The following is a 41,234-nucleotide window of genomic DNA, read 5'->3' as shown; positions in this document are numbered from 1 at the left end:
GGGCAAAACGCCCGCGTGCAATGCCCGCAAGGGCCAAAAACCAAAGGATGACGGTCGGCTTCACGACCTGAACACCTCTACATCGCCGACACGTCGCAAATTCAGCTGCTTGTTCAGCGTAGCCTTAAGCGATTTCCCGGCCGTCTGTCGAGCGTGGCCTGGGTCGATGTCGAGGACCCGGACGTTGCGAAGACGATCGAATCGCTGGCACGCGCTGGTGCCAGCGGTATTCGATTGAGACCATCCGCATGTCTTGACGACGGTCGCCTTCCCGAGGCCTGGCGCGGTGTTCAGGCCTCGGGATTGCCAGTGAGCTGCGTGGGATCTGCTGAAACGTTCAACGCGCCGGGCTTCATTGAATTGATCACCAAATTGCCGGATACGACGATTGTCCTCGAGCATCTTGGCGGCACCAGTGCACCGGCTTCAACGGATGAAGCGCTGGCCCTGCGCCGTCAGGTGTTCAAACTCGCGGCGTTTCCCAATGTGATGCTGAAAGTGCCGGGTCTTGGCGAACTATTGCCTCGCGATCCGAAAACATGGCACCTGGGCCGGCCCTTTGGTGATGCTCATCCTACGCTCCTACACGAAGCAGTTGACGCGTTTGGCGCTGATCGTTTGATGTGGGGCTCTGACTTTCCCGTCGTCAGTTCACGCGAGGGATATGGTCTGGCGTTGAAACTCCCGCGTCATGCGCTCGCTGGACTGACGAATCACGATCTCGACGCGATCTTTGGCGGCAACGCACTGCGCGTATTTTCGAAAGCCTGAGATTGAAAAACTAGCAGGAGACAGACATGACGAAGAAGGTGTTGGCCGCGGTTAAAACGGATGTCGAGACTACCGAATTGCGCGAATTCGACTATCCGCAAGTGCGCGCAGAGACCGGCATTTTGCGCATCGAAGCCAGCGGCGTCGGTGGCAGCGATCCCGAGTTGTATCGCAAGGCAGGTCACGTTCCGGTGATCATGGGCCACGAGAACGTCGGCACGATCGAAGAGGTTGGCGAAATCGCCGCTAAACGGTGGGGCGTCAAGCCCGGCGACCGCGTGGCTCTCCACGAATACCTGCCGTGCTGGAATTGCGAGTGGTGTATGAAGGGCGATTTCCGTCTGTGCATGGAAGTCGATTTCTTCAACGTGAAGGATCGCCTGAATACCGACCGATTCGGTATGTCCACCGCCAACAAGCCGCCGCATCTGTGGGGCGGGTACGCGCAGTACATGCATATGCCGCTCAACACGGTGATGCACAAGATTCCCCAGGACCTGCCGGCCACCCACGCGACGCTGGCCGTGCCGTTCGGCAACGGCGTGCAGTGGGCGTGTCTGGACGGTGGCGCAGGCCCCGGCAAGGTCGTGCTCGTCTTCGGTCCCGGCCAGCAGGGTTTGGGCTGCGTGCTGGCGGCAAAGGCCGCGGGCTCGTACACGGTGATTCTCGCGGGTATGACGCGTGACCAGACTCGTCTCGATCTGTCGCTGCGCCTCGGCGCCGACTACGCGATCAATGTCGAAACGCAAGACCTTGAAGCCGAAGTGATGCGTATCACGAAGGGCCGCGGGGTGGACGTCGTTGTCGATACGACGGGCGATCCCAAGGGCGAAATCGTCAAGCAGGCGATCGCGCTGGCAGCGAAGGGCGCTTACCTGAGCCTGAACGGCCTGGAACAACACGTGCCGATCGGCGAGATCAAGAAACGCTATCTGACGGTGCGCGCACCGCGTGGCCGTAGCTATGCGGCCGTCGAACTCGCACTGCGCTATATCGGTTCGGGCCGCTATCCGATCGACGAGGTGTGCTCGCACACGTTCGGACTCGCACAGACACACGAAGCGATCCTGGCGACGGCCGGGCGTGGCGTCGAAGGCGCTATCCACGTCTGTGTTGATCCGTGGAAATAACGCCCTGCCGTTTGTTGATATCGAATTTTACAGAGAAGGTAACGTCATGATCGACAGTCACGCCCACCTGATTTCCACTAACGTGGAGAAGTATCCGCCGTCGCCGTTGAGCGGCACGCTCGAAGCGAACGCATTCGACAACCCGGTGACGGCCGAACGCTTGATCGACCTGCTCGACGCTTATGGTGTCGAGAAGGCGCTCGCGGTCCAGCGGGCCCACCTCTACGGCTTCCACAACGACTATGTGGTGGACTCCGCCGAGCAATATCCCGATCGTCTGCGTTCGCTGTGCATGATCGATGCACTGGCCGACAACGTGGAAGAAACCGTGCGCTACTGGGTCGGCCAACGCGGCTCGGTCGGCATTCGTTTGACGGAGCCGAACAAGGGCGCGGACCAGAGCTGGTTCGCGTCGAAAGAAGCGCTGCGTGCATGGTCGGCCGTGTCGGATCTCGGCGGCTCGGTGCGTCTGCACTTCTATCGCTGGAATCGCGTCGGCGCGCTCGAAGCGCTTCGAGACGTCGTCAAGCAATTCCCGAACACCCCGGTCATTCTCGACCACTTTTCGAACATCGTCGGCGAATCGGGTGCACCGGACTACGGCGTGGACGAAGCGCTGCTCACGTTCGTCGATTCGCCGAACGTCTATCTGCTGTACTCGATGATCAACCTCGGCAAACTGAAGGCACTCGAGCTGCCGGCAGCGCCCGTCGTCGAGCGTGTTGTCCGGTTGTTCGGCGCCGACCGGGTGATGTGGGGTTCGGACATCGCGCAGTCGAAGGGTGAGTACAAGGACATGGTTCAGTTGGCCAAGGACTCGGTGTCGTCGCTCTCTGAAGCGGATCAGCGGAAGGTCCTGCACACGACCGCCGAACGCGTGTACTTCAGCTGATATTCGCCCACCTAAATACGGCGTTCCAATAAGAAATTGCGGGACGCCGCTTCTCGCATTTAAGGGTATCCCCGAGTCTTGTCGAGCGGTGCTACAAGATAAGATAAAGAATACCCAATTGAATACTTTCGGCGGTCGAGCGCGGTGGGTCCGATCCGAGGCAACTTTGGTCGGCTGTACCGCACGGGTCAGGCAATACGCTCGATTTGTCCGTTCTCGATTCTCTCTGAGGAGACATCAAATGAAATTCCTTCGGAATTGTTGGTACATGGTTGGCTGGTCGAGCGAGTTCTCGGCTACCGACATCGTCCCGTTCACCGTGATGGACGAGCCGCTGGCGCTCTATCGCAAGGACGACGGCACCCTCGTCGCTCTGGAAGACCTGTGCCCGCATCGATTGGCGCCGCTCACGGTTGGCCGCAAGGAAGGCGACGAACTGCGCTGCATGTATCACGGCCTCAAGTTCGCTGCCGATGGTCGCTGCACCGAAATCCCGGGCCAGGAGCGCATCTCGTCGAAGGTCTGCGTGCGCAGCTATCCGATCGAAGAAAAGCACGGTGCCGCGTGGGTCTGGATGGGCGACCCGGCAAAGGCCGACGTCGCGCTGATTCCGCCGATCGAAGGTCCGGACAGCGACACGTACGCGATGGTTTGCTCGAAGTTCGTGATGAACGGCAACGCCGAACTCGTGGCCGACAACCTGCTCGATCTGTCGCACGCACCGTTCATTCACGAATCGACGTTCGGTGCGAACAACAAGGTGTCGCTGAAGGTCCAGAAGGACGGCGAGACCAAGCGCGGCACGACGGTTCTCGAACGTGGCGTGGTCGCCGACCGTTGGCACATGGGCCGACCGACGAACCCGTATTTCGATCTGCCTTCCGACGATAACGTGGTCAGCACCTTCCTCGTGCCGGGCGTCTTCATTCTGAAGATCAACTCCTTCGCACCAGGCGTTCAAGATCGATTCGTCGACGGCAAGCCGAACGAGGGACCGATCTTCCGTCGCTGCACGTGCCAGATGATTACGCCGATCAACGATACGCAATCGATGTTCTTCTACAACTTCGGTCCGGATCATGGGCACGCCGATCTGAAGGAACACGCATTCGGAATCGCGGACGCGGCATTCGCCGAAGACAAGGCAATCATCGAAGCGCAGCAGGCAATGATCAAGAAGGTGCCGGGCCGCAAGATGATCATGCTGGCGATGGATCAGCCGGTGCTGCGTTACAACGAGATCTATGACGGCCTTCGCACAAAGGAAGAAGCCGAGCAGGCAGCAGCTCCTGCAGCCTAAGTAGCTCAACCCGCGCCGGCATGTTTAGAGAAACGATGGATAACGAAAAGATGGAAGTGAACTGGACCGAGCCCCGATGGGATGAACAGGCCGATATGGTCGTGGTCGGCTATGGCGGTGCGGGCGCAACGTTCGCGTTCGCTGCCGCCGAACAGGGCGCTGACGTGCTCATCCTCGAAAAGGGTGCGCAGGGGGGCGGCAACTCGGTCTGTGTGGCGGGTGGTCTGATCATGACCTCCGTCGATGAAGAAGAGTCTTTCAAGTATCTGAACTGGTTGTGTGCAGGCCAGACCGAGGAGAGCGTTCTTCGTCATTTCGTTGCAAGTCTCAAAGACATACCCGCGTTCCAGCACAAACTGGAATTGCCGCTCAAAGACAACCCGCAGCCGTTCTCGGCCCCGGGTTTCTTTCCCGAGTTCGCGGGCGCTCCGGGTGCCGAGAGCATCAAGGGCATGAGCGTCGTGGCCGCACCGGGCGGTGCAGGTCTCTATAACGCGATCTCGGCTCAAGCAGAGAAGGCGGGTGCGCGTGTCAAGTACAGCACGCGGGTCACGCGTCTGATTCAGCATCCGGTGACGCGTGCGATTCTCGGTGTCGAAGCCGAGCGCGAAGATGGCACGACGATCACGATTCGCGGTCGCAAGGCGACGGTGCTGGCCAGCGGTGGCTTCGAAGCGAACGAGGCCATGTGCAAGCAGTTCCTCACCGCATGCCCGATCTATTTCCTGGGTAGCCCGAATCTGACCGGCGACGGCATCCGCATGGCGCAGGAAGTCGGTGCCCAGCTGTGGCACATGAACGCCGTGGCAGGCCCGCTCAACATGGGCATCAAGACTAAGGAAGGGTACGTCTACGTCACGTATGACCTCAACAAGGTAGCGGGTTTCGGCTACAAGTCGGGCGCGTTCAAGGACGGCGGCAGTCTGCTGTGGGTGAACCGGCAGGCGAAGCGCTTCCACAACGAAACGATCGACACGTCGGTCGTTCAACACGGCCTGGCGAATCGCGACACGTGGCTGGCAACGACGCCGGGCATTCCGGAATTCACCAACGTGCCGGCATTCCACATCTTCGACGAAAAGGTTCGGGCCGGAGGCGCGGCGATGACCACGCTGAATTCGCGCGTGCCGCCGTGGAGCCAGGACAACCTCAAGGAACTCGAAGAAGGTCTGATCATCAAGGCCGATACGCTCGAAGAACTGGCGTTGAAGTGCCAATGGCCGGAAATCCCCGGCGTGACCAAGGCAGGTCACCTCGATCCCCACGCACTTCGTGAGACGGTCGAGCGCTATAACGAGCAGTGCCGTCTGAATGCGGATCCCGAGTTCGGACGTGAGACGTTCCTGGTGCCGCTCAACGACGAGGGACCCTACTACGCGATCGGACCCATGCTGCCGACCTACCTCAATACCCATGGTGGACCGAAACATGATGCGGGGCAACGTGTTCTCGATCATCAGGACAAGCCGATTCCCGGTCTCTATGCAGTTGGGGAGTGCGGATCTTTCTGGGGTCCGTTTTACAACTCGATGGGCGATATTGCGGAGTTCATCGTATCAGGCATGACAGCGGCGAAGACCGCACTTTCCGATAGCGAGGCTCGGAAGATTCGCTGATTGATTGCACGGAAAACTAAACCAGGAGACAGAGAACAATGAGTGAGACCGCACAGGTGCGAGCGACGTTCGCACCCGCCGAAGCCGCTTCGGATTCGAAAACGTCGAAGGGAGCATGGTGGATGCTCGTCATTTTGACGGCGACCTACGTGATCTCCTTCATCGATCGGGGTGCGATTTCCCTCGTCGTCGGACCGATCAAGGAAGACCTCGGAATTTCCGACCTCGAAGTCAGTTGGCTTCTCGGGCTCTCATTCATGCTGCTGTACAGCGTGCTTGGCATTCCCATGGGTGCGCTGGTCGATAAGTACGAGCGCCGGCGCCTGCTCGGTGGCGCGATCATGGCATGGTCCGCCGTCAAGGTTCTGTGCGGCTTAAGTCAGACATATGTCCAGTTGTTCGCGACGCGCGTGGGTCTCGGTGTTGGCGAGGCCGCGCTGTCGCCTGGCGCCGCGTCGATGATTCGCGATGCGTTTCCGCCGCAACGCCGCAGCCTCGCGTTCGGCATTTACAACATCGGACCGCTTCTCGGCACCGGTCTGGCTCTCGGGCTCGGCGGCTTTCTGCTGAAAGCCGCATCGGCGGGTGCATTTGCGGGCCTGCCGCTGGTTGGCGGCCTCAAACCATGGCATTTCGTGCTGCTGGTGCCCGGACTTATCGGCATTCCGTTCGCCCTGCTTCTGTGGCTCGTACGTGAGCCGGTACGCCGCGACGTCAACGCAGGCAGTGGAGTCACGTATCGTGAAGCGCTTTGTTTCGCGTGGGCCAACAAGGCCGTCTACGTTCAACTCTGGGTTGCAATCTGCTTGTACGGCATTGCGGTTGGTTCGCAAATGGCCTGGCTGCCTGAAATCATCGCGCGCACGCTGAATATCCCGCGTCCGGAGATCGGTAAGGCGTTGGGCGGTGTGGCACTGTTGGCGTCGCCTGCTGGCCTGTTGATCCTGGGTCGTATCGCTGACTGGCTGCGTGAACGCGGCATGATCGACGCACCGGTTCGCGTCGCCGCTGTCACGACGGCTATCGCTGCAATCGTCACCGCATGCTTCCCGCTGATCCACTCGATGAATGTCGGCCTGATTGCCTATTTCGTGCAGACGTTCATGTTCTCGATGTTCGCGGTAGCTGGCGGCGCAACGATGGCCAACTTCACGCCCGGCAACATGATGGGCAAACTGACGGCGGTCTACTACCTGATCACGAACCTGCTCGGTCTAGCACTCGGGCCCACCGTCGTTGCGCTCGTTGCCAAACTGTTCTCGGGTCCGAACGCCCTCGGCGCTTCCTTCGTCATTTGCTATGTGATCTCGGTTGCAGTGGCAGTCATTCTGTTGATCCGTGTCTGTGGTGCGCTGCGCCGTGCGGCGGCGAATAGCTGATATCTGATATCTGATTCAGGAGTGTGCGGTGTGGGCACTCCTCTCTCGAGTTCCTACAGGTTCAATCCAGTGAAAATTACCCGCGTTGAGTGCGTTCCGGTTTCAATGCCGCTTAAGAAGCCACTGAAGCTTCCGAACGTCACGATCACCTGTCTGAATACGCTCGTGGTGCGTATTTACGCCGATAACGGTTTGGTGGGCGTCGCTGAATCTGGCGACACTTCGTCGTGGTATCGCGGCGAAAGCCAGGCCTCGATGACGGCGATGATTTCCGATATTTTCGCTCTGCGAATCCTGCTCGGCGAAGATCCGTGCAATATCGAAAAAATCGTCGGCATGATGGACCAGCTCGCACGCGACAATAATCAGGCGAAAGCGCTCGTCGATTGCGCGTTGCACGACCTGAAGGGGAAGGCACTCGGTCGGCCGGTTTACGATCTTCTGGGTGGCCGCACTCGCGAGTCGGTACCGTTGGGTTGGGTTCTCTCGGCCGGCGATCCGGAAAAAGTGGCGGAGGCAGCGGTCCAGGTTCGGGAGGCAGGTTTCTCGGCCTTCAAACTCAAGGTTGGACGCCATACGTTCGACAACGATGTGGCGACGGCCCGTGAAGTGCGCAAGGCACTCGGCCCGGACGCGATGATCACGCTGGACGCAAATGGGTCGTGGAATTACGAGCAGGCCCTGAAAACGGTGCGTCGTCTGGACGAATACAACCTCGCGTTTATGGAGCAGCCGCTCGCGCATCAGTACCGCGACAGCATGTCCAAACTCCGCGAGCGCGTGAACACACCGATTTACGCGGACGAGGGCGCGCAGGAACTCGGCGACCTGCGCGAAATCGCCGAACGCCGCTCGGCTGACGGCGTGATTCTGAAGATTCAAAAAGTGGGCGGTCTGCTGAAGGCACGACGATTCCTGGCCGCATGCCGGATCTACGACATCCCCGTGTTCTGCTCCACCTTGATTGGCGGCGGTATCGAGTCGGGACCGAGCACGCATTTGATGGTCTCGGATCAGTGGGCGTGCCAGTTCATGAGCGAAAGCATGGGGCCGCTGGCGGTGCATTCGGTATTCAACAGCGACGAGATTCCGGCGGGCGAAGATCTGGCAATCGGCGGTCAGCGGTTTGCTCAGGGTCGCGCATATCCGAGCGAAGGCCCGGGCTTCGGATTCGAGGTCGATGAAAAGCTACTGAACAAAATCATCACGCCGGGCGCAGCCCATCGGGTCGTTCAGGCGTAAACGGGCATTCAGCGGCTGACTCGATTCCGCCGCGTTGCGAAACTAAAGCCAACAACGGAGACATCTGATGCAAGGTATTAATTCGCCGCCGTGGAAGTACGCTGTCCTTTGGCTCAGGATATATTTCGGAGCCGATTTGCTGTGGTCGGGTTTCCGTTATATCTCCACCGGATGGGTTCCATTCATTCCGGGCACCGGAGGTGCATACGTGCAAGCGCTGGATGCGATTCACATGTTCCCGGTCGTCAAGTATATGGAATGCGTGCTCGGTATCCTGATGCTGACCAACCGTTTCGTGCTGCTCGCTGCGATTTTCGAGTTCCCGACTTCGGTTTCGATTTTCTGGATCAATACCTTCATCGTTGCGACTCCGCGTCAATTGTTCTCGGGCCCGAATCAACTGCTGATGAATGGTCTATTGATTTTGGCCTACAGCGGCTACATGGCTTCGGTATTTAAGCCAAAACTCACGCCTCTGGCATTGTGGGAAGGGTTCAAGGTCGATGTCTGGAAAGAGTCTCTCAAGTTCAAAAAAACATCTGAACCGAGCAGTGATATCGTCGGATCGGGAGAACTGCAATGAAGAGCAACCGGAACCTTTATATCGGTCTCGCCCTGTGTCTGGTCATGACGTGCTGGGTCTTCTTCGGATCGACGGGATTGGGTTACACGGAATATCGTCCTCTGCGCGCGCGTGACATGTTTGGTCTGGCAATTCCGTGGATCTGCGTCATTACTGTACTGATTCGCGATCGCCGTAAAGGCATCGTTTAAAACGGCTCTTAGGTGATGGGAAGTTTCCATCACCTTTGAGATATCCTGTCGTATTGCAATTTCCGCGGTACCATATTTCAACGTTGTACTGCAAGAACCTTTACGGAAATACCCTTCCCATGAATAGCGCGAATTCTTCCCCGTGGAAGTATGTAATCACGTGGTTGCGTCTGTATTTCGGCGCCCACCTTTTCTTCTCAGGTATCCGATTCGTGATCGACGGCTATGTGCCAATGATTCCAGGTCTCGCCGGCCAGTATGTGGCGGGAGCCGATGCGATCGGTATGTATCACTGGGTTAAGTACATGGAAGCGGTTTACGGGGCACTGCTGCTGATGAACCGTTTCGTGTTCCTGACACTGATTCTCGAGATGCCGACGACGGTCACGATTTTCTGGCTGAACACGTTTATCTCGGCGACGCCGCGTCAACTGTTCTCGGGTCCGCAAGAACTCCTGATGAACGGCATTCTGCTGCTCGCGTACAGCGGCTACATGGCGGTTTGCTTCCGTCCGACGCTCAACCCGATGTGGCTGTGGGACGGCTGGAAGGGTTTCAGCCTGAAGGGCAAAGGTGGGAGCCTGGTGGGTGTACCCGCCGTCGAACAGCAGCAAAATGTACCCGCCTTCGAACAGCGGAAAAAAGAATTGGCTTAAGGAGCACACGCGATGAAAAAGAATACCTGGATCGCAATCGCCATCTGTATCGCACTGACGCTGGCGGCCGTCGACGGCTCGACGGGTTGGGGCTGGACGGAGTACCGTCCGCTGCGTAATTTCGACTACTTCGGCCTCGGCGTCTCCTGGCTGCTCTTCATCTTCGTGCTCGTGCGCGACAAGGTCAAGGGCGAAGCATAAGGCTTCGGTCACCGCGGTTCTAGATTCAAGGAAGTCCAGGGAGAATTTTCTCTCTGGACTTTTTTTTGTTTATATACGGCTTGGCGTGTCCATCTGAGTTGGGTTCAGCAGGATCGATCTGATGGTGGCGCAGGGCGCGAGTACGCATGACCCAAGTCGCAGGCGGTTCGTCTCTGATCTGTCGAGCAATGAGCTGCGACAGATATCCCAATCTCGCTTGGTTCTCCAGTGCGTTTGAAAGTCCTTAGACAGAGGCACTCCGTCTGTTTGAACGGATGGAGAAGTACCTGCCACTGGCGACAGAAAGATGTCTGCCTGCAGAGGATTAGTAGGCTAAGCTCGAGCGCAGGCTGACGACGGCGCTGGTCCGACGCGACCGAGAACAGATCATGCAGGTGTTGATCGATGAGCGGGATCGTATAAGCGGGACGGTCATCGACGTTTTGGTAAGCGGAGGGCTATGAATAAAAAAAGCCCGCTCGAAGCGGGCTTTTTCACAGGAGTAGGAGGGCTTAGAAGCGCGTTGCCAAACCCAGGCCGATTGCCGTGACATTGGCGTGGTAGCCGGTCGGGGCACCGAGACCACCGGGCGGGTAGATCGTTTGGTGCGCGATCCCGCTGTTCCAGAGCTTCTTGAAGAAGCCGTACAGCATTGTCGCCTTCGAGAGTTGGTACGTGTAACCGACAGCAGCCGATCGAATCGCCCAATTGCCAGTTACCGGACCGTTTGTGCTGGCATAGGTAATGTTCTGGTCGCTCAGTCCGCCGTAAGAAGCGCGAATGGTGCCGAATGGGCCGGTCGGAATCGTGACACCGGCTTGCCAGCCCTTATCGGTCTGGCCCGGATCATTCAGACGCACTTGGTACGTACCGTAGAGCGCGACGAAGTTGAAGTCATATTTCACACCCAAGACGTGTTCGTACGTATTGCGTGCAATGGTCGCTGACGGTTGCAGGCTGTGGCCGAAGCCGTAGCTCGTGAGCAACGGGCCGTTGGCGTAGGTAAGAGTCGCGAGTTGGTAGTGCGTCGCGTTCTGCAGACCTTGATTGTTGCCCCACGAATACGCTGCGGTGCCATTCAGACCCCTCCACGTCGGCGACGAATACTGGATCGTATTGTCCTGGCGAGCCGGATCTTGCAGCATGTTGAAAATCCACGGACGCGGTTCTTCGCCGCCAATCGAGCCGAGCGGCGATGCTGCTGCCAGCAGCATCGGGTCGAAGGTACCGCCCCATTCGTAGCCGGCTGTTTGCAGGCGGCCTGCAATGATCTGGCCGAAGTCGCGGCTGTCGATGCCGACGAAGGCGCGACGGCCGAACAAACGACCACTCTGGCCGGACGTGCCGTTGTTGATGTTGAAGCCGCTTTCGAGCACGGCGATCGCAGACAGACCGCCGCCCAGATCTTCCTTCGCGCGAATGCCCCAACGCGACCCACCGGCCCCGCCGCTGTTCATGCTGACGACGTGTTGGCCTTCAGAGTTTCCGAAGTAGCCGACGAATGCATCGGCAACGCCATACAGCGTCACGCTGGTCTGTGCCTGTGCCATCACAGGCGCGATTGCTGCCGCAACGGCGCAGCTAACGAGCAGTTTACGCAATTCCAGTGTCTCCCACATGTCGATGTTAATTTGTAGAGTGGCCGACGTTGCGCAACGGCAAAGCGATGCACAACGGCACGCATGCAAAATAATATACGATGTTGCATATGGCTGATAGAGAATTTCAAAAATGTTGTGTTCGAGGGTATTCCCTGGATGACAGCTGATGCTCGTTATTTTTACTTCATCGTCATTGCTTGGGATTGCAAAGGAAAAAGCGGTGGTGCAGAGCGATTCTTCAAAAGAAAAGATAAAGCACCATTGGTTGACCGAAATACCTGCTGTCACGCGTGAGCGCCGTGGGCGGAAAACTTGGCATGTCGACGCAAACGCTGCGCAACTGGTTGGTTGCAGGCGACTGAGGCCGGCATGATGAGTGGCCGCGGGCGAAGGTCATTTCGGCGGGGCAGAAGGCGCTCGCAGCCAGAAGCTTCCGGCGGGCATTCTATCGACACTTGCGGCGCGCCTCGATTTCGCGAGCTCCATCGAACGCCTCGTTCCGGCTGCGGCCCTGTCCTCGAAATTCCTCCGCTGACAGGACAGCGCCGAACGATACGCAATTAGTGATCCGTTGGTCCGCCACTTGCCGCACCATATTTCTCGCCCCTGGTTTGTGCACTACGCGAGAAGTGAATATGTTTCGATTTGCCTTTCGTTTGTCAAGACAGCGCTTATACTTATCAGCGATAACCCCGATAAGAAAGGTGTTGCCATGAACCCCCTTCCGCGTGTAGCGCTCGGCGTTCTTGCCGCGGCGTGCTGCTTCGCGTCTGTTGAGGCGCTGGCCCAACCGTACGATTCGACGATGCCGCTCACACGAGCCGCGGTGCGCGCCGACCTGATCGAATGGCGGAAGGCGGGCTACGATCAGTCCGACGACTGGTTCGACTACCCCGATAGCGCGATCCGCGCGGGCGCGATCGTGGCGCAATGGCGTGCGGCGGCCGGCACTCCAGCTGGTCAGATGGCCCAGTAGTAACATAACCGAATCACCCCAATCATCCGGCGTCGGCGCTGCAAGGGCCCATGCCGGTGGGGGATCGTGTTCGCTCGCGGATTGAATCTTCCTGTCCACCCATCCGGGTGAGGACTCAGTCAGTACGGAAGGCGGAGCATGGCAGGCTTCCGCCACCATGCCGCGTCAAGTATCGCGGCGTACAGGTTCGTCGTCTCCGACCGACTCACAGTTGGCGCACTCGTCAGCGCCAAATCCGACCTCGCCGCCCGCCGGCGCCTTCGCTTCCCGTGCATTACGCTCCGCGCGAACGAAACGTCGCATACATCAAATAGCACCTATCCGCCAACAACGGAAATAGGGAAACCCCGACGTTTACACGCGATCTTTCGGCCTATACGAGTCAGTAGGCTAAATTAAATACAAAAACGCAGGTCCTAACCATCTCAAGTCGAAGCGTTTCACTCTTCACAATGCTTTCAAGGAGGCAGGATGTCGAATAACCAGGGGGTTCTCTCCTCGGGGGGTAACGCCACGCGTGTCAACGTGTGGATGGACAGCATGACTGGACGCGTGGTCACGGCAATCGTGGGCTTCCTGTTCATCGCGCAGATCGCTCACGGTCTGCATTCGGATCCGCGTTGGCACTGGCATGCAGGCACCGGCAAACTGCCGCATGACATTGTTCAGGAGTTCATGGACCTGGCTTATACGGAGGGCAAGGGAGCCGAGGCCCACAAGACTTATTTCTCGGAAAAGGCTGTCGATAACGCGCCGAACACGATCGATCATCAGGATGGCGAACCCATTCCCCACGAAGTGAAGAAGATCATCGTCCAGGGCATGGACGTCGCGGTCTATCAGACGATCGGCGCCACCCGTGGCCGACCGGCGCAAGACGTTGTCGATGTCTACGAGATCAGCGGGTCTGGCTGGATCATTCGCCATGACCGCATTACGCAACAGAAGGCTGCGCCGGTGCAGGCTGCGAACTAAAACGGCAAAGGACGAAAGCACACTATGGACAACGATGATCGCAAAACGATGCCGCAACTCATCGGCAAAGTCATCCTGACGTTCTGCCGGCTGTATCTTGGCGGCTGGATGGTCGTCAGCGGTACCAGCTACTGGCGTACGGCTCTCGGCATGTCGCCGATCTTCCCGCAACCGTTCGGCACGCTGCCCGCGTCGAACGAGCTGCTGGTCACGATGGTTCACACGCATTTCTTCCATATCGTGAAGACGTGCGAAATTCTGGGTGGCCTTTCGCTCATTCTCGGTATCTTCGTCCCGGTCGGCCTGCTTATGCTTCTGCCGGTGTCGTTCGTCGTCTGGTACAACGCGATCGTGTTGAACCATCGCTTCGACAAGATGTTCACGCCGTACATGGGCGTTGGGTGCCTGTACATGAACCTGATTCTGATGGTCTGGTACATCAAGTATTACCTGCCGATGATGACGTTCAAAACGACGATCGGCCGCATCAGCGACTGGAAGAAGCTGCCCAAAATTTTCAAGTCGGACGTGGTTGATTTGATCTGATTTCGGATGTGAAATGAGGGATTTGGCTACGTTGCTTCGGTAACGTAGCTTTTTTTGTTTAAGTATTTGGCGATATTTCCTAAATCATGACGAAAAGATTTTCGCGTCTTAAATCGGGTTGGTCATTGAGCCGAGTTTGTGGCGATATTAGCGGTGCGATATTTGGCATGCTGTTGATCGCGCAGCCGTTGATCGCGCATGGGCAGCCTGTTCAAACGCTCACGATCGTAGAGTATCGATCGCATATGTCGCCGGACCAGCCGACAATGCGTGGCATGGCCAGGTTCGCAGATATCGTGAACCGGGAGTCGCACGGTCGTCTGGCCGTGAGCGTGAGCGCGGATACAGTTCCGGGTTCGCCGGGTGAGCAGATCAAGACATTGCAGGCAGGTGGCCCGGGTGCCCCGGATTTGATGCTGCTGGTGACGCCGGCATTGCGTCACCTCGTGCCCGAATTCGAAATCATGGATCTGCCGTTTGTTGTCCGCAGCGAACGTCAGGCGCAGGCGCTGCTCGATGGTCCGTTCGGACAAGCTCTGTTGTCGCGCCTAGAGAGCCACGGCCTCACGGGTCTCGCCTGGTGGGAGAACGGCTTCCGACAGATCACGACGTCGGGCCAGCCGTTCCGGCAGGCGCTCGATCTGGCGAACCGGCCGGTTCGTGTGATCCCGGAACCCGCGTTCGTTGAGACGTTCAAGGTCTTGGGCGCTGACGTCGTGGGACTTCCGTATTCTGAGCTATACGGAGCGTTGAAGAGTGGACGCATCGTTGCAGAGGATAACTTCTATTCGCAAATCCTGGCCGGGCGCCTTTATGATGTTCAATCGGCCGTCTCGATCACGAATCACTCATATAGCGCCATTGCTGTCATTGCCAATTCGGCGGTCTGGCGGAAGTTGACAGTTCAGGATCGACATGTTTTACAACACGCTGCGATAGAAGCAGGGCGCTTTGAGCGCGACCTGATTCGAGAACAGGCGAAAGCCGATCGTGCAGAGCTTGAGCGTCGCGGTATGACGGTCTATACAGTCGCGAGCGATGAAATAGAAAAGCTGGACACCATGACAGACCCCGTCAGACAGCAATTCTTCCGCAACTACGATCCCATAATCGTCGATATGTATCGACGTCAAATAGCGAAACGCTAGACAATCCGGTGCTTGAGAAAAATATAACTATTGGGGATGTGCGAGACTCCGCCCAGGAGTCTCGCTCTGCATCCAGGCGTACGCGACTGATCCCGATGATCGTCGCGGTACCGATGTTTTTGCAGAGTCTCGATACCTCGATATTGGGCACGGCTCTCCAGTCGATTGCCACTTCCCTGAATGTCGAGATACTTCATCTCAACTTCGCCATAACCGCGTACCTGTTGAGCCTCGCACTGTTTCTCCCGGCAAGCGGGTGGCTCACCGATAGATTCGGGACGCGGCGCGTATTCTGTTCGGCAGTCGCGATCTTCTCACTGGCATCCGCGCTATGCGGCGCGGCCACCTCGATCACTGAAATCGTTCTGTTCCGGGTCTTGCAAGGCCTCGGCGGCGCCATGATGGTGCCTGTAGGGCGCCTGATTCTGCTGCGAAGTATTCCGGCAACGCAGCTGGTCGCAGCGATGGTGTGGTTTACAGTACCGGGGGCCATTGGGCGTGTGATCGGGCCACTTCTGGGTGGGCTGATCGTCACGATGGGCTCCTGGCGATGGATCTTTCTGCTCAACATTCCATTCGGTGTGTTGGGCATCCTGCTGTCGTTGAAATTTGTGCCGGATTCGCGCTCGGAAAAGTCTGGGCCGTTCGACATGACGGGATTCATTCTGATGGCGATAGGGCTTTCCGGCATCGTATGTGGTCTGGAAACCGTTGGCCGGAATCTCGTCCCTATGAGCGTAACGATTGGAATCACGGCTATTGGGGTACTGGCAATGATCGTATACGGGCTCTATAGCCGTGGACGTTTCGATGTCATTATCCCTCTCAAGATTTTTGGATATAAAGCGTTTAGCATCACGACGATCGGCGGCATTCCGCTTAGACTCGCGGTCGGCTCGGCTCCAATCTTCGTACCGCTCCTGTTGCAAGTCGGCTTGGGATTGACCCCCATTCAATCTGGCTTGATGAGCGCCTGGCTGTCTGTCGGCGCATTCGGTGTCCGTCCAATCATGGATCGTGCAATAAGGAAGTTCGGATTCAGGCCGATCATGATGTTGGGCGCTGCGATGACGGGCGCGACATTCGCTTGCTATGGATTGTTCAGACCGACGACGTCGGTTGGGCTCATGTGCTTCGTCCTTTTCGTAGCGGGGATCGTTAATTCTCTGGGGATGATAACTATGAATACGGTTGGCTATTCCGGCATCCCTGATACTTTGATGAGTAAGGCCACGGCACTTTCGACAATGATGCAGCAGACCTCGATTAGTTTTGGCGTCGCAGTCTGCGCATCATGCCTGACGATCACCGCACAGGTTCATGGGCACAGCGCGGATCATCTGGTAATCGACGATTTCCCGATGACATTTTTCGTTGTCGGGGCCTTTACCCTGCTGTCGGTCGTGGCATTCGCCGGTCTTCCCAAGGAGGAAGGCCAGGAACTGCGCTAGATTACGATAAACGATATGAGCTATTCCTTTAAGTCACACGCCAATACACATCCGGGCTCGAGCGACTACGGTCGAGACCTGGCGGATCACTTCGGTGCCTTCGATGCGGAATTTTACGACCGGCGCTTGGCCGATCAAGCAACTGAACTGCAGGCGACGCCGCGAGACGAAGCGCACGGAAACTAACGAACGCGTAAGGTTGACGCTCGTGCGTGATCAACACGATTGGACGGTTCGGCAGCGCGAGAGGTACATTCAACGTCGAATAGCGTGGCGTGCAGTTCGAGCCGTCGCCAGTCGCTCTAACGTGACGAAGGCACTGAGTGGAGAATTCCGGTAGCCTCCAGTTGCGACAAGAGATGGATGCGCGACGGAAAAAAAAGCTCGATGCCTTTTCAGAACATCGAGCCCCTGTCGTTACGCATGCAACGAACTGAGTTACTTCCCAGGCTGACTCAGCTTGTCGTGATCAGTGGCGATAACCTTCGCATAGTCGTCGGATGCGAGATAAGCAGCCTGGTGACCGTTGACGTTCAGCGCTTTCTGGACGTTCGGGTCCTGCACTGCGATCTTCACGGCGTCCGCGATCTTATCGCGGACCGGCGCCGGTAGATCCTTCGGTGCCAACACACCTGTATGCGACGCGAAATCGAAGCCTGGGAACATTTCGCCGAGCGCGGGAACATTCTGAATCTCGGGAATACGGCGCGAACCCAAGACCGCGAGCACACGCATCTTGCCTGCCTTGATCTGCGGCACCGCCATTTCGTACGGAATTTCAACCATTTGCACTTTTCCGCTCAAGAGCGCTGAAATCTGGTCAGCGTCGCTCTTGTAGGCGGTATGAATCATTTTGACGCCCGCACGCTTCTGGAACGCCACCATCGCCAGATATTCACGCGACGTGGTGCCTGTCGATCCAAACATGTAGCAGTTCGGATTGTCCTTCAGACGGCTGATCAGATCGGCGTAGTCCTTGATGTCGGTGCCGCTCAAACCGGCGCCGTTGCCCGCGACCAAAACCAGACCCGCGTGACCGGTGACTTGTGCCACCGGAGTCAAATCCTGGCGTGCGGCGTCCACTTGCTCGGTATCGCCGACGAGAAGCGTCAGCCCGTCAGCGGGCGCTGCTTTTGCTGCCGACAAAGCGGCTGCGTCCGCCTGAATTTCGACGACAACCTCGGTGCCCAGCGCCTTGCTCAACGCGGGCGCCAGTGCGCGGGCAACCATGTCTGAATTCTGGTTCGGTCCGGCAGCGATCAGCTTGACCGGCGCCGACTTAGCCGGTGCTTTGGCGACCGAAGCTTTGGCGGGTGACGTCTGTGCCGCGAAGCCACAACTCGACATCGTGATACCGGCGACCGCGGCGAAAGCGAGTGCGGCACCGAAGATCTTTCGATTCGTGTTCAAGTAACGTCTCCTGTGTGTTGGGGTTAGAGATGGGATGGTCGCAATTTTGTATTCAAAAAAGACTACCATTGTACCAGGGCAAACGCGCACGGTTCGGCACGAGTGCGAGCGCAGCGACGGTTAATCGCCACCACGCCGCCCCCGCGGATTCCGTATTGCCCCAACCAATTGCGACGCGACCGGGGGAAGCCCAGGGTTTTTACCGGAGCATGGTTCGTTGACATCGTAGGCTGTCGTAAATACTATTTTGACTGACGATAACGAATTCTAATTGGTGCGCGATTACCTCGGGGTGCGGAGAGAATCCGGTTGGGGCTTGTCACGCATCTCGGATCCAATGGGGTGTTGCTGACGCGCCCTGCGCGAACTTTTGGGCCGCCAAGCAGTTCACGGCAAATGTGCTGCCGGGGGGCAGCGCCCGATCTGGTCAATCGATTCGCCGGCAACAACGCAACACCCTGATCGCCAACGTGACGAGCTCGGCCATTCGTCACGCTGAGACCGGCTCCCCTCTCTATTCGGCCGGTGCCTCCGCACGGCTCGCACCGGTCATGGCTCGCACGATTCATGAGTTGCTTCGGGTGTTCAACGGCGATCCCGACGCCCGCATTGGATGCTGCACAACTTCAGGAGGACAAGCGACCAGCGAAACGATTCACCGCCAGTCAGTTTCAAAGACCACAAATAACAATCAGGAGAATGTATGAATCATCAGGGGGCCGGGAGGAAACACCGATGGACCGCGATACCGTTGGCATGCGCATCGGTTTGCATCAGCATTACGGCCGCGCATGCGCAAAGTAGCGTGATGCTTGGCGGATTCCTTGACGAAGGGGTCGCTACCTATCGTGATTCAGGTGGGTCACGTTTGTTTCAAATGCAGGATTCCGCTATTTTCCCCACCAAGTTCTTCTTCCGCGGGAGCGAGGACATGGGGGGCGGCCTGCGCGCAAACTTCAGCCTCGACTCGATGATCAGCCTGAGCACAGGGGGGCTTGATCCGCAGTCGCGCGGTGCGATGTTCGAGAACTCGTCGTGGGTCGGACTCAGTCAAACGGGGATTGGCAGCTTCCGCCTCGGGCGGCAGAACGACTTCGCCTTCGACTACTACCTGATCGGCGGTATCGATCCCGCAACTGGCATCGCTGGCGGTATGCTGAACTTCCGCACCGGCAGCTTCGGTGCCGATCTGCTCGGCGTTTCGGGTCCGGCCCAGATTGCTGGTGCCGTCCCAGGCGGGCCGTTCGCACCTATCACAAGGAACGGTCAGATTACTGGGTTAGCGGCCATCAACTGGGACCGTGTCGGCGGCAAACGGATGTCGAATGCCGTCAAGGTGGTTTCGGAGGAGTATGCCGGGGTGTCGGTTGGCTTGATGTATAGCTTCGGCGGCACGGCGGGGGACTTCAACAACGGGGCCGGAAAGAGCGCCGCAATCAATTACAGGAATGGGGAAACGCGTGCTGCCGTTGTTTACACCGAGCAGAACTACGCGCCGGTCAACAACGGGCATAGTGGCATCGCCAACCTGCTCGCCGGCGCAAGGACGAAGTACGCCCATTTCACGGTCTCGGGGTTGTACAGCCAGGCGCGCAATACCCATACGGGTGCGAGGATTTACGCGCTTGCGGGTGGCGTCGGGTATGACTTCTCGCCCGCCTGGAACCTCGGCGGCGCCTACACCTACGAAAATGGTAACGAGTTGCTGAAGAACGTGACGATCAACCAGGCCGCATTGCAGTTGACATACACGTTGTCGAGACGCACCTCGCTGTATGCCGCCGGTGTATTTCAACGCACCAATGGCGCATATGCTGCCGAAATTGGGAACATCGTGGCAAACGGCAATATCCAGTCAGTTTTTCAGCTTGGCATGATGCATCGATTCTGATGCTGCATTGAGAACGGCGGCGGTGAAAAGTTTTCGTCATCGCTGCCGTGATGTTGACGGGTATGTAATAGCAAACTCACCCGATCGAGCGCAGAGAGTACCACGAGGTTCTTTTCGTCTACTATGATAGTATGCAATTTAGAATTATCGGAGGGGAGAAAAAACGAAGTCGGCAAGGTTCGCCCCTCCAGTTGAGAGCAAATCAGCGTACCTGACACGTGGTTGCGCGCAGAACCGACTGATCAACCATAGTACGAGGTGGTGTTCTGACGTATAGGCGCAAACTCGGCTTCTGGTTCCGATCACATTTGAAGGAGCGGCAGACATGAAGGGCGAGGACGACCTACCCCTAAGCCAAGCAGTTGAAGCCCGAGCTTTAAATTGGCTAACCCGTATTGTCGAAGTCGACAAGTCGATCTCGGAGTCTGCTGATCGACATCTGAAGTCATCGCTTGGGATTTCATCCGCACAGGCTAAGGTCATTGTATGCCTCGCTGGGCGGAAGTTCATGACGCAGGTTCAACTCGCCCGCAGGCTGAATTACGACATGGGGTCGCTGGCCCGACTCATTCCGCGTCTCATCGACGCTGGAATTGTAATGAGATCCCAGCATCCAGACGACTGCCGCTGCTGGTGCGTTCAGCTTACGGAAAGCGGAGTGGCCATGGCCGCGAAGATCACAGCGTTTCTCGGGGCAACCGACCAGAAATTGATTAGCCTATTAACCGAGGACGAAGCGGATATTTTCATGGTGTTGCTCAAGCGCCTACTCGCTAATTCGGCAACTCATGGGCCAGCCGATGTCGCGGCAGTTGCCTCGACGGTCAACCCGAGGTCCTTCGGCGCCACTGGCGCACCGGCGTGAACGACACCGTTCCCTCCTTTGCAGCGCAACGTGGCCGGCGCGCTATCTAGTTCTGCGCGTTCTTGCCTACGTCCTTATCGACGTCAACGTCTCGCGCGTGCGCTCGATGATCGTCGCTGTCGATGCGGCTATCCGGAGGCCGCACGCATGAGCAGGAAAAAGCCGAGAACAGAGACCATTGTTGGCGCCCCGTGCTGCGTTGATTTCACGTTAGACGTCGATGAATCTCGCGAGCCCGGCACTAACACATCGGACCGGAATTCACAATCATGCTTGCCCCCTATCCATACGCAGGGGATTTATGCCGAAATCAAAGGTTATACAATCAATGTAGGCAAAAAAACATGCTAATGCTCTTCGCAATCTCAAAGTACGCAACCGGCTGTTTGTTAGCTTCGCAATCGTTATCCTGCTGTTATGCAGTGCTGCGGGATTTGCGCTGTTCCAGGCGCATCGGATTGAATCGCATCTTCTGGACATCAAACAGAATTGGATGGAGTCAATCAAAACGATTGCTGATCTTCGTCTGGCCCTCAGTACGGATCGTCGCGCCACGCTCGGTCTGGTCTTGTCTGATTCCAAACAGGCCAAAGATACCAATGCGGCGATCCGGACCCAAGCCTTGGATCAACTGAGAAATGGTGTCAATCACTATGAGAAGAATGCGCTGCCGGGCGAGGATCGTCAGTATTTCGAGAACGATAAGAAAGCAATTGCTGCCTATGCGGTGATCAACAAAGAACTCTACACTCTCGCAATGACTGAGAATCCGGATCTTGCAACCGCGCGAGTGCTCGCCAACACCAAGATCTTTGATGTCTTCAAGTCCACGGAGAACACGCTCAGCGCCCATATGGACTTCATCCAGAGGAATGCGGATGAGGCTGCGGAAAAGGCCATTCATGACTATGACATGGCCCTTATGCTGACCTTCGCAGTGGTCTGTATCGCTATCATTGCGACGGTATATGTCTGCAACACGGTTGCCACGTCAATCGTGTTCCCGTTAAACGACGCCGTAAGAATTGCCGAGGCCGTTGCGTCGGGGGATTTGACGTCGCAAGTCAGGGTGCATTCCGATACTGAACTCGGCCAATTGATGCGTGCACTGCGCAGCATGAATGAGAGTCTCGTGGATATCGTGAAGCAGGTCCGCTCCGGTAGTGAGGCCGTATTGACCGGCGCATCGGAAATCGCGGCAGGTAACGAGAACCTGAGCCAGCGCACCGAGGAACAGGCGGCGTCCCTGGAGCAGACGGTAGCTTCGATCCAGCAGTTGACGGCGACCGTGGAGAACAACGCGGCGAATGCCAGACAGGGCCTCAAACTCGCGCAGACTACCTCTGATCTGGCAAACGGCGGCGGAGAGGTCATGAAAGTGGTCGTGACCACCATGACAGGCATTGCCGACCAATCCAGAAAAGTCGCCGACATCATTGCGACTATCGAGGGTATCGCCTTTCAGACCAATATTCTGGCTCTTAACGCGGCGGTTGAAGCCGCACGTGCTGGCAACGAAGGTCGTGGCTTCGCCGTCGTTGCCCAGGAGGTCCGCACGCTGGCTCAACGCTCGGCAACGGCCGCCAAGGAAATCAAGGAATTGGTCAGCAATTCGGTCACCCGCGTTGACCAGGGATCTCAGCTGGTAAACGATGCCGGGTCCAAAATCAACGAGGTGGTGAATGAGTTCGCCCACGTATCGACTCTGATGGAGGAGATCACCCATGCATCCGATGACGGCCACCGGGGCATCATGGAGATAAACAAGGCGATCGGCGAAATCGACACGGTGACCCAGCACAACGCAGCCTTGGTCGAAGAGGCCGCGGCCGCTGCCCGTGGCGTTCATGCGGAAGCTGAACGCCTGCAGTCACTGGTTACCAACTTCAAGATCGCACGCGCCATTTGATTGACGGTCTTCGGACACCCACGCGGTTGGCTCCTCACAATGCCTTTCACTGAGTGAGTAACGGGCCGATGGCAAAATTTCTAATCCGCGAAAGGATAAAAAAGCGATGAAAATAGCAAATGAATCACCCTGGAAATTTGTCGTCATGTGGATGAGGCTATATTTCGCATTCCACTATCTCTCTTCCGGGCTGAATTTCGTAGTCTTCAGATACATTCCAGATTTCAGCCACGCAGGAAAAGTGGGCGCCTATATAGGCGCTATGGCAGATATCGGCTTCTACCAGATGGTCAAGTACCTGGAAGTTGTGCTTGGGTCCATGCTGCTGCTGAACATCGGGGTGCCGCTCGCATTGGTCGTAATGGCTGGCATCAGCGTCACCATTGTCTTCCTCAATCTTTTCGTTTCGCCGGATCCGCGCGAACTGTTCACCGGCTTCCAGGAGTTGCTGTTGAACGGAGGACTCTTGCTTGCGTACGGAGGGTACTATGCAAACTTCTGTCGCGTCAAAGCAGAGCCTCTTTGGTTTTGGGACGGAATGCGGAAGCGGAGGAATTTCGACACAAGGAGCCAATCGTGAATAAAGATTTTCTGGTGGTTTTTTCGATCATTGCCGTTGTAGTTTTGATAGTAATTTCAACGTCCACCATTTTCTTTGCACGGCACTTGCGCTTGTATGACTATGGGCCCCCTTTGGGGGCGGGGCTAATCACCTTGGCGGCAATGCTTCGAGCCGCTGCGATGAAACGATAGCCGCTGAATGCGCGTTCATTTGAAACGATTTACGTTTCCAAGCGATTCTTCAAGAAAAAATGGCCTCTGTCTGGAGGCCATTTTTTTGTGCTGCTCGGCCGGATCGCGCGAGTTCCATCCGACATGGACGAAGGCGAGCTCGAGCTGCGGCATGAGGCCTTGCGCAAAGAATAAAGACTTTGTAGGCTGGCGCTGATGCCTGTCGGGCATGAGCGGAGCGGGGGCATATGAGTTTCGACGGCCGTGGCATCGAACCGCTAGCAACACGCTCATGACGTTTTCGCCAACCGCGGCTATCGTGCCGCGCACACAACAAAACCGGCGGGGAGACCTTGACGACCGATCAGGCAGCCAACCGCACCGCAACCGCGGCCGCAACAATGCCCGCGGCTTTCGACTACACCCACTTCGACACCTACGCCACGGCGCCGCGCGCGCAATTGCCTATGTGGCGCGAGCGCGTCGGCCATTTTCTGGACGTGCCAATCTCGCGCCGGCAACTGGCCGACGGCTTTCGCGGCAGCATCGACACCTATCGCGCCGGCGGCATGGCCTTCACGGATTGCCGCACCGATCCGGTCGAGCAAACGCGCTCGGTCGCGCGCATTTCGACCGACAACGTGCGCCAGATCGTGTTTCATGTGGCCGTCGAAGGGACCTTCGAGACGACCACCGGCCTGTATCCGAAGCGCGTCGCGCTGCAAACGCGGCCGAGCATCCTCGCGCTCGACATGAATCAGCCGATGCAGATGACGCGGGGGCCGTGCCGCCTGGTCGCGCTGTTCTTGCCGCGCCATCTGATCGATCCGGTGCTGCCGGAAGCGGAGTCGATACATGGCCGCATGATCGAATATCAAACGCCGCTTGCGCGGCTGATTCCCGCGCATCTGGCCGATCTGTGCCGCAGGTTGCCCACGATGGACGCGCCCGCGGCTCAGGAAGCGTTCCATACCTGCGCGCTGTTGATGGCCGCGGCGTTCGGCAAGGAGACGGGCTTGACCGGCGGAGCGCGGGCGGTGGCACGCACCGCGATGTTCGCGGCGGCGCGCCGCTATATCGACGCGAATCTCAGCCATCCTGATCTGACGGTCGACAGCGTGCTGGCCATGTCGCAGCTGTCGCGGCCCACGCTGTATCGATTGTTCGAGCCGGAGGGCGGGCTCCACGCGTATATTCGAAACCGGCGCCTGCGCGAGGCGGCCGACGAACTGCATCGCCACCCGCGCAGGCCGGTGATCGACGTCGCGTACGGCTGGGGCTTCAATAGCGCGTCGGATTTCAATCGCGCATTCAGACGTGCGTACGACATGTCGCCGGGCGATTTTCGCGCGGCCGCATCCGCAATCAATTCAGGGAGATGACAACGTGGTGAAGATCGATCCGGACCGGCTGATGGCCGACCTCAAACGGCTGCGCGGGTTTGGCGCAACCGGCCCAGGCGTGGTCCGGCTCGCGCTGTCGCCGGTCGATCTGGCGGCACGCGAATGGCTGGTCGGCAGGATGACGGAGGCGGGGCTCGACGCGCGCATCGACGGCGTGGGCACCGTGTTCGGACGCTCGCGCAAAAGCGGTCCCGCGCTCGTGATCGGTTCGCACACGGACACGCAGCCGACCGGCGGCTGGCTCGACGGCGCAATGGGCGTCATCTACGGGCTCGAAATCGCCCGTGCGCTCGCGGAGAACGACGCGACGCGGCACCTCGCCGTCGACGTCGCGTCGTGGATCGACGAGGAGGGCACGTTCTCGGGCCTGCTCGGCAGCCGCAGCTTCGTCGGCGAGGCGGTCGACGAATCGATTCGCGGCGCGACGAACCGGCAGGGCGAACGTCTAACCGACGTGCTGGCGGCGGCGGGCCTCGCGGGCCGGCCGCGTGCGCGTTTCGAGGCAGGGCGCCAGGTCGCGTATCTGGAGCCGCATATCGAGCAGGGCGGACGGCTCGAAGCGATCGGCAAATCGATCGGCGTGGTCACGACGATCGTGGGGCTGCGCGAATCGCGGCTGCGCTTTACCGGTCAGCGCAACCATGCGGGCACGACGCCAATGGCGATCCGCCGTGACGCGGGCGCGGCGCTCGTCGCATTCATCGCGCGGATGAACGACGCGTTCGCGCAACTCGCCGACGCGGATACCGTCTGGACCGTGGGCCGCATCGATCTCGATCCGGGCTCGATGAGCGTCGTACCCGGCGCTGCCGACATGTACCTGCAATTCCGCGACGCTAACCCGGCGCGGCTTCAGGCAATGGAACACGCGCTCGCGGAACTGGTGCGCGACTTCAACGCGCACAACGCCGTGAGCGTCGAATCGCAGACGATCGACGAGCCGATCGAGCCCGTCTGCATGGACGCCACGCTCGCGGAGCACATCGCGCGAGCCGCCGAAGCGATCGCGCCGGGGCAGTGGCTGCGCATGCCGAGCGGTGCCGCGCACGACGCGCAGGTGATCGCGCGTTGCATGCCGGCCTGCATGATGTTCGTGCCGAGCATCGGCGGCGTGAGTCACGACTTCATCGAGGACACGGCCGAGGAGCATATCGTGCTCGGCTGCCAGGTCGCCGCGACGGCGGCGGCTTCGATGCTGTTGCAGCTATCGGCGGGGCATTCCTGAGGGCCGCGCTACTTCCACTTGTCGCCTAGCGCGTCGAGGCCGGCTTTCATCAGATCCTCGGGCAGCATCGCGATGCGCAGCTCGCACTCGGCGTCGAGCTTAAGGAACCACGGTTCGGCGAGCGCGGGAATCGCCGATGCATCGGCGACATCGACAACCGCCACCGCGCCGCGTTTGCCCTGCTGCTCCGTGAAGTAGATCGCTTCCGGCTTCATGTCCTCGAGGATCTTTTGCATCAGCTCGCCGATTCGGCCTTCGCGCACGAGTGTGCCGAACGGTTCGTTCGGTATTTGTATGTTGAGAAGCATGCGCATGTCATCCTCCTGTTCGATACCCAACGGGCATCTTAAGGATAGATGTTGCATGCGCGGCCGATGGCGTTGATCGCGGACGAAGCATCGGCGATTACGGCCGAGGGGTGGCGCGTTGTGCTGGGTCTGCGCTGCTTCAGCTGCCGAACAGCGACCCCTGCGTTCCTCGGCTCGGCGGGTGATGCGCCGGTTTCGCGGGTGCATCGTCCTTGACCGGTCGCGCCGCTTTTCCCTCCGGCGCGGGTCGTGGCGCGTCATCGGCCGCTGCCTCGAGCGAGGTCTGCCCCGCCTCCAGCGAAAGCAGCAGCATCTTGTTGGCGAGGCCGCCGGCGAATCCCGTCAGCTCGCCCGACGCGCCAATCACGCGGTGACACGGCGCAACGATCGAAATCGGATTCCGGCCATTTGCCGCGCCCACCGCGCGCACTGCATTGAGCTTGCCGATCTGCTGGGCGATCTCCGAGTAGCTGCGCGTCTGGCCGAACGGGATGGTCAGCAGCGCGCGCCAGACCTGCTTCTGGAACTCGGTGCCCTGAAAATCGAGCGGCAGATCGAAGGCATGGCGCGTACCCGCGAAGTACTCGCGCAGTTGCCGCTCCGTTTCGACGAGCACCGCGAGCTCGTTCGCTTCGCTCATTTCGCCGAGTCGCACGCGGGTCGGCTTGTCGTGTTCCCATAGAATCGCGGCAAGGCATTCGCCTTTCGCCACGAGCTTCAACTGACCGACCGGCGAATCGATCAACTTGTATGCGTACGTCACTTTCTCAGGCTCCTGACAGGATGGAGGCGCAAGGCTCGCGAGACGGACGTGCTTGAACGACCGGACGCGGAAAGCTGTATGAAGGCTGCGCCGATACTCGGGAGTGTCCCGCTGGCGTCGCCTGAACGCCCTCCAGATATTGCTGTCTCATTCGCATTCGACACGGCCGCGACGATCATGAGCATCGCGGCGATCACGTCACTGTACCGCAGAGAACCCCAGATGGCCTTTGACTCAGTAAAATCGACAGCTTCGGTACGACGCGCTGCGCGCGCTACCCGATCTTCTTTCCCACGACTGTGACCACGACTTTAGAACAACTGCGGGCCGGGCAACTGGCGGGTACGCGCGAACTCAAACTCGCGTGCGGTCTCAGCGAATTTCCGCGCGAGATTTTCGATCTTGCCGATACGCTCGAAGTGCTCGACCTGTCGAACAATGCACTGACGACGCTGCCCGACGATCTGCCGCGCCTGCGCAAACTGCGCATCCTGTTCGCGTCCAACAACCCGTTCACCGAGCTGCCAGGTGTGCTCGGCGAATGCGCGCAACTGAGCATGATCGGCTTCAAGTCGAATCACATCCGCGAGGTGCCGGCGAGCGCGCTGCCGCCGCTGTTGCGTTGGCTGATTCTGACCGGTAACGACATCGAAAGCTTGCCCGCGGAACTCGGCCGCTGCACGCAACTGCAAAAGCTGATGCTCGCCGGCAACCGGCTGCGCGCGCTGCCTGAGGAACTGGCCGCATGCACGCGGCTCGAACTGCTGCGGCTCGCCGCGAATCGTTTCGACGCATTGCCGCGCTGGTTGCTGCGTCTGCCGCGGCTTGCGTGGCTCGCGTATGCGGGCAATCCGTTCAACGCGGCGCTCGAACGGGCGGCGTTCATCGACACACCGATCAGCGGCATTCGCTGGGATGCATTGCGGCTCGAACGGCCGTTGGGCGAGGGCGCATCGGGCGTCATCTATCGTGCGGCGCTGCATGCGGACCACGAACCGGCGCCGCGTGCGGTCGCCGTCAAGCTGTTCAAGGGCGCGGTGACGAGCGACGGTTTGCCCGAGTGCGAAATGGCTGCTTGCATTCGCGGCGGCGAACATGCGAACCTGATTCCCGTGCTCAGCAAGGTGATCGGGCATCCGTCGGACACGCATGGCCTCGTGATGGGATTGATCGATCCACGCTTCGCCAATCTGGCCGGTCCGCCGAGCCTCGCGTCGTGCACGCGCGATATCTATCGCGACGACGCGTGCTTCGACCTCGAGACGGTGCTCGGTATCGCGAGCGGCATCGCGAAGGTCGCGAGTCATCTGCATCGGCGTGGCGTAATGCATGGCGATCTGTACGCGCACAATATCCTGCACGGCGGCGCGGGGCGCGCGCTGCTCGGCGATTTCGGCGCGGCGTCGTTTTTCGATGCCGGCGATCGCGAGCTCGCTATCGCGTTGCAGCGGCTCGAAGTGAGGGCGTACGGCTGTCTGCTCGAAGAACTGCTGGAGCGTTGCGACGCGCAAGCGGACATCGCCGGGCAACTGGCCGCGTTGAAGACGCGTTGTCTGAGCGAAGACATCGACAGCCGCCCGCTGTTCGACGAAATCGTCGCCAGCGTCGCGTCGTTCGATCGGCACATCCGCGACCAGTCCATCTGCAACCAGCACCTCCGCGAAGGAGTCAAGCCATGACGCAGAACATGCGCCGCCGCGTGCTGCTCGCGGGCGCGCTGGCCGCAACCGGTCTCACCGGCATCGCGCGATTCGCGAACGATGCCCATGCCCAGGTACCGTCCGGCACGAAGCCGAAGATCGCGCTCGTGCTCAAATCCATGTCGGACCCGTTCACGGTCGCGATGGTCGATGCCGCGCGCAATTACCAGCAGCACTTCTCGTCGCAATTCAGCCTGACGATTCGCGGCACGGCCAAACAGACCGACACCGCCGCGCAGATCCGCATGGTCGACGAGATGATCAGGGCGAAGATGAACGCGATCGTGATCGCGCCGACCGACTCTAAGGCGCTGATCCCGGTGATCGCGCGCGCGATCAAGGCCGGCATCATCACGATCACGATCGACAACCCGCTCGACGACGCAGCGCAAGCGGCCGCCGGCATCTCGGTGCCGTTCGTCGGGCCGAACAATCGCAGCGGCGCGAAGCAGGTCGGCCAGTATCTGGCCACGCGGCTGAAGCCCGGCGATCAGGTCGGCATCATCGAAGGCATTTCGGTGAGCAGCAATGCGCAGCAGCGCACGGCCGGCAGCCGCGACGCGATGGATGCGGCGAAGGTGCAGGTCGTCGCGGTCGAGTCGGGTAACTGGGAGTACGGCAAGGGCCGCGACGTGGCCGCGAAGATGCTGGCCGAGCATCCGCAGCTTCGCGCGCTGTTATGCGGCAACGACAACATGGCGATGGGCGCGGTCGACGCGATTCGCGACGCGGGCCGCGGCGGCGGCGTCTACGTCACCGGCTACGACGCGATCGATGCGATCAAGCCGCTGCTCGCCGACGGCCGCGTGCTCGCGACGATGAACCAGTTCGCCGACCGCCAGACCGTATTCGGCATCGACTTCGCATTAAAGGCGGTGACCGAGCGGCGCAAGCAGCGCGAGCTGTCGAGGGTGATCGAGACGCCGCTGCAACTGGTGACGGCTTCGAAACGTTGAGGCGGGGCGCGCGGTTGCGCCGCCGCCGCGCGTCGAATACGGGTAGCAGGCCACGTGCCCGGTCCGCGCCGCGACTTGATGCGCTTTCGGAATTAGGTGGTGCCGAATTGTCAATAGCTCGGGTTTCTGTGGCGACTTAAGATCGCGCCAACGTGGACCAGTCGCGATGAAGTCCGCAAGCGCCCGGTACGCGAACAAGAACGCAAGAGCGACGCAAAACAAACAACGGAGACACGCACCATGGCTAAGTCCATCCTGAACCGCCTGCTCGGTTTCACCCTCGGCGCCGGCATCGCGTTGACCGCCTTCAGCGCTCATGCGGGCGCCACGCTCGATCGCGTGATGAAGAACGCCACGATGATGGTCGCGACGAGCGGCAAGTGGCCGCCGCAAGCGTTCCTGAACGACAAGCACGAATTCGACGGTTTCGATATCGACGTCGCCAAGGAAATCGCGCGCCGGCTCGGAGTCAAAGTAACATTCGATACGCCGCAGTTCAGCCTGATGACCGGCGGTCACTGGCACGGCCGCTGGGATCTGTCCGTGCTCTCCGTCACGCCGACCAAGCCGCGCGCCGAATTGCTCGACTTCCCCGCGATCTATTACTACAGCCCGTATGTGTTCGTCGTGAACAAGGATTCGAAGGCGAGGACCCGTGCCGATCTGAACGGCAAGGTGATCGGCGTCGAGGCGGGCACCACGTCGGAAGACTACGTGCGCAACCGCCTGAATATCGCCGGCCCGGACGTGCCGCCGTTCCAGTACATGACGCAGCCGCCGAAGGAAATCAAGACCTACGCGGACTCGATGCTGCCTTACGACGATCTGCGCCTCGGCGACGGCAAGCGCGTCGACGCAATCGTGACGCCGGTGCAGACCGCGCTCAACGCTATCAAGAACGGCTATCCGGTGAAGATCATCCCTGGCGACTTTGCGTTCCGTGAGCCGCTCGCGATTGTCGCCGACAAAGGCGACGCCGAGTGGGACAAGAAAGTCGGCGACATCGTCGCGCAAATGAAGCAGGACGGCACGCTGACCAAGCTCAGCATGAAGTGGTTCGGCAACGACTATACGAAGCAATAAGCGCGACTCCGGGACGCGGCGGTCGATGCCGCCGCCGCGCCTGCTGCCGCGCCCGCCGCGCAGCCATCAATCGCCACCAACAACAAAGCGGCACTCCATCACGAGATGGCTTCCTACCTCGATACCTATTACACCCGCACGCTGCGCACAGTCGAGCCGCGCGCGGCGCTGAGCGGTTCGCTGCAAGCCGATGTATGCGTGGTCGGCGCCGGCATGGCCGGCATCACGACCGCGCTCGAATTGCTGCGCCGCGGCCGCTCGGTAATTCTTCTCGAAGCGCAGCGGGTGTCGTGGGGCGCGTCGGGCCGCAATGGCGGCGTGGTGAGTCCCGGCTATTCGACGAGCTTCGGGCGGATCGCGCAACGCGTCGGCGTCGACGACGCGAAGTCGATCTACCGGATGTCGATCGAGGGCGTCGATATCGTCGCCGACAATATCCGCCGACTCGGCATCGACGAAGCGCAGCCCGTGCATGGCGTGCTGCGCGTGTCGCGTCACGAGAACACCGCCGAGATGCAGGCGCAGCAGGCGTGGCTCGCCAACGAGTTTCAGTACGACGTCACGTTCAAGACGCACGACGAGATTCGCGAGTGGCTCGTATCGGACAAGTACCGCCATGCGCTTTATAACGAACGCGGCTTCCATTTTCATCCGTTGAACTATGCGCGAGCGCTGGTCGCGGAAGTCGAGCGGCTGGGCGGCCAGGTGTTCGAAGACTCCGAGGTGTTGTCGCTCGATTGCTCGTCGGCGATCAAGCGGCTGAAGACCGCGCGCGGCACGGTAACGGCGCGCGACGTGGTGTTCACCTGCGGCGGCTATACGGGCAACGTGGTGCCGCAACTCGCGCGCAGCTATCTGCCGATCTCGACCTACATGCTCGTCACCGAGCCGGCGCCGGATCTGATCGCAACCGCCATTCGCACGCGCGCGTCGGTCGGCGACAGCCGCCGCGCGAGCGACTATTACCGCCTCGTCGACGGCGGCGAGCGCATTCTGTGGGGCGGCATGATCACGACGCGCAAGTCCGAGCCGGACCGGCTCGCCGAGCTGTTGCGCCGGCGCATGGTCGATACCTATCCGCAGCTATCCGAGCTGAAGGTCGCGCTCGCGTGGTCCGGACGCATGTCGTATGCAAGGCATCTGATGCCGCTGATCGGCCGGCTGAATACGGGCGTCTGGTACTGCATGGGGTTCGGCGGCCACGGCATGAATACGACGGCGCTCGGCGGCAGGCTGATCGCGCAGGGCATCGCGAACGAAACCGACCGCTATCGTCTGTTCGCGCCGTTCGGTCTCGAATGGAACGGCGGGCCGGCCGGCACGGCGGCCGTTCAATTGACGTACTGGTACTACCAGCTGATGGATTTCATGCGCGAACGCGCGGCCTAAGCGGGCTCGAACACGACGGGCTCGAACACGACCGCCCGTCGTTCGTCGCGCGCTCGGCGGATCTACGGAGGAACACATGTTTGCAGAAGATGCTGACGGCGTCGAGAAACGCAAGCCGGGCACGATTCTCTTCCTGCTCGCGGTGTTGCTGATCGGCGGATACTTCGCGGTGCAGCACGCGCCGGACTGGATGGCCGGCATCGACCACGGCGTGCCCGCGCTCGGCATCGACGCGGCCTTACTGCAGAAGCTGCTGGGCGGCGCGGTCGCGATTGCCGTGCTGGTCGCCAATTGCTATCTGTTGCTGAGGCTTTCGCTGCGCTGGCAGATTACCGTCGTGTGGTGTGAACTCGCGTTGCTGGTCGTGCTGTTCTTCTCGACGTTCAATCTGAGCATAGACTTCATCGAGCGCAAGATCGGCTATCTGGTGCTGCAAGGCGCGACCACCACGCTCTATATCTCGGCGATCTCGATCGCGCTCGCGTTCGTGCTCGCGCTAATTGGCGCACTGGCGAAGCTTTCATCGAACGGGATCGCGATTGGCATCGCGACGTTCTACACGTCGCTGTTTCGTGGCCTGCCGCTGCTGATGCAGATCTTTATTCTGTATCTCGGCCTGCCGCAGCTCGGCTATGTCGTCGATCCGATTCCCGCTGGCGTGGCCGCGTTGTCGTTGTGCTATGGGGCCTATATGACGGAGATCTTTCGCGCCGGCATTCAAAGCATTCCGAAAGGGCAGTGGGATGCGGCACGCGCGCTCGGTCTCAGCCACGGCATGATGATGCGGCTCGTGATTCTGCCGCAGGCGCTGCGCGTGATCATTCCGCCGACCGGCAACCAGTTCATCGCGATGCTGAAGGATAGTTCGCTGGTGTCCGTCGTCGGCGTGTGGGAACTGACCTATGTCGCGACCACCGAGGGGCAGCGCGAATTCCGTCACATGGAGATGCTGATCAGCGCGTCGGTGATCTACTGGCTGCTGTCGATGGTGCTCGAAGTGATCCAGTCGCGGATCGAACGCCGCTTCAGGAGGTCCGCGCGATGACGCCGGTCGCGGCGTTTTTTTCCGTGTCATCATGTCTGGTCTGTTGGAATCCAATCACAACGAACTCCCGGACCTGCCATGTCATTCCATACCTGGTTGCTTTTCGCCGCTGCCTATCTGCTCACCACCATTTCGCCGGGACCGAACGTTCTGCTGGTGATCCGCAACTCGGTTCGCTATGGAAGCCGCGGCGCGGCGGCGAGCGTTGCCGGTAATCTGCTCGCACAAGGAGTCGTCGTCGCGCTGGTCGCGCTCGGTGTCGGCGCGGTATTGACCACGCTGCCGCCGCTCTTCGTCGCGATGAAACTGCTCGGCGCGGGTTATCTGTTGTATCTCGGCATCAGGCAACTGCGCGGCGGCGACAGGCAGGCAACGCAGGCCACGCAGCCCACGGGCGTCGCATCGCCCGCTTATACATTCGAGCGCAGCAAAGTATTCCGCGAAGCCTTGCTCGTGTCGGGCAGCAATCCGAAGACGATGATCTTTCTTTCGGCGTTCATGCCGCAATTCATCGACCACGAGCGCGGCCTGCCGGAGCAGTTCATCCTGATGTATCTGACAATCGCGGTCACGGTCGCGCTCGTGCACACCATTTATTCGCTCGGCGTGCGCGGTATCCATAAGCGCGTTGGGGCCAGCCGTTGGATCGCGGCGATCAAGCGCGGCAGCGGGCTCGTTTTCGTCGCGCTCGGCATCAAGCTATTGACCGCGCAACGCGCGTAGTCCATCACGATGAACTGCAAGAAAATGAGCCGAATGCAAAGCGTCGTCGATGTGAACGTGCTGTTTCTGAATGGGCAGGGCGAGTGCCTTTTCATGCAGCGCGCGAATACCGGTTTCAGGGACGGCCAGTACGCGCTGATTGCCGGCCATCTCGAACCAGGCGAATCGATCGAAGAGTGTGCGATTCGCGAATCGAAAGAAGAAGCGGGCGTGACGATTGCGCCCGGCGATCTCGAATTCAAGCTCGTGATGCGGCGCGACTCGGACACGAACCGCATCAGCTTCTTTTTCGCGTGCCGTTCATGGCAAGGCGAACCGGCGAACATGGAGCCGCACAAGTGCTCGGGCTTCGTGTGGGCGAAGCCGGACCAGCCGCCGGCGCCGATCGTCGACTATGTGGCGGCCGCTCTCGCGCATATCCGCGAGGGGGTAATGCTGGCCGATTTCAAGCCTTGATTGCGCCATTCCGTTTCCGAAGAATAAGCACGAGATCCAGTTTTATTGGCTGAGTTACTGCTTATTTCGTCACTTTTAATGACGATTCCCTCCGCGAATCAAACGCGCAATCTCCCGCTTCAATAGAGCGACGGAACGACCGCTCATTGACGCCGCGCCAATCCCCATTGCGCCGGAATTTGTCGCTTGCGCCAGTTTTGCGTTATCGTGCTGCACCAAAAAAATGGCGGAGCTGGCTAATTGCCGGCTTGGCCGTATCTCAACTCATCCTGAATCGATGAATGGCAATGTTTGATCAGTATCAGGAATCCCCAGCCATCCGGTTGGCAAGGTAAGTAAAGAGGAGATGTATCGTATGTCGTTCAAGCTTCACAAACTGCTGCCGCTCTGCGCAGCAGTCGTCGCATTCGCGGGCATTGCCGGTACGGCAAATGCGGATCAGGTCGTCAAGATCGGTCACGTCGGTCCGTTGACGGGCGGCTCCGCCCACCTCGGCAAAGACAATGAAAACGGCGCGCGCCTCGCGATCGAGGAAATCAACGCGAAGGGCCTGACGATCGACGCTCAGAAGGTCACGCTCGTGCTCGACGCGCAGGACGACGCAGGCGACCCGCGCCAGGCGACCCAGGTCGCGCAGAAACTCGTCGACGACAAGGTCGTCGCGGTGGTCGGCCACCTGAACTCGGGCGCGTCGATTCCGGCATCGAAGATCTATAGCGACGCGGGCATCGTGCAAATTTCGCCGTCGTCGACGAACCCGGCGTACACGCAGCAGGGCTTCAAGACGACCTACCGCGTCGTCGCGACCGACGCTCAGCAAGGTCCGGCACTCGCCGCCTACGCCGCGAAGACCCTGAACGTGAAGACCGTGGCCGTGGTCGACGATTCGACCGCCTATGGCCAGGGCCTCGCGAACGAATTCGAAAAGACCGCGAAGTCGCTCGGCCTGAAGGTCGTCTCGCACGACGCGACCAACGACAAGGCCGTCGACTTCCGCGCGATCCTCACCAAGATCAAGGGCGAGAATCCCGACGCGATCATGTACGGCGGCATGGATGCGACCGGCGGTCCGTTCGCGAAGCAGGCGCGTCAGCTGGGCCTGCGCGCGAAGATGCTGTCGGGCGACGGCGTGTGCACCGAAAGCCTCGCGGACCTCGCCGGTCCGGCGGCCGGCAACGTGGTGTGCTCGCAGGCCGGCATGGCCGTCGAGCGCATGAACGGCGGCGCGCAATTCGCGGCGAAGTACACGAAGCGCTTCGGTCATCCGATCGAATTCGACGCACCGTTCACGTACGACGCGGTGTATATCGTCGTCGACGCAATGAAGCGCGCGAACTCGACCGACCCGGCGAAGGTGCTGGCCAAGGTCTCGGGCACCGACTACAAGGGCGTGACCGGTCAAACGACGTTCGACGCGAAGGGCGACCTTCAGCACGGCGTGATCTCGCTGTACGACTACAAGGACGGCAAGAAGACGCTGCTCGACGTCGTGAAGATGTAAGAGCGCGGACGCATTAAAAGCGTTGAAAGCACGAAGGGCCGATGAAGCATCGCTTCATCGGCCCTTTGCTTTGACTGAAGCCGGGTGGCGCAAATCGGTTACACGACCGTTGCACCGATTAATATGTTTTACGACCTAATTGAGCAGAAAAAATATATTGGACGTCTTACTGGCGTTCTTGCACTATTCGTCTCCAGCGCCGACTCCGCGCTGCGATCCCCACGCCCGCGCGGGCGCTCATCAAAACCGATAACAGCAATACCTGAGGATACAGATGCCCAACTATCGCTCACGCACTTCGACTCATGGCCGCAACATGGCCGGCGCCCGCGCGCTGTGGCGCGCGACCGGCATGAAGGACGACGATTTCGGCAAGCCGATCATCGCGGTCGTGAACTCGTTCACGCAGTTCGTGCCGGGCCACGTGCACCTGCGCGACCTGGGCGCGCTGGTCGCGAAGCAGATCGAAGCGGCCGGCGGCGTGGCGAAGGAATTCAACACGATCGCCGTCGACGACGGTATCGCGATGGGTCACGGCGGCATGCTGTATTCGCTGCCGTCGCGCGAACTGATCGCGGACTCGGTCGAGTACATGGTCAACGCGCACTGCGCGGATGCGATGGTCTGCATTTCGAACTGCGACAAGATCACCCCGGGCATGCTGATGGCCGCGATGCGCCTGAACATTCCGGTCGTGTTCGTGTCGGGCGGCCCGATGGAAGCGGGCAAGGTCAAGTCGCCGACCGACGGCCAGGTGATTGCGAAGATCGACCTGATCGACGCGATGATCAAGGCCGCGGATCCGAAGATCAGCGACGCCGAAGTCGCCGAAGTCGAGCGCAGCGCGTGCCCGACCTGCGGTTCGTGCTCGGGCATGTTCACCGCGAATTCGATGAACTGCCTGACCGAGGCGATCGGCCTCGCGCTGCCGGGCAACGGTACGGTCGTCGCGACGCACGCATGGCGCAAGGGCCTGTTCGAGCAGGCGGGCAGCTTGGTCGTCGATCTGTGCCGCCGCTACTATCAGGAAGAAGATGCCTCGGTCCTGCCGCGCAGCATCGCCACCAAGCAGGCTTTCGAGAACGCGATGACGCTCGACGTCGCGATGGGCGGCTCGACCAACACCGTGCTGCACCTGCTGGCCGCCGCACAGGAAGCGGGCGTCGATTTCACGATGTCGGACATCGATCGCATCTCGCGCAAGGTGCCGTGCCTGTGCAAGGCCGCGCCCATGACCGACAAGTACCACATCGAGGACGTGCATCGCGCGGGCGGCATCATCGGTATTCTCGGCGAGCTCGCGCGCGCGGACCTGCTCGATCTGTCGTGCGGCAATGTGCATAGCGGCACGCTCGGCAACGCGATCGCGAAGTGGGACATCGCCGGCGGCGCGGGCGAGGAAGCGCAGAAGTTCTTCCGCGCGGCGCCCGGCGGCATTCCGACCACCGTCGCGTTCAGCCAGGAAGCGACCTACGCGACGCTCGACACGGACCGCAAGAGCGGCTGCATCCGCAGCAAGGAACACGCGTATTCGAAGGACGGCGGCCTCGCGGTGCTGTACGGCAACCTCGCGGAGAAGGGCTGTATCGTGAAGACCGCGGGTGTCGACGAATCGCAGTGGCTGTTCTCGGGCCGCGCGCGCGTGTTCGAAAGCCAGGACGATGCGGTCGATGCGATTCTCGGCGACAAGGTCGTGCCGGGCGACGTAGTGGTGATTCGCTACGAAGGTCCGAAGGGCGGTCCGGGCATGCAGGAAATGCTGTACCCCACTTCGTATCTGAAGTCGAAGGGTCTCGGCAAGAGCTGTGCGCTGTTTACCGATGGCCGTTTTTCAGGCGGCTCGTCGGGTCTCGTGATCGGCCATGCGTCGCCGGAAGCGGCGGAAGGCGGCACGATCGGTCTGGTCGAAGACGGCGACGTGATCGAGATCGACATTCCGCAGCGCAAGATGCATCTGGCGGTGTCGAATGAAGAGCTCGCACGCCGTCGTGCGGCGATGGAAGCGCGCGGCGCCGATGCATGGCAGCCGGCCAATCGCGAGCGTGTGGTGTCGCAGGCCTTGCAGGCGTATGCGGCGCTCGCGACCTCGGCCGATCGCGGCGCGGTGCGCGATATTTCGCAATTGAAGCGCAAGTAAAGCGCGGATCAGCGCGGCGGCCCGGTTCGCGGTGACGCGGCGGGCCGAACAAAGACCGGTATGCGGGCGACTGCATGCCGGTTTTTTTTGCAGTGGCAGTGCCCCGCGCGGAGCCTTCCTTAAGCCGGAAAACTGGCAACGAGGTCATCGGCAGGCTGCGAAGACCCCGCCACCATCACGCAGTTTCTGCCGTTGGCTTTCGCGGCATAGAGCGCCGTGTCGGCTCTCGCCATTACCGACGCAACGGTATCGCCATCGCCGAATTCGTCGACGCCAGCGCTGAGTGTGCAGGCGGCGTCGCCGGTCGGAGCACGCGCAACAGACGCCGCGACGAGTGCGCGCAACCGGTTCGTGAGACGGGCCGCTTGCTCTTTGCCGGTCAGTGGCATCAGCAGCGCAAACTCTTCACCGCCGATGCGGCCAAGGACGTCGGTTTGCCGTAGTTCGCGCGATATCGTCAACGCAACATGCGCAAGGGCCTGGTCGCCGGCCGCATGCCCGTATCTGTCATTGATGCCTTTGAAGTTATCGATGTCCAGGATCGCGATGGACAGCTTTGATTTCGCCACCTTTGCCAACTCGAACAGCGCCTCCGCGCGCGCGATGAAAGCGCGCCGTCCGAGCGCGCCCGTCAGATCGTCGATGGTGGCGAGGCGTTCCATCCGCTCCGCCAGCCGGTCATGAGCCAGCATCACCATGCCGACCGACAGGCATGGCAAAGTCAGGATGGCCATGCCGAGAAACGCGACGTTTAGCGGCGTTTCCTCCAGAAACACCGATTCATGCGCTAGCCCCGACCCATAGACGACACAGCGTACTGCGTGGACGACCGCCCCCAACACCGCGGCAACAGCCACGAAGTGGTAGCCGTATTTCGGTCTGCCCGCAGGCCGGTACCGCTGCACGACCCAGGCGATCACAAATCGGATGTACGCGAGAAAACCCGAGATCATCGCGCCCCGGGCACTGACATCAGGCCGCACGTAGGTCCAGTAAACGAGTCCCGCCAGGATCGCGCACAGCGCGCCGTACTCCCAGATCACCGATGGCGGCCGATGAAAGAATTGCCGGAAGCCGTGAATCGCGAGGAGCGACGCGGCGAGCAGCAATACGCTCGCGCCCAGTACGACGAGATCCGACCTACGGAACAGGAGGAGCGTGGCCGTGACGGCCAGCAGACCACTCGCCACGCACCAACGACGTATTCCTGGAACCTGAGTGTGAAACAGCGAGCCTAGAACGGCGACGCTCATCAGGCAGGACAGAATCGCAATGCCGATCAGCGCGTTCGGGATGGACATGGCAGCGTAACAATGGGTGTGATCCATGAAGGCGCCTGGCGCAATATGAGGTCGCACCGGTTACATCCGCTGCCTTCGCGCAAAGCGCATATCGTACCGGAAGAATTTTTCGCTTCGGATCGATTTTCAACGATTTTCGCCCGACGTTTTCCTTTCGAAACGCTGTCCACACTTCTCGGACCTCGACGCAACGGGGCGGTCGTCATGCCCGGGCCGGAGTTCGGCCTTATGCGAACTTCGCGTAACGGCCGGCTTGCGTCTATGCTTGACTCACTTGTTCGGCTGTCTACGACGTCGACGAGCTCTTCTGCAGTCTTCAATAATCGCCCGTTCACCAAGGGCAAACCCAACAGGAGAAAACCAGATGTCACGATCCATCACGCGGCGCGCTTTCATGGTGTTCGGTGGTTTGGCCTTAGCGGGTACGCTGACTTTGGCGCAAGCGGCGCCCGTCTCGTTCGAGGTGCCTTTGACGGGCGCTCAACAGGTGCCCCCGGTGCAGACGCCGGGCAGCGGCAACGCCAAGCTCACGTACGACTCCAGCACTCGGGTCGTCACCTGGAACATCACCTTCAGCGGATTGACGAGTCCGACCACGATGGCGCATTTCCACGGACCCGCTCCGGCCGGTAAAAACGCCGGCGTAAAGGTCTGGATCTCGCAGAAAGGCTCCACTGAGGTGACGAGCCCGATGACCGGTCAGGCCACGCTATCTCCGGACGAAGCGAAGATGTTCGAAGCGGGTGAGATGTACATCAACGTCCACACGAAGAACAATCCGAACGGCGAGATTCGTGGCCAGGTGACGCCGCCGAAGGGCGGCTGAAGCAGGCACGGCAACCGCGCCCCGAGTTCGGGTGTGCGGTTTGCTCACAGATAAGCCGCAAGCAGCATCACCACGGAAACGCCGACGCCGAGCGGCAGCAGCGCCAGCAGCGCTGGCGCTTGGCGCGGCGCGTCCACGGACGAGGGCAGCAGTTTGTAGCCGGTCAGCATCGGACGCAGCAGGTTGTGTCCCTTCGCGACTGCGTAGACGGCGATCACGAGAACGTGCAGCGCCATGGCCGCGAGCAGCACGTACCAGAGCAGCCCATGCAGCGCCGAGATTGCGTTGGCGAGCCACGCGGGTACCAGTTCGCTCAACGGGCCTTCGTCGGCGATGTCGTTGTTGACGTAGAGCCCGCTCAGCGTCTCGGTCAGCAGCAAGGCGAGCAGAAATAGAACCATCCAGCCGCCGGCTGCATTGTGGCCGACCTGCACATCCGGTTCGCGATGAAACAGCCGGCGCAAATGACGAAGCGCGGCCGCGGGCGATGCCACGAAACTGCGAAAGCGCGCGGTTTCGCTGCCAAAGCAGCCCCATAGCAGCCGGAAAATCACCAGGGCGAGCAGCGTCTCGCCGACGCGCACGTGCCAGTCGATCCAGTTCAGCTTCAGGGTGATATAAGCCGCAGCGACCAGCGCGACCACCAGCCAGTGAAAGAGTCGCACCGGCGCGTCCCAGACCAGCACCGGGCGGGACACTGGCTGTGTCGGCCGCGTGACGGGTTTGTGTGCATCCATGTGTTGGGCCTACGTGCGCGATCGGCGGTTTGGCGATGTGTGGACTGGCGGTAGCGGGCGATTAAGCATACCTCTCACTGATGCCTGACGTACTGCGCCGAATGCGCTCGAACTGAACTTCGATAAACTGCACTAGCGGCGTAATAGCATTTCGGGCTTCTGCGCCTTGGCGAAAATCGCCCAGGCGCTGGGCGTCAGGGTGCTTGCCGAAGCGCA

At 60.0% G+C, this 41,234-nt stretch carries 40 protein-coding genes and 2 pseudogenes (1 of these 42 cut by a window edge); 36 read left to right on the top strand and 6 right to left on the bottom strand.

Annotation, left to right across the window (positions count from 1 at the left end):
- Positions 1–81: 81 nt before the first annotated feature.
- From ACLFKU_RS23795 to ACLFKU_RS23745, 11 genes are all read left to right on the top strand, one after another.
- Positions 82–771, top strand: a complete 690-nt coding sequence (locus tag ACLFKU_RS23795) for an amidohydrolase family protein (protein WP_410850683.1) — start codon at positions 82–84, stop codon at positions 769–771.
- 26 nt (positions 772–797) lie between these two features.
- A complete protein-coding gene (locus ACLFKU_RS23790; RefSeq protein ID WP_410850677.1) occupies positions 798–1,901 on the top strand; it encodes a zinc-dependent alcohol dehydrogenase in 1,104 nt (367 codons plus the stop codon).
- 46 nt (positions 1,902–1,947) lie between these two features.
- Positions 1,948–2,793 carry an amidohydrolase family protein gene (locus ACLFKU_RS23785; RefSeq protein ID WP_410850676.1) on the top strand — a complete coding sequence of 282 codons (846 nt, stop codon included), beginning with the start codon at positions 1,948–1,950 and terminating at the stop codon, positions 2,791–2,793.
- Positions 2,794–3,034: 241 nt separating this feature from the next.
- Positions 3,035–4,093, top strand: a complete 1,059-nt coding sequence (locus tag ACLFKU_RS23780) for a Rieske 2Fe-2S domain-containing protein (protein ID WP_410850675.1) — start codon at positions 3,035–3,037, stop codon at positions 4,091–4,093.
- 35 nt (positions 4,094–4,128) lie between these two features.
- Positions 4,129–5,709: an FAD-dependent oxidoreductase gene (locus ACLFKU_RS23775; RefSeq protein WP_410850674.1), complete on the top strand. Its 1,581-nt coding sequence runs from the start codon at positions 4,129–4,131 to the stop codon at positions 5,707–5,709.
- Between the two features lie 38 nt (positions 5,710–5,747).
- Positions 5,748–7,088, top strand: a complete 1,341-nt coding sequence (locus ACLFKU_RS23770; RefSeq protein ID WP_410850673.1) for an MFS transporter — start codon at positions 5,748–5,750, stop codon at positions 7,086–7,088.
- Positions 7,089–7,157: 69 nt separating this feature from the next.
- Entirely contained in the window at positions 7,158–8,330 is a 1,173-nt protein-coding gene (locus tag ACLFKU_RS23765; RefSeq protein WP_410850672.1) for a mandelate racemase/muconate lactonizing enzyme family protein, read from the top strand.
- A 67-nt stretch (positions 8,331–8,397) separates the two neighbouring features.
- Positions 8,398–8,913 (top strand): hypothetical protein, encoded by a 516-nt coding sequence (locus ACLFKU_RS23760; protein WP_410850671.1) that lies wholly within the window; start codon positions 8,398–8,400, stop codon positions 8,911–8,913.
- Positions 8,910–9,104 (top strand): hypothetical protein, encoded by a 195-nt coding sequence (locus tag ACLFKU_RS23755; RefSeq protein WP_087738133.1) that lies wholly within the window; start codon positions 8,910–8,912, stop codon positions 9,102–9,104. The genes ACLFKU_RS23760 and ACLFKU_RS23755 overlap by 4 nt, the downstream gene beginning before the upstream one ends.
- A gap of 119 nt (positions 9,105–9,223) precedes the next feature.
- Positions 9,224–9,760 carry a hypothetical protein gene (locus ACLFKU_RS23750; RefSeq protein WP_246391931.1) on the top strand — a complete coding sequence of 179 codons (537 nt, stop codon included), beginning with the start codon at positions 9,224–9,226 and terminating at the stop codon, positions 9,758–9,760.
- Positions 9,761–9,772: 12 nt separating this feature from the next.
- Positions 9,773–9,961 carry a hypothetical protein gene (locus ACLFKU_RS23745; protein ID WP_368585482.1) on the top strand — a complete coding sequence of 63 codons (189 nt, stop codon included), beginning with the start codon at positions 9,773–9,775 and terminating at the stop codon, positions 9,959–9,961.
- 512 nt (positions 9,962–10,473) lie between these two features.
- Here the strand turns inward: ACLFKU_RS23745 and ACLFKU_RS23740 are convergent.
- Complete coding sequence (locus ACLFKU_RS23740; protein WP_410850670.1) at positions 10,474–11,850, bottom strand: porin; 1,377 nt, start codon at positions 11,848–11,850, stop codon at positions 10,474–10,476.
- A 424-nt stretch (positions 11,851–12,274) separates the two neighbouring features.
- On the opposite strand from ACLFKU_RS23740, the gene ACLFKU_RS23735 reads away from it, so the two are divergent.
- From ACLFKU_RS23735 to ACLFKU_RS23710, 6 genes are all read left to right on the top strand, one after another.
- A complete protein-coding gene (locus ACLFKU_RS23735; protein WP_410850669.1) occupies positions 12,275–12,538 on the top strand; it encodes a DUF4148 domain-containing protein in 264 nt (87 codons plus the stop codon).
- Positions 12,539–13,009: 471 nt separating this feature from the next.
- On the top strand, positions 13,010–13,513 hold the full coding sequence (locus ACLFKU_RS23730; protein ID WP_410850668.1) for a hypothetical protein: 504 nt from the start codon (positions 13,010–13,012) through the stop codon (positions 13,511–13,513).
- Positions 13,514–13,537: 24 nt separating this feature from the next.
- Positions 13,538–14,059, top strand: coding sequence for a DoxX family membrane protein (locus ACLFKU_RS23725; RefSeq protein WP_410850667.1), 522 nt, complete (start codon positions 13,538–13,540; stop codon positions 14,057–14,059).
- Between the two features lie 167 nt (positions 14,060–14,226).
- The gene (gene dctP, locus ACLFKU_RS23720) at positions 14,227–15,207 is read left to right on the top strand and encodes a TRAP transporter substrate-binding protein DctP (protein ID WP_410850666.1); all 981 of its coding nucleotides are present in this window, start codon (positions 14,227–14,229) and stop codon (positions 15,205–15,207) included.
- 95 nt (positions 15,208–15,302) lie between these two features.
- The gene (locus ACLFKU_RS23715; RefSeq protein WP_410850665.1) at positions 15,303–16,658 is read left to right on the top strand and encodes an MFS transporter; all 1,356 of its coding nucleotides are present in this window, start codon (positions 15,303–15,305) and stop codon (positions 16,656–16,658) included.
- 15 nt (positions 16,659–16,673) lie between these two features.
- Positions 16,674–16,844: a hypothetical protein gene (locus tag ACLFKU_RS23710; RefSeq protein WP_368585489.1), complete on the top strand. Its 171-nt coding sequence runs from the start codon at positions 16,674–16,676 to the stop codon at positions 16,842–16,844.
- 252 nt (positions 16,845–17,096) lie between these two features.
- On the opposite strand, the gene ACLFKU_RS23705 is transcribed toward ACLFKU_RS23710, so the two are convergent.
- On the bottom strand, positions 17,097–18,137 hold the full coding sequence (locus tag ACLFKU_RS23705; protein ID WP_410850664.1) for a Bug family tripartite tricarboxylate transporter substrate binding protein: 1,041 nt from the start codon (positions 18,135–18,137) through the stop codon (positions 17,097–17,099).
- Between the two features lie 634 nt (positions 18,138–18,771).
- Here ACLFKU_RS23705 and ACLFKU_RS23700 point away from each other — a divergent pair.
- From ACLFKU_RS23700 to ACLFKU_RS23665, 8 genes and pseudogenes are all read left to right on the top strand, one after another.
- A complete protein-coding gene (locus tag ACLFKU_RS23700) occupies positions 18,772–19,959 on the top strand; it encodes a porin (RefSeq protein ID WP_410850663.1) in 1,188 nt (395 codons plus the stop codon).
- Between the two features lie 325 nt (positions 19,960–20,284).
- Complete coding sequence (locus ACLFKU_RS23695) at positions 20,285–20,824, top strand: MarR family winged helix-turn-helix transcriptional regulator (RefSeq protein ID WP_410850662.1); 540 nt, start codon at positions 20,285–20,287, stop codon at positions 20,822–20,824.
- 373 nt (positions 20,825–21,197) lie between these two features.
- Positions 21,198–21,713 (top strand): annotated as a pseudogene (locus ACLFKU_RS23690) (MCP four helix bundle domain-containing protein); the annotation flags it as partial.
- Between the two features lie 24 nt (positions 21,714–21,737).
- Positions 21,738–22,733 carry a methyl-accepting chemotaxis protein gene (locus tag ACLFKU_RS23685; RefSeq protein WP_410850682.1) on the top strand — a complete coding sequence of 332 codons (996 nt, stop codon included), beginning with the start codon at positions 21,738–21,740 and terminating at the stop codon, positions 22,731–22,733.
- Positions 22,734–22,839: 106 nt separating this feature from the next.
- Complete coding sequence (locus tag ACLFKU_RS23680) at positions 22,840–23,313, top strand: hypothetical protein (RefSeq protein ID WP_410850661.1); 474 nt, start codon at positions 22,840–22,842, stop codon at positions 23,311–23,313.
- Positions 23,310–23,486: a hypothetical protein gene (locus ACLFKU_RS23675; RefSeq protein ID WP_410850660.1), complete on the top strand. Its 177-nt coding sequence runs from the start codon at positions 23,310–23,312 to the stop codon at positions 23,484–23,486. Before ACLFKU_RS23680 ends, ACLFKU_RS23675 begins: the two co-directional genes overlap by 4 nt.
- Positions 23,487–23,818: 332 nt before the next feature.
- Positions 23,819–24,847, top strand: a complete 1,029-nt coding sequence (locus ACLFKU_RS23670) for a helix-turn-helix domain-containing protein (protein ID WP_410850659.1) — start codon at positions 23,819–23,821, stop codon at positions 24,845–24,847.
- A 4-nt stretch (positions 24,848–24,851) separates the two neighbouring features.
- Positions 24,852–26,093, top strand: a complete 1,242-nt coding sequence (locus ACLFKU_RS23665) for a Zn-dependent hydrolase (RefSeq protein ID WP_410850658.1) — start codon at positions 24,852–24,854, stop codon at positions 26,091–26,093.
- Between the two features lie 8 nt (positions 26,094–26,101).
- Here ACLFKU_RS23665 and ACLFKU_RS23660 read toward each other — a convergent pair whose 3' ends face one another.
- Positions 26,102–26,407 (bottom strand): panthothenate synthetase, encoded by a 306-nt coding sequence (locus ACLFKU_RS23660; RefSeq protein ID WP_368585498.1) that lies wholly within the window; start codon positions 26,405–26,407, stop codon positions 26,102–26,104.
- A 133-nt stretch (positions 26,408–26,540) separates the two neighbouring features.
- Positions 26,541–27,164 carry a methylated-DNA--[protein]-cysteine S-methyltransferase gene (locus ACLFKU_RS23655; protein ID WP_410850657.1) on the bottom strand — a complete coding sequence of 208 codons (624 nt, stop codon included), beginning with the start codon at positions 27,162–27,164 and terminating at the stop codon, positions 26,541–26,543.
- Between the two features lie 299 nt (positions 27,165–27,463).
- On the opposite strand from ACLFKU_RS23655, the gene ACLFKU_RS23650 reads away from it, so the two are divergent.
- The 9 genes from ACLFKU_RS23650 (at position 27,464) to ilvD (ending at position 38,154) form a co-directional block, all read left to right on the top strand.
- Positions 27,464–28,843 (top strand): leucine-rich repeat-containing protein kinase family protein, encoded by a 1,380-nt coding sequence (locus ACLFKU_RS23650; protein ID WP_410850656.1) that lies wholly within the window; start codon positions 27,464–27,466, stop codon positions 28,841–28,843.
- The gene (locus ACLFKU_RS23645) at positions 28,840–29,820 is read left to right on the top strand and encodes a substrate-binding domain-containing protein (RefSeq protein WP_368585501.1); all 981 of its coding nucleotides are present in this window, start codon (positions 28,840–28,842) and stop codon (positions 29,818–29,820) included. Before ACLFKU_RS23650 ends, ACLFKU_RS23645 begins: the two co-directional genes overlap by 4 nt.
- A 240-nt stretch (positions 29,821–30,060) precedes the next feature.
- Entirely contained in the window at positions 30,061–30,903 is an 843-nt protein-coding gene (locus ACLFKU_RS23640; RefSeq protein ID WP_410850655.1) for a transporter substrate-binding domain-containing protein, read from the top strand.
- 105 nt (positions 30,904–31,008) lie between these two features.
- A complete protein-coding gene (locus ACLFKU_RS23635; protein WP_410850654.1) occupies positions 31,009–32,292 on the top strand; it encodes an NAD(P)/FAD-dependent oxidoreductase in 1,284 nt (427 codons plus the stop codon).
- A 76-nt stretch (positions 32,293–32,368) separates the two neighbouring features.
- Positions 32,369–33,337, top strand: a complete 969-nt coding sequence (locus ACLFKU_RS23630; protein ID WP_410850653.1) for an amino acid ABC transporter permease — start codon at positions 32,369–32,371, stop codon at positions 33,335–33,337.
- 78 nt (positions 33,338–33,415) lie between these two features.
- Complete coding sequence (locus tag ACLFKU_RS23625; protein WP_410850652.1) at positions 33,416–34,060, top strand: LysE family translocator; 645 nt, start codon at positions 33,416–33,418, stop codon at positions 34,058–34,060.
- Between the two features lie 24 nt (positions 34,061–34,084).
- A complete protein-coding gene (locus ACLFKU_RS23620) occupies positions 34,085–34,516 on the top strand; it encodes an NUDIX hydrolase (RefSeq protein ID WP_368585506.1) in 432 nt (143 codons plus the stop codon).
- A 355-nt stretch (positions 34,517–34,871) separates the two neighbouring features.
- Complete coding sequence (locus tag ACLFKU_RS23615; protein ID WP_410850651.1) at positions 34,872–36,017, top strand: branched-chain amino acid ABC transporter substrate-binding protein; 1,146 nt, start codon at positions 34,872–34,874, stop codon at positions 36,015–36,017.
- A 274-nt stretch (positions 36,018–36,291) separates the two neighbouring features.
- Positions 36,292–38,154, top strand: coding sequence for a dihydroxy-acid dehydratase (gene ilvD, locus ACLFKU_RS23610; RefSeq protein ID WP_368585508.1), 1,863 nt, complete (start codon positions 36,292–36,294; stop codon positions 38,152–38,154).
- 119 nt (positions 38,155–38,273) lie between these two features.
- On the opposite strand, the gene ACLFKU_RS23605 is transcribed toward ilvD, so the two are convergent.
- Complete coding sequence (locus tag ACLFKU_RS23605) at positions 38,274–39,482, bottom strand: GGDEF domain-containing protein (RefSeq protein ID WP_410850650.1); 1,209 nt, start codon at positions 39,480–39,482, stop codon at positions 38,274–38,276.
- 337 nt (positions 39,483–39,819) lie between these two features.
- Between ACLFKU_RS23605 and ACLFKU_RS23600 the strand changes: the two genes are divergently transcribed.
- The gene (locus ACLFKU_RS23600) at positions 39,820–40,281 is read left to right on the top strand and encodes a CHRD domain-containing protein (protein ID WP_368585510.1); all 462 of its coding nucleotides are present in this window, start codon (positions 39,820–39,822) and stop codon (positions 40,279–40,281) included.
- A gap of 44 nt (positions 40,282–40,325) precedes the next feature.
- On the opposite strand, the gene ACLFKU_RS23595 is transcribed toward ACLFKU_RS23600, so the two are convergent.
- Positions 40,326–41,018: a cytochrome b/b6 domain-containing protein gene (locus tag ACLFKU_RS23595; RefSeq protein WP_410850649.1), complete on the bottom strand. Its 693-nt coding sequence runs from the start codon at positions 41,016–41,018 to the stop codon at positions 40,326–40,328.
- A gap of 148 nt (positions 41,019–41,166) precedes the next feature.
- Between ACLFKU_RS23595 and ACLFKU_RS23590 the strand changes: the two are divergent.
- Positions 41,167–41,234 (top strand): annotated as a pseudogene (locus tag ACLFKU_RS23590) (sensor histidine kinase); its annotated part runs 536 nt beyond the window's last position; the annotation flags it as partial.

This window comes from Paraburkholderia sp. EG304, from assembly GCF_046543485.1.
GTDB lineage: Bacteria > Pseudomonadota > Gammaproteobacteria > Burkholderiales > Burkholderiaceae > Paraburkholderia > Paraburkholderia youngii.
This window is presented reverse-complemented; position numbering and strand designations above follow the sequence as displayed.

Bases quoted from the DNA above. Each gene is read 5' to 3' on its own strand.
- ACLFKU_RS23790 (WP_410850677.1), top strand. From the start codon at position 798: ATGACGAAGAAGGTGTTGGCCGCGGTTAAAACGGATGTCGAGACTACC.
- ACLFKU_RS23785 (WP_410850676.1), top strand. From the start codon at position 1,948: ATGATCGACAGTCACGCCCACCTGATTTCCACTAACGTGGAGAAGTAT.
- ACLFKU_RS23780 (WP_410850675.1), top strand. From the start codon at position 3,035: ATGAAATTCCTTCGGAATTGTTGGTACATGGTTGGCTGGTCGAGCGAG.
- ACLFKU_RS23775 (WP_410850674.1), top strand. From the start codon at position 4,129: ATGGATAACGAAAAGATGGAAGTGAACTGGACCGAGCCCCGATGGGAT.
- ACLFKU_RS23770 (WP_410850673.1), top strand. From the start codon at position 5,748: ATGAGTGAGACCGCACAGGTGCGAGCGACGTTCGCACCCGCCGAAGCC.
- ACLFKU_RS23760 (WP_410850671.1), top strand. From the start codon at position 8,398: ATGCAAGGTATTAATTCGCCGCCGTGGAAGTACGCTGTCCTTTGGCTC.
- ACLFKU_RS23755 (WP_087738133.1), top strand. From the start codon at position 8,910: ATGAAGAGCAACCGGAACCTTTATATCGGTCTCGCCCTGTGTCTGGTC.
- ACLFKU_RS23750 (WP_246391931.1), top strand. From the start codon at position 9,224: ATGAATAGCGCGAATTCTTCCCCGTGGAAGTATGTAATCACGTGGTTG.
- ACLFKU_RS23745 (WP_368585482.1), top strand. From the start codon at position 9,773: ATGAAAAAGAATACCTGGATCGCAATCGCCATCTGTATCGCACTGACG.
- ACLFKU_RS23735 (WP_410850669.1), top strand. From the start codon at position 12,275: ATGAACCCCCTTCCGCGTGTAGCGCTCGGCGTTCTTGCCGCGGCGTGC.
- ACLFKU_RS23730 (WP_410850668.1), top strand. From the start codon at position 13,010: ATGTCGAATAACCAGGGGGTTCTCTCCTCGGGGGGTAACGCCACGCGT.
- ACLFKU_RS23725 (WP_410850667.1), top strand. From the start codon at position 13,538: ATGGACAACGATGATCGCAAAACGATGCCGCAACTCATCGGCAAAGTC.
- dctP (WP_410850666.1), top strand. From the start codon at position 14,227: ATGCTGTTGATCGCGCAGCCGTTGATCGCGCATGGGCAGCCTGTTCAA.
- ACLFKU_RS23715 (WP_410850665.1), top strand. From the start codon at position 15,303: ATGATCGTCGCGGTACCGATGTTTTTGCAGAGTCTCGATACCTCGATA.
- ACLFKU_RS23710 (WP_368585489.1), top strand. From the start codon at position 16,674: ATGAGCTATTCCTTTAAGTCACACGCCAATACACATCCGGGCTCGAGC.
- ACLFKU_RS23705 (WP_410850664.1), bottom strand. From the start codon at position 18,137: ATGGTAGTCTTTTTTGAATACAAAATTGCGACCATCCCATCTCTAACC.
- ACLFKU_RS23700 (WP_410850663.1), top strand. From the start codon at position 18,772: ATGAATCATCAGGGGGCCGGGAGGAAACACCGATGGACCGCGATACCG.
- ACLFKU_RS23695 (WP_410850662.1), top strand. From the start codon at position 20,285: ATGAAGGGCGAGGACGACCTACCCCTAAGCCAAGCAGTTGAAGCCCGA.
- ACLFKU_RS23685 (WP_410850682.1), top strand. From the start codon at position 21,738: ATGGCCCTTATGCTGACCTTCGCAGTGGTCTGTATCGCTATCATTGCG.
- ACLFKU_RS23680 (WP_410850661.1), top strand. From the start codon at position 22,840: ATGAAAATAGCAAATGAATCACCCTGGAAATTTGTCGTCATGTGGATG.
- ACLFKU_RS23660 (WP_368585498.1), bottom strand. From the start codon at position 26,407: ATGCGCATGCTTCTCAACATACAAATACCGAACGAACCGTTCGGCACA.
- ACLFKU_RS23645 (WP_368585501.1), top strand. From the start codon at position 28,840: ATGACGCAGAACATGCGCCGCCGCGTGCTGCTCGCGGGCGCGCTGGCC.
- ACLFKU_RS23640 (WP_410850655.1), top strand. From the start codon at position 30,061: ATGGCTAAGTCCATCCTGAACCGCCTGCTCGGTTTCACCCTCGGCGCC.
- ACLFKU_RS23635 (WP_410850654.1), top strand. From the start codon at position 31,009: ATGGCTTCCTACCTCGATACCTATTACACCCGCACGCTGCGCACAGTC.
- ACLFKU_RS23630 (WP_410850653.1), top strand. From the start codon at position 32,369: ATGTTTGCAGAAGATGCTGACGGCGTCGAGAAACGCAAGCCGGGCACG.
- ACLFKU_RS23625 (WP_410850652.1), top strand. From the start codon at position 33,416: ATGTCATTCCATACCTGGTTGCTTTTCGCCGCTGCCTATCTGCTCACC.
- ACLFKU_RS23620 (WP_368585506.1), top strand. From the start codon at position 34,085: ATGAGCCGAATGCAAAGCGTCGTCGATGTGAACGTGCTGTTTCTGAAT.
- ACLFKU_RS23615 (WP_410850651.1), top strand. From the start codon at position 34,872: ATGTCGTTCAAGCTTCACAAACTGCTGCCGCTCTGCGCAGCAGTCGTC.
- ilvD (WP_368585508.1), top strand. From the start codon at position 36,292: ATGCCCAACTATCGCTCACGCACTTCGACTCATGGCCGCAACATGGCC.
- ACLFKU_RS23605 (WP_410850650.1), bottom strand. From the start codon at position 39,482: ATGGATCACACCCATTGTTACGCTGCCATGTCCATCCCGAACGCGCTG.
- ACLFKU_RS23600 (WP_368585510.1), top strand. From the start codon at position 39,820: ATGTCACGATCCATCACGCGGCGCGCTTTCATGGTGTTCGGTGGTTTG.
- ACLFKU_RS23595 (WP_410850649.1), bottom strand. From the start codon at position 41,018: ATGGATGCACACAAACCCGTCACGCGGCCGACACAGCCAGTGTCCCGC.